The organism is Halomonas sp. BDJS001 (assembly GCF_026104355.1).
Classification (GTDB): Bacteria; Pseudomonadota; Gammaproteobacteria; order Pseudomonadales; family Halomonadaceae; genus Vreelandella.
Genome location: NZ_CP110535.1, coordinates 1787814 through 1845285, shown reverse-complemented (window position 1 = coordinate 1845285; position 57472 = coordinate 1787814). Strand labels below are relative to the sequence as shown.

Sequence of the window (57472 nt, the reverse complement as noted above, 5' to 3'; positions counted from 1 at the left end):
TTTTTGATATTCCAATAAAAAACGCCCAGGTCGATGACCTGGGCGTTTTGCCGCATAGCGTAGAAATTAACGCTTGGAGAACTGCGGACGACGACGTGCTTTGCGCAGACCGACTTTCTTACGCTCAACTTGACGCGCATCACGCGTTACGTAGCCAGCGGCACGCAGCGAAGGACGCAGATCTTCGTTGTAGTTCATCAGAGCACGGGTAATACCGTGACGAATAGCGCCAGCCTGAGAAGAGCCACCGCCGCCAGCGACAGTCACGAAGATGTCAAACTGGTTCAACGTTTCAGTCAACTCAAGCGGCTGACGAACAACCATGCGACCGGTAACACGACCAAAATAGAGGTCGAGGTCTTTGTCGTTGACTGTAATTTTGCCAGAGCCCGGCTTCATAAACACGCGAGCGGTGGAAGTCTTGCGGCGCCCGGTACCGTAATACTGCTGTGTCATGGCGAAGATTTCCTCAGAGGTTCAGTTCAAGCGGCTGTTGGGCAGCATGCGGATGCTCGTCGCCAGCGTACACTTTCAATTTCGTGTACATGGCACGGCCCAAGGGACCTTTCGGCAACATGCCTTTAACGGCAGACTCAATGATACGCTCGGGCGCATGATCAAGCATTTTGTCGAATGTCATAGAGCGCAGACCGCCCGGGTAACCAGTGTGGCGGTAGTAGGTTTTAGCCTTCGCCTTATTACCGGTTACGTGGACTTTCTCTGCGTTGATCACGACGATGTAGTCGCCAGTATCAACGTGAGGGGTAAATTCGGGCTTATGCTTGCCACGTAGGCGGCGAGCAATCTCGGTTGCCAGACGACCGAGCGTTTTGTCCGTAGCGTCGACTACATACCAGTCGCGCTGGACGGACTGCGGCTTAGCACTGAACGTCTTCATGGATGAAATCACCAGATTAAATGTATTGGGTGACTTACACCGTTGCACGGCGAAGCACCATCCCTATTCTTTTTGGTTGCTGGCTTACACCAGCAACATGCAGCGAGGCGGCATTCTACAGTAAGGCTGATGACAAGTTAAGCCGTTTCGTGACTTTTTTACTGAGCCGACACCCCTTAAGGCTTGTGCGCCAGCGCCAGGTACTCCTTGGACTGCATCTCCTGGAGGCGAGAGAGCGTTCGCTGGAACTCAAACGTTAGCTTCCCATCGCTATAAAGCTCTTCGATCGGCGCATCTGCAGACATTAGCAGCTTCACACCGCGGTCATAAAACTCGTCCACCATATTAATAAAGCGGCGCGCCTGATCATCCTGCCTGGCCCCCATACGCTTTACATTGGAAACCAACACCGTATGGAACTCACGGGCCAGCTCAATGTAGTCGTTTTGACTACGCGGCCCATCACAGAGCTCAAGAAATTCAAACCAGGCGACGTCATCGTGCAGCCGGCGCGTTTTAAGTACACGATGATTTACCTCTAGCGACGCGCCTGACTCGCCCTCGTGTCCGGCGATTTCCCGAAAGCTACGCGCCAGCTCACCTTCAGCCGCCTCATCCAGCGGTGAATAAAAGATCGCCGCCCGCTCTAACGCCCGGAGCCGATAATCAACCCCTGAGTCGACGTTAACCACCTCACAGTGGCGATTTACCAGCTCAATGGCTGGCAAAAAGCGCGCCCGCTGGAGGCCATCTTTGTACAAATCATTAGGCACAATATTGGAGGTCGCCACTAACACTACCCCACGCTCGAACAGCGCCTCCAGCAAATTGGCAAGAATCATCGCATCGGTAATATCTTTGACAAAAAACTCATCAAAGCAGATAACCCGCGCCTCGGTGGCAAATTTACCTGCGATGAGGTTGAGTGGATTCTTTTCACCTTTGTAGTGGGTCAGTTCATTATGAACGCGCTGCATAAAACGATGAAAATGGGTGCGCATTTTGTCTGGAAAGGGCAAGGCTTCATAGAAGGTATCCACTAAGTAGGTCTTACCACGCCCTACCCCGCCCCAAAAGTAGAGCCCCTTGACACTAGGCAAGACAGGCTCGTCAGACGTCGAGACCTTCTTGCCCATCAACCCCGCCATTTTAGCTCTTAGACCTTTATGAGCGACCAGGGCTTTGGGCGCGGTCGTAGGTGCCGCAACAAGTTCATCGTAAAGCCGCTGAAGATGCTTGACCGCCAACTCCTGGGCTGCATCGTACTGAAAATCATCGCGCTCCAAGTCAGCCCGATAGCGCTCTATAGGCGATGTAGGGCGCGTTTTTGCCGTTGCCCTACCCGCAGATAATGATGACATGCACTCGCCTCCTACAGCATGTAAGGCAGCAGCCAGCTTAACCACTGGCAACCTCAAGTAAGGGTGTGATTATACCTGTAGAGACATCTAAGCGCATGAGCGGATTGACCCAACCGGCTGAGTGACGCCTATAATGGCAGCCTGTTCGATTCTTAAGCTGCTAGCTAAAGCAGCCTAACTGTTATATTCAAGGCGCCAGGGAGAACACTGTGGACGCGAGCTCACCATTAACATTTGCCATCATCGGTTTTATCGTCGGCCTGATCGTTGGGGCGGTCGCTTTTCGCCTCTTAAGCAAAGGCCAGCGAGAGGCTGCTTCCATGCGCCAAAAGCTGCTCGAACGCGAACACCAGATTGCCGAGATGAAGAACAGCGTTGGCAGTCATTTAACGGGTATTTATCAACGCCTAAGCAATATCCGCGATGAAGCCAACCAACTAGAGCTTCAGCTCAAAGAGGACGCCGCGGAGTGGGATATTCGTGACGCATCCATTCAGCCTAGCCTTGATCTGTCGGGCATCGATTCAACGCGAGAGCAGCAGACAGCGACGGACACCAGCACCCCTTCCATGCCCCGCGACTATGCGGATGGCAAGGGCGGCACGCTGTCGGAAGACTTTGGCTTGAAGGGCAAAGAGGCGACAACGCCCCAGCCTCCACGTTACTAAACGACTCACCACTGCCCCCGGTATACGCTAGCGGCCTTTCAGGGTGCTGACAGCGTTATGCCGGGTTATTAATATCCACAAACCGGTGCTCAACGCCGTACTCATCACTTAGCCATTCGCCCAGCGCCTGAATCCCATAGCGCTCGGTGGCATGATGCCCTGCGGCGATATAGTGAATGCCCATTTCTCGTGCCAGGTGAGTCGTCCTTTCAGATATTTCACCGGAAACAAACACCTGGGCACCAGCATCAAAAGCGTCAGTGATCATGTCCTGCGCCCCACCGGTGCACCAGGCGATACGCTCAATTGCTCCCACCTGCGGAGCTTCGATCACCAAAGGTTCACGCTGCAAGGTTTGCGCTATTTGCGCCCCCAGCTCATTGATCGAATGCGGCTGGGGCAAACGCCCTGACCACAGCAGCCCCTCCCCCAACTCGCCATCAATACACCCCTCTACTTTCCACCCAAGACGCCTGGCCAGTTCAGCGTTATTGCCCATCTCTGCATGGGCATCCAGGGGCAGATGATAGGCTAGCAGGCTGATTCCATTATCAAGCAGGGTTTTAATCCGCCTCTGCTTCATGCCGGTAATCGCCACGGGTTCGTTTTTCCAAAAGTAGCCGTGATGCACCAGCACCATATCAGCCTGCCAGGCAACGGCTTCGTCCAGTAGCGCCTGACAGGCAGTAACGCCTGTCAAAACGCGCTTAACCTGCTCGCTACCCGCGACCTGTAAACCATTAATGGTAAAATCTTTAAACGCTGTCGCACGCAACTGATGGTCACAGGCTGCCACTAATTGGTCACGATGGATCATATTGCACCCTTGATTGATTGAACTGCATCCGTGAGGTACTTGCTAAGAAAGTGTTACCATAAAACCATTGTAAAACTCGCTGCTTTTTATCGCGAACAGTGAGACCGACCCGTTAAGGAATTGATTGCATGCGACGCTACGTGCTGCCTTACTTATGGCCTATTATCACTGGCGTGCTGCTCGCTGTAGTGATCCTGTTTGCACTCCCCGAGCAGTTGCCTAACCCGTTTCGTGACTCATCGCCACAACCCCCTCAGCAGGCTCCTGCCCCGGTCGTTTCAAACGTGCCCGCAGCAGTAGAGCCGCGCTCGGATCGCCCTGCCCCTGAAATCCATGAGGCAGCACCGCTATCCCGAAACGAGGGGCCGGTAAGTTACGCCAGGGCGGTGGAGCAAGCAGCCCCTGCGGTGGTTAACATTTACTCTTCACGCATTGTTGAGCGCGATCAGCACCCGCTGATGTCTGACCCCTTTTTTCAGCAATTTTTCGATAATCAGGGCGATGACGCCACGACCCATCAACGCATGCTCTCCAGTCTAGGCTCTGGCGTTATCGTCAGCGAAGACGGCTACGTGCTGACCAATCACCACGTCATCAATGGCGCTGATGAAATTCAGGTCGCCCTGCGTGACGGACGCGAAACCATTGCAGAGGTGATCGGCACAGACCCTGAAAGTGATTTGGCCGTGCTGAAAATCAACCTGGACGACTTACCGGTTATTGAACTAACAGACTCCGCCGATGTTGCCGTAGGCGATGTAGCGCTCGCTATTGGCAACCCTTTTGGGGTCGGCCAGACGGTCACCATGGGCATCATTAGCGCCACCGGGCGAAATCATTTAGGGCTAAACGCCTACGAAGACTTTATTCAAACAGACGCGGCGATCAATCCGGGTAATTCGGGTGGCGCGCTGGTCAATGCCGAGGGCGCCATGGTGGGGATCAATACGGCGATTTTCTCACGCTCAGGTGGCTCTCAGGGCATTGGCTTTGCCATTCCTGCCAATCTTGCTCATAGCATCCTGGATGAGCTGGTTACTCAAGGGCGTGTGATTCGGGGCTGGCTGGGCATAGAAGCGCAGGCGCTATCAAGGGAATTAGCCGCCTCTTTTGGCCTGCAAACACCTCAAGGGGTGATCGTCGCCGGTGTTGTCAGCGGAGGGCCCGCCGCAAAAGCAGGCCTGGAGCCCGGCGATGTACTTCTTGCCGTCGATGGTCAGCCGATTCTGGATGCCCGTTCGACGATGAGCGAAATTGCCTCGATTCCACCCGGCACGTCACTACCGCTAACCATTGTGCGCAGCGGTGAGCGCATGGAAATGACGCTGGAAGTGGGAGAGCGCCCGCTACCAACCATCCCCATTAATCAAGAGACCCCCGGCCAGCGCGACTCATAGTTTGCAATATGCGCGCGCTGGAGTGGCCCTCTGTATGTATCAGTCGCGGATACGGTACTCCGCTGAGCGGGCGTGGGCCGTTAGCGACTCCCCCCGGGCCAATACCGAGGCAATTTTACCCAGCTCAGAAGCGCCGTCTGCAGAGCAGTGAATAATCGAAGAGCGCTTCTGGAAATCGTAAACGCCCAACGGTGAAGAGAAGCGCGCCGTGCCAGAGGTAGGCAGCACGTGATTTGGCCCAGCACAGTAATCACCCAGCGCCTCGGCGGTGTAACGCCCCATAAAGATGGCCCCGGCATGGCGAATATCGTCTAACCATGTATCGGGGGCGGCGACGGAGAGCTCCAGGTGCTCAGGGGCAACCCGGTTAATCAGCGTAATGGCTTCCTGGGCGTCCTGACAGAGCACCAAGGCGCCACGTCGGCGCAGCGATTCACGCACAATCGCTTCACGCTCCAAGCTCGGCAGCAGCCTTTCAATCGCGGCCTCGACGGCATCTAAGTGCTCGGCATCCCAGCTCACCAGGATCGCCTGGGCATCTTCGTCATGCTCCGCCTGGGAGAACAGATCCATCGCCAGCCATTCAGGATCGGTCAGCCCATCGGAAACCACCATAATTTCCGAAGGCCCGGCAATCATATCAATGCCCACCTGACCAAATACCGCACGCTTAGCCGTGGCCACATAAATATTGCCAGGGCCGACAATTTTATCGACCCGGGGAACACTTTCAGTGCCGTAAGCAAGCGCTGCGACCGCCTGGGCACCGCCAATCGTAAACACATAGTCGACACCTGCCAAATGGGCCGCAGCCAACACCAGCTCATTGAGCACCCCGTCCGGGGTAGGCACGACCATAACGATTTCGCGCACACCGGCCACATGGGCAGGGATTGCATTCATTAACACCGAGGAGGGGTAAGCCGCCTTCCCCCCTGGGACATAAATACCGGCACGATCCAGCGGGGTGACTTTCTGCCCCAGCACCGTGCCGTCTGCCTCTTCGTATTGCCAGGAATTAGGCTTTTGGCGCTCGTGGTAGCGCTTAATCCGCTCGGCGGCACTGGAGAGCGCCTCGCGCTGCTCAGCAGGCAAGTTATGAAAGGCGCTCTCCAACTGTTCAGGCGTTAACGTCAATTCATCCATGGAAGTAACAGCAAGCCGGTCAAAGCGGTTAGTGGCTTCCACGACCGCGGCATCGCCGCGCTGTTTTACGCTGGCAAGAATTTCCGCTACCCGCGTCTGCACCGCTTTATCAGACACCCCTTCCCAACCCAACAGCGCATCCAGCCGGTGGTGAAAGGCAGCATCGCTTGTCGATAGGCGTGAAATCGTAGCAGTCGTCTGTTGGCATTCACTCATGGGTCACCTCACATCATTCGGCAAGCTGGGTCTGACGCTTTTTGACCGCACTGCCCAAGCGGTCGAGTAGCGGCTTAATGCGCTCATGCTTCATGGTCATGGCGGCTTTATTCACCACCAGCCGGGTGCTGATATGGGCGATAAGCTCACGCGGCTCCATGCCATTTGCCCTCAGGGTGTTGCCGGTATCGACGATATCGACAATCTCATCGGCCAGGTTCATTAACGGCGCCAGCTCCATGGCACCGTAGAGTTTGATCACCTCGGCCTGGATGCCCTGCTCGGCGTAATAACGGCGCGCCACGTTAACAAATTTCGTGGCCACCCGACGCCGGGCACGGGCTGGCAACTGACCGGTCACCCCCGCGGTCATCAACTTACAGCGGGCAATTTCCAAATCCAGTGGCTCATAAAGTCCTTCAGCACCGTGCTCAAGCAGCACATCTTTGCCTGCGATGCCAACATCGGCCGCCCCAAGCTGAACGTAAGTGGGGACGTCAGTGGCACGGATAATCACCAGCTTTACGTCGGGTAAGTTGGTGTCAAATAGCAGCTTGCGACTTTTGCTAAGATCTTCGGCAGGCGAAATCCCCGCATCGGCTAGCAGCGGCAGCGTCTCTTCCAGAATACGGCCCTTGGAGAGGGCTAAAATCAGTTGCTTACTCATCGTATTGGCCCGTCGTTATTCGAATGCAGGGATTCATAGCATGACTTAGCCGGGTATACGGCGAATACGCGCACCCAGCAGCTGCAGTTTCTCTTCGATACACTCGTAGCCACGGTCAATGTGATAGATGCGATCCACCAGCGTTTCGCCATCGGCCATCATGGCTGCAATCACCAGCGAAGCAGACGCACGCAGGTCGGTGGCCATTACCGGCGCACCGGAGAGCTTCTCGACCCCCTCGATCAAGGCGGTGTTGCCCTCCAGCACGATGTTGGCGCCCATGCGGTTTAGCTCTTGAACGTGCATAAAGCGGTTTTCGAAAATCGTCTCGACTACCCGAGAGTGCCCGACCGCCACGGCATTCATGGCCACGAACTGCGCCTGCATATCAGTAGGAAACGCCGGATAGGGCGCGGTGCGAATATTGACCGCCTTGGGGCGTTTACCGTGCATGTCCAGGGCAATCCAGTCGTCGCCACTGGTGACTTCGGCACCCGCCTCTTCCAACTTGGCGATAACGGCATCCAGGATGTCGGCGCGGGTACGCTTGACCTTAACCCGCCCACCGGTCATGGCGGCGGCAACTAGAAACGTGCCCGTCTCAATACGGTCGGGCATGACATCGTGTTCGCAGCCGTGCAGCTTCTCGACACCTTCGATGGTGATGGTGTCGGTTCCTTGGCCGCTGATGTTAGCGCCCATTTTGATCAAGCACTCGGCCAAGTCGACGATTTCAGGCTCGCGGGCCGCGTTTTCCAGAACGGTTTTGCCATCGGCCAAGGTGGCCGCCATCAGCAGATTTTCGGTACCGGTCACTGTCACGGTATCGAAGTAGATAGTCGCCCCTTTTAGTCGACCATCAACCCGCGCTCGAATATAGCCAGCCTCCACGCGAATCTCCGCCCCCATGGCTTCCAAACCGCGAATGTGTAAATCCACCGGGCGCGAGCCAATGGCGCACCCACCGGGTAGCGACACATCGGCTTTACCGAAGTGGGCAAGCAGAGGGCCCAGCACCAGGATGGAGGCACGCATTTTTTTAACCAGCTCATAGGGCGCATGGCACTGGGTAACCTGGGATCCATCCAACTGAATACTCAGTTTCTCACCCATCACCGGCTCAACGCCCATGCGGCCAAGCAGTTCTAGCGTGGTGGTAATATCCTGCAGGTGCGGCAAATTACCGATGATCACGGGACCATCGGCCAACAGGCTGGCACACAGAATAGGCAGCGCCGCATTTTTGGCACCGCTCACCCACACTTCACCGTCTACCGATCCGTTGCCGGTAATGATTAACTTATCCATGGGGCGACCGTTATTGAACGTTTTCCGGTGCAGTTTGCCACTGCGCCGGAGTAAACGTTTTGATGCTAATAGCGTGGAGCGCACCCGAGGCGATCTCATCGCTCAGTGCAGCGTAAACAAGCTGCTGACGCTTGACCGGAGAGAGACCTTCAAAGGCATCGCCAACCGCAATCACCTGAAAGTTACAGCCTTCACCCTGGATATGGAACTGGCATCCGTCGATACGGGATTCAAGCAGTGCTTTTACCTCATTGGGTTGCATGGCGCAGAGAACTCCTTTGGGGTCATCGTTATTAATGAACGTAATTGGGTCGACATAATAAAGAAAAGCAGTGCGCTTGGCGATGCCGCAGCGTTAAACGGCCAGAGTAGTGGCTGGCTGCTCAATCAAAGCATCCAACTCAGCCAGGGAGGCAAGGCGGCGTAGCGGCGCTGACAAAAGAATGGCCTGAACCTGAATACCGCGCTGCCGACAAATGCGCAGCCATTCAAATAGCACGCTGATAGCAACACTGCTGGCTTTCTCAACGCGACTAAAATCTAAACTGATGGTGGTTAGTTCGGTTTGCTTGAGCCATTTAACGCCACTGGCGGCCAAGTCGGCCGCCAAGGTGACGTCCACATCGCCGGCCACAAGCAGGGTGGCGTTTTCTTCACTCACCGTGACGCCGGGGCGTGAAAACAGCGCTGTCACGCATCGCCTCCCTGCTCAAGCTCCTCAACGCCCACTTCAGGCGACCAGCCGTCAATAACCGCATCATAATCGCGGTTGTTTTCGCGCATGGCTTGGTCAAACTGATTGCGGAACGTCAGGCCCAAATTAATGCCGTTAACGATCACGTTTACCACCCGCCACTCACCGTCGGAGAGCCTCAGGCTATAACTGACGGGGTACACTTGGCCATCGCTGGCCACTACTTCCATCGCCACACTGGCCTGATCGTCGTGGCGCTGAGCCTGCTGGGAATCCAGTACCCGTAGCTCATCATAATCAAACGTCACCAAGCCGCGGGTGTAGGTATCGATCAGCGTTTGCCGAAACACATCCACAAAACGACGGCGCTGCTCCGGAGTAGCATTGCGGAAATAATTGCCCATTACGCTGGCACCGATATAGCGAAAATCCGCTACTTGGTCGAGATTACTATCCACTAACGCCTCAAGCTCGCTAAGGTTATTGGCATAATAATCCTTGCGACCCTCAATATCCGCCATTAGTGACTCGACGTTCTCGCGAATCTTTGCTTCTGGTGTCTGCGACTGCGCCTGGGACTGCAGTGGCACCATTAACGCTGCCACCATACTGATCACCAAGAGCCAACGACCCAACATCAAGCTCACTCCATTCATCACCATTATCTCCCTACCCGTTATCGCACTGGGCCCATTATCACACTGGATTCGTGCCTGCCACTTGAAACACTAGTTGCTCGCCATATTGGACACAAATTGCTGAATAAGTTCTTCCAGCACCAACGCCGACTGGGTGTCGCGAATGGTGTCGCCATCTTCCAACATCTCAGGGTCACCGCCCACACTAAGCCCAATGTACTGCTCACCCAACAGGCCTGCCGTCAGGATAGAGGCGATCGAGTCTTTGGAAAGCTGACCTTCAAGCTCACTGTCCAGACTTAGCACGACCCGCGCATCAAACCACTCGGTATCCAGCTCGATCGCCTCCACCCGCCCCACCGTCACGCCAGCCATAGTGACCCTGGCGCGGGGCTTTAAGCTGCCAATATTGGCAAAGTTGGCCTCTAGCTGAAATGACTGCGAGGGCGCAGAGAACGTCAGTCCACTAACACGTAAGCCTAGGAACACCAGCCCCAGGATGCCTGCCACCATAAACAGGCCAACACCGAACTCCATGGTTTTACTGCGTTTCATGAAACTGCTCCAGCATTAAAGGCCGCCAAACATGATGGCGGTCAATACAAAATCAAGCCCCAACACTGCCAGGGACGAATACACTACTGTGCGCGTCGTAGCACGCGAGATACCTTCAGAAGTCGGCACCAAATCATACCCCTGGAATACCGCAATCCAGGTCACCACCAGGGCAAATACAGCGCTTTTGATCATGCCGTTACCAATATCATCGACAAAGGCTACGCTGGCCTGCATGTTACTCCAGTAGGAACCCTCAAAAACGCCTAGCCACTCAACCCCCACCAGGTACCCCCCCCAGATACCCACCACGCTAAACCCCACCGTCAGAATAGGCAGCGACACAAAGCCTGCCCATAAACGCGGGGCCACCACACGACGCAGGGGATCAACGCCGATCATCTCCATGCTGGTGAGCTGCTCGGTCGCTTTCATCAAACCGATCTCGGCGGTAAGCGCAGAGCCCGCCCGCCCGGCAAACAGCAGTGCCGCCACCACTGGCGCCAGCTCTCGCAATAGCGAAAGCGCCACCATTTGACCCAGCGCCTGCTCTGCGCCGAAATCGACCAGAATGGTGTAGCCCTGCAGCGCCAGCACCATGCCGATAAACAGTCCCGACACCAGCACAATAGCTAACGAAAGCACGCCAACAAAGTGCATCTGGTGCAACCATAACCGCCAACCTTCTCGGGAAGGCACACCCACCGCTGACTGAAATAGAAACACACCCGCTCGACCCAATGCTTCCATTAAGTCGCACCCCCGGCGCCCCAGCCGGGTGATACGCGCGGCGCTGTTAGAGAATTTTGACTGCATTAACCCTGCCCTTTATTTACCCTGCATGTGTGCATTGACGCTAACGTGGTCACCTAACCTATCTGTGTCATCGGGGCGTCACCCAGAATATCGCGATAAAACGCCTCGGCGGGGTAGTGGAATGGCACCGGGCCATCGGGCTCACCATGGATAAACTGACTAACCCGCGGGTCTTCATTGGTGTCCAAGGTCTGCGGGGTGCCATGAGCCACCACTTGACCATCGGCAATCAGGTAGAGGTAATCGGCAATGCTCAAGGTCTCTTTGATATCATGAGAGACCACCACAGAGGTGAGCTGAAGCGCTTGGTTAAGACGCTTAATCAACTGTACCAATACCCCCATGGAGATGGGATCCTGGCCTACGAAAGGTTCATCGTACAGAATCAGTTCTGGATCCAGCGCGACCGCACGGGCCAAAGCCACCCGACGCGCCATCCCCCCGGAAAGCTCAGCAGGTGTTAAGTTTCGCGCACCGCGCAAGCCAACTGACTGTAGCTTGAGCAATACCAGGTCGCGAACCATGGTATTGGGCAAATCCGTATGCACCCGCAGCGGAAAGGCAACGTTCTCAAACACATCCAGATCGGAAAACAGCGCACCACTCTGAAACAGCATGCCCATCCGCTTGCGTAGCGTGAATAGCGCCTTCCGCGAAAGCTTATGCACATCCTGCCCGTCAATCAGTATTCGCCCGCTCTCCGGCGTCAACTGACCGCCGATCAGCTTTAGCAGCGTGGTTTTACCGGTACCGCTCGGCCCCATGATCGCGGTCACTTTACCCCGCGGTATGGTCATATTCACCCCACGGAAAATTTCGTGATCGCCACGTGAAAAATAGAGCTCTTCAATTTCTATAAAGGGTGCATCTGTCATGGATCAGTTGACTCTTAACTTGGCACGGCCAGAACCAAGTAGCATAACCTACTTGCTGCGACCGCAGTTAGAAAACAGTGTTTCTAAAACATTATCGAACATCGTACTATAACGCTACAAGACATTACGGTGCGAATGGGCTCTCCTTAGGTAGCTCGTCAACACCAGTCGCCTTGAGCAACGGCCTCAATTACTGCCTATTAGGGGTATCGAGATGTTATTCTTGGCGGTTACCACTTTGTTCATTTTCAATTGTTAAGAGAAAACGCTATGCGCCAGCCTCCTGCTTCATCCAGCCTACTACGCGAAAGCGCACTGCGTACGCTGCAAATTGAGCAGGCAGCGATTGGGGGCCTCCAAGCTAAACTGGACGAAAGCTTTGACCGCGCCTGCGAGCTGATCCTCGCCTGCCAAGGCCGCGTGGTGGTGACAGGCATGGGCAAGTCGGGGCATATTGCAGGCAAGCTGGCAGCGACACTGGCCAGCACGGGCACACCGGCCTTTTTCGTTCACCCCGGTGAAGCCAGCCACGGCGATCTAGGCATGATTACCCGCGCCGATGTGGTGCTGGCGTTATCCAACTCGGGGGAAACAGCCGAAGTCACTGCCCTTCTGCCGCTGCTTAAACGCCTTGGCACCCCGTTGGTGAGCATGACCGGCCGCCCCCACTCCACGCTTGCCAAACACGCTGACGCGCATCTCGATAGTGGCGTTGAGCGTGAGGCGTGCCCGCTCGACCTTGCTCCCACCAGCTCCACCACCGCTGCTCTCGCCCTGGGTGATGCCCTGGCGGTTGCATTGCTGGAAGCACGCGGCTTTACCGCTGAAGACTTCGCCCTTTCCCACCCTGGCGGAAGCTTAGGCAAGCGCCTACTGCTGCGTGTGAGAGACCTGATGCATGATGGCGAGCGACTACCCCAGGTCGCACTGGGCAGCCCACTTCGCGATGCGTTATTGGAGATCACCCGACAAGGGCTTGGCTTTACCTGTGTGGTGGATAGCGATGGGCGCCTCGCCGGGGTCTACACCGATGGCGACCTGCGACGCACGCTGGATCAGTTCCATAATCTACGCGATGTGCGCGTTGACGACGTTATGACCCGGCCAGGCAAACGCATCGGCCCAGACATCCTGGCAGCCGAAGCGGTACGCATCATGGAAGAGAGCCGCATTACCGCGCTCGCGGTGGTCGATGAACAACAGCGCCCTATTGGGGCTCTACATATGCATGACCTGCTCGCCAGCGGCGTTATTTAACCTACCGGCGTTTTACTCCGCCTGGCTTTACCAATTTAGTGATATGGAGGCTCTATGTCCCTACCTGCTGCGCTACTTGATCGTCTCCGCCGTGTACGCCTTTTGGCGCTGGATGTGGACGGCGTTCTCACTGATGGCCGTCTCTACTTTCAGGCCGATGGAATCGAAATCAAGGCATTCCACACCCAGGATGGCCATGGGCTAAAACTTCTCAAACGCGTAGGCGTACATGTAGCGTTGATTACCGGCCGCGACTCCCCCATGGTGAGCCAGCGCGCCGCCGCACTGGGCATCGATCATGTCCATCAGGGCTGTGAAGATAAGCTGGCCACCTTGCGTGGGCTCTGTCAGCGCCTAGATATCGAGCTGGAACAGGTGGCTTATTGCGGCGACGACCTACCCGACCTAGCGGCGATCAAGCGTTGCGGCGTTGGCATTACCGTCCCTAACGCACCGGACTATATGCATACTCACGCCGACTGGATCACCGAGCGTCTGGGTGGCCACGGAGCAGTGCGCGAAATCTGCGATACGCTGCTTGAATCCCAAGGGCACTGGGGCGCGGTGCTCGACACCTACCTCCACGGCCGCACGTAAATGATTAAACGCTTTAAAGTGCGTCTCTGGTTAGCCGGGCTGGTCATAGCACTGGGAGCTCTACTGGTATGGCTTGACCCCCGCGGCCCGCAAGACACCAGCATCGATCCAGAAGCGCAGGCTCAAGAGCCAGGCCACGTATTGGAAAATGCTGAAATCACGCTATTCGGTGATAATGGCAACGTCCTGCAGTCGCTGAAAACCCCGCGCCTGATCCATACGCCTCAGCAAAGTGAAACCTGGACAGAAGAGCCCGAAGCGCTGCTTTACGACAATGAGGAGCGTCAATGGCTGGCTAGCGCAGATGTAGGCACGCTCAATACCGCCACCCAGTCGCTGCTACTGTCAGGCTCGGCACGTTTGATAGCACCGGATGAAGGTTGGCAGCTAGATACCGAGCTATTGCATTATGATGGGGTAACCCAGCATGCCTGGAGTGATACACCGGTCATGCTGCAGCAACCGCCCCAGCAAATGAGTGCTTCACGTATGGACGTGTGGCTTAACGATAGCCGGGTTCGCCTAACGGATAATGTACGCGGCACACACCCCCCGGCCAAGCAATCTAGAGAGGAGTCGCCATGAAAGCACTTGTTTACACCGCCTTTTTTGCGCTCGCGATACCGCTAACAGCGCAGGCCCAGACCTCACAGCAGGCGCCTATTGAAGTAGAGGCCGACCGTTTGGATCTCGACCAACGGGCGGGTACCGCCGTTTATAGTGGAGACGTGGACATTCGCCAGGGCGAAATGCAGTTGCGGGGCGAGCGGGTAGAGGTCAAACGCAACGAGGCAGGTGAACTCTCGACAGCGACAGCCACCGGTGAGCGCGCCTATCTGCGCCATCAGGGTGAAGGGCAGGAGGGCCCCACCGAAGGTTGGGCACGGCGGATCATTTATCACGTTGCGGAACGCCGCGTCGAGTTGATTGATCAAGCCGAACTGACCCAACAAGAGGACACGTTCAACGGTGGGCGCCTTGAGTATTTTATTGACCGCGAAGTGATTCAAGCACGCTCTGACGTTGACGGCAGCGAGCCCCAGCGCATTCGAATGACCCTTCAGCCTGAACAATAGGGAGCCAAGCTGTGGCCACTGCTGATACTGCGCCGATCAAAACCCTTTATGCCCACCACCTGGCCAAAAGCTACAAACGGCGTCGGGTGGTTAAAGATATCAACCTAGAGATCTGCCAAGGCAGCATTGTGGGCCTCCTTGGCCCAAATGGTGCAGGCAAAACCACCTCGTTCTATATGATTGTCGGGCTGGTAAAATCCGACGCTGGCAAAGTAGGCATCGACGACAGGGACTTAACCCGCGCCCCCATGCACGAGCGTGCCGCGGCGGGCATCGGCTACCTCCCTCAAGAGGCGTCTATTTTCCGCAAACTTTCAGTTGCCGATAATATTATGGCAATCCTCGAAACCCGCAAAGAGCTTAATCGCAGCGAGCGGGAACAGCGCCTGGAAGCGCTGCTCGAAGACTTTCATATCACTCACATTCGCGACAATCTCGGCATGAGCCTTTCAGGCGGTGAGCGCAGGCGAGTCGAAATTGCCCGCTCGCTGGCCACTGACCCTGCCTTTATTTTACTGGATGAGCCCTTTGCCGGCGTCGACCCTATTTCGGTAGGCGAGATTAAAACTATCATCCGTGCCCTGAAGCAACGCCATATCGGTGTACTGATCACCGACCACAACGTGCGTGAAACCCTGGATATTTGCGATATTGCGTATATCGTCGGTGATGGGCAAATCATTGCCAGCGGCTCGCCAGCCTCCATTCTTACCAACCAGAAAGTAAGGGATGTTTATTTGGGCGCTGATTTTCGCCTCTAAACTTATTTTTCTCTTCTAAGGCTATTTTTTCACCCCTAAATAGCGCCTTGCAACGACTTTACTACCAATGGCATGCTTATTGCACTTGCACCTGGCACTCACTCGCACTAGTGTGGAGCATTCTGATTAACGAGTGGTTCTCAGATGGTCATGAAAGCTTCTCTCCAACTGCGTATCGGCACACAGCTGACCATGACGCCCCAGTTGCAGCAGGCCATTGCGCTGTTGCAACTCTCGACGCTGGATCTTCGTCAAGAAATTCAGCAGGCTCTTGATGCCAATCCCATGCTGGAGCAGGAGGATGAATTTAGTGAGCAGGCTGTCAGCGAGCCTAAGGAAGAAGAGTGGTCAGAGAGCATCCCTACGGAGCTCTCGGTAGATAGCGACTGGTCCGATACCTATCAAGATATGGGTAGCCAGGGGGGCAGCAGCAGCGAAGGCCCCGATTTTGAACGCCAAGCGGCCGGGCAAAGCCTACATGGACACCTGCTGTGGCAACTCGCCATGACCGATTTCAGCGCCCGCGAGCAGCTTGTCGCGGAGAGCTTAATCGACGCACTAGATGCTAACGGCTACCTGACTCAGCCGCTTAACGATATCCGTGAAGGCCTACGAGCCCAGGGTATTGATGGGCTTAGTCAGCGGGAAGTGGAAACCACACTGCTTAAGCTGCAGCAGTTTGAGCCAACCGGCATATTTGCCCGCGACTTGCGTGAATGCCTAATGCTGCAGCTTGCCGCTCTTCCCGACGATACGCCGCTGCTGATACCCGCCCGCCGCCTGGTGCGTCAGTTTCTTGAAGCGCTCGGCAAGGATGACATGCGCCTGCTGAAACGCCGCCTAGGGCTCGACGACGAACAGTTGGCCGATGTCATTCTACTGATTCGCAGCCTGGATCCTCGCCCAGGTAGCGCCTACGGCGACACCGACGACAGCTATGTGACCCCCGATCTAGTCGTCCGCCACGATAACGAAGGCTGGCATTTGGAGCTCAACCCTGAGGCTCTACCGCGGCTGCGTATTCAGCCGGACTACGCCAGCCTGATTAAGCGTGCGGACAAAAGCGATGACAACCAGTTTCTCAAAGAGCACCTCCAGGAAGCGCGCTGGTTAATCAAGAGTCTCTCCAGCCGTAACGATACGCTGCTGCGGGTGGGTCGTGAAATCATCACCCGTCAGATTGGCTTTTTAGAGCACGGCGAAGAGGCCATGAAGCCGCTAATACTGGCGGATATCGCTGAAGCCGTTGAGATGCATGAATCGACTATCTCACGGGTAACGACGCAGAAATATATTCATACTCCACGCGGCGTGTTTGAGCTCAAGTACTTTTTCTCCAGCCAGGTGAGCAGTCAGGACGGCGACAGCCACTCCAGTACCGCCATCCGCGCGCGCTCAAAAAACTCATTCAAGATGAGCCCCCTGGCAAACCGCTTTCTGACAGCCGTTTAGTCACGCTATTAGGTGAAGGGGGAGTGCAGGTGGCGCGTCGCACGGTAGCTAAATACCGCGAAGCCATGGGCATCCCCTCCTCCAGCGAACGGCGCCGTTTACGCTAGCCCCTGATGCCGTTTAAGGGAAACTCTCGACAAGGGCTTTGCAACGCGGCAAAAAGGGTTACAATCGAAGTACAGTCCGATGGATAAGGAGTACGTCAATGCAAGTTAATATCACTGGTCATCACGTAGAACTGACTGACGCCTTGCGTGACTATGTCAACGAAAAACTTGAGCGTGTAGAGCGCCACTACGACAATATAACCACGGTGCAAGTCACCTTATCAGTGGAGAAAGAGCGCCAGCAGGCCGCCTGTACGCTGCACGCAGCAGGCGCGGATTTACATGCGGAGGCCATGGACAGTGATATGTACGCCGCTATTGATGCCCTAGCGGACAAAATCGACCGTCAACTCGTTAAACACAAGGAAAAAGCACAAGCTCGCGCCCAAGGCGCAGGCGTGCGTTAATTCAATGACGTTGGAAACCATACTCCCCCCGGAGCGCGTTCTGTTCGACGTACCCGGGGGCAGCAAAAAAAGGGTGCTGGAGTTTTACAGCACCTTTATTGCCCAAAATATTCCCAGCCTGGACAGCCAAGAAGTGTTTAGCCGTTTAATCGGCCGTGAGCGCTTAGGCAGTACGGGTATTGGTAACGGTGTGGCTATCCCCCATGCGCGTAGCCCCCACTGCACAGCCCCTATCGCTGGCTTTTTAAAACTGTCAGAAGCGATTGATTTCGACGCTATCGACGGTGACCCGGTAGACCTGGTGTTTGTACTGCTGGTACCCGAAGAAGCGGATGACACGCACCTTTCATTGCTCGGCCAAGTCGCGACCATCATGAATGATGCGAATACACGCCAGCAACTGCGTAAAGCAGCCAGCCAGCGCGAATTACTTGAGCTCATCACTGCCAAAATCCGTGAGCAATCAGCGGCCTAACCGGTCTTAAAACCTGTTTAAGCTATTATTCAGGGCAGGTTTATGTTTCGCTCCCCCCTCAACGCAGCTTGACCAAGGCAAAGAGAGACTCTATGCAACTGGTGATCATTAGCGGCCGCTCCGGGTCAGGTAAATCTATCGCTCTACAGGCGCTGGAAGATCTTGGCTACTACGCGATTGATAACCTTCCCGCTATGCTGCTGGGATCGCTGGTGGACGAGATACGCGACCAGGGTGACCGCACCCATTTGGCGGTCAGCATTGATGCCCGTAATTTACCGGGCGCGCTTGAGCGCCTCCCCTCTTTGTTAGGTGAACTACGTCAGCGTAAGATCGACTTCCAGGTCATTTACCTGACCACCGATGCGCGCATACTGCTTGAGCGCTACTCCGCTACTCGGCGACGCCATCCGCTGACCCGGGATAGTGAGATGACGCTGGAAGAGGCGATCAACAAAGAAGAGGAGACGCTGGAGGATATTCGCGACCTCGCCGACCTATTGATCGATACATCCCGTTTATCGGTGCACGATTTACGCCGTCGCATTACCGACCAGGTCGCGCACCAGCGCAGCGATAAGCTTACGCTGACGCTTGAGTCGTTTGGTTACAAACGCGGCGTGCCGCTAGACGCTGACTTGGTTTTCGATGTGCGCTGCCTGCCGAACCCCTATTGGGATCCGACGCTGCGCCAGTTCACAGGTCGCGACGCTGACATTGTGGCTTTTCTAAGCAGCTACCCGATCGTTGACGCCATGAGCAGTGACATTCTGGGCTGGCTGGAGCGCTGGCTGCCCGCTTACCAAAATAGCCAGCGTAGCTACATGACCATCGCGATTGGCTGCACCGGTGGCCAACACCGTTCGGTTTATATGGTCGAGAAGTTAGCGGAAAAGTTGGCTCCCTGCATGGGCGAAGTTCAACTGCGCCACCGCGAGCTGGGGTTACACTACACCTTAAGCAAACAGTCAGCCGCCACTCTGGTCAGCTCTACGCCAACTAACCAGCGACCAGAGACCTCTTAAACGCGTCTATCCATTAATGACACCACTCGGCGAAAAGGAACCAGGGTGCCAGAACGAACACTCACACTCACCAATCAACGCGGCCTACACGCTCGCGCGGCGACAAAACTGGTCAAATGCGGTCAACAGTTTTCGGCTAAAATACATGTTTACAAGCAGAATCAGGTCGCTGACGCCGCCAACATCATGTCGTTGCTGATGCTGGCAGCCCCTTGCGGTACTGAGCTGAAGATCAATGCCGAAGGCGATGACGCCGAACAGGCGCTTGAAGCGATTCAAGCGCTGTTCGACGCCCGCTTTGAGGAGGATCAGTAGCCGTAGCTTGTGCTTACTAGTCGCCCGCCACGGTCATGGCATCAATCAACCAGCTACCGGTGTGAACACTGCCGCGGGTATCGGTGTCATCACCAATGCCGATGAGGCCAGTGAACATCCGCTCCAGATTACCGGCAATGGTGAACTCTTCAACGGGGTACTGCACCTTCCCGTTTTCGACCCAAAAGCCTGCGGCACCCCGGGAGTAATCGCCGGTGACGCCGTTGACTCCCTGCCCCATCAGTTCCGTTACCCAAATCCCCCGCCCCATCTCCTGCAGCAGACTTTCGCGTGATTGCAGTGGCGCCGCCAAACGCACATTACGCGCACCTCCGGCATTGCCGGTGGTATGCATGCCAAGGCGACGAGCACTGTAGGAAGAGAGCATATAGCTGGCAATGCGTCCCTGGTCGATAAAGCGATTATTACGCGTTTGCACGCCCTCACCATCAAACGGCGAGCTGGCCATGGCGCCAATTTCCATCGGTCGCTCTTCTAGGCTAAACCAGTCGGGAAACAGCGGTGTACCAAGCCGGTCACACAAAAACGAGGCCTGACGGTAGAGCGCACCACCGGCCAATCCACTGAGAAGGTGACCGATTAACCCGCTGGCCAGCGAGGGATCAAACAGCACCGGGAAGGTGCCCGTGGGTGGACGTTTAGCGCCAAGCCTGCGCAGCGTGCGAACTGCGGCTTCGCGCCCTACCTCCGCGGGGTCACGCAGCGCCTTGGGATCGCGGGCAGAAGTATAATCGTAGTCGCGCTGCATACCGCTGGCGTCTTGCGCTATCAGCATGCACGAAAGTGAGTGGCTACTGCCCTTTTGGGTACCTAAAAAACCATGGCTATTGGCGTAAACGCGCACTCCTTCGCCACTGGAGAGAGACGCGCCATCTGACTGTGAGATACCTTCTACGTCACGCCCCGCCTGCTCGCAGGCAAGCGCCAGCTCGATCGCCTCGTCCGTCGTGAGCGCCCAGGGGTAGTGCACTTTAAGGTCGGGCAGCTCGGTGGCCATCAGCGCTGCATCGGCCAGCCCTGCGGCCTTATCTTCACCGGTATAGCGGGCAATCGAGAGCGCTTTCTCTACGGCTGCCTGAATCGAAGCACTACTGGCATCGGTGGAAGAAGCGCTGCCTTTACGCTGGCCCACGTAAAGCGTGACGGCTATGCCCTGGTCGCGGGATAACTCAACCGTTTCAACTTCGCCAAGGCGCACGCTAATGCCTATGCCCTGGTCAACGCTTGCACCCACTTCGGCAGCATCAGCGCCCAAGCGCTTCGCCAGTGCTAGCGCCTCTTCGGCGCGCGCGGTCAAAAGCGACTGCTGCGCGGATGCATCAAATGCCTGTGCCATATGGCCTCCTTTTTCGACCGAATGTCTCTCAACTGAATGTCTTTCAAGAGAGTCTCTTCGGTGAATCAATGTTGTACTCGCAACTGGTATAATGCCGCCACGAATCTTGTCTGTGAGTCACACTATGCGTAAGCAACGTCCCGATCCCGTAGAAACAGAAGAGCAGGAAGAACGCCCTAGCAAGTCGCAACTCAAACGCGAAATGCATGCCTTACAGGCACTTGGGGAAACCTTAATCGCCATGCGACCGGCGGAACGCGCCCGTTTCCCCCTCTCTGACGATATGCTGCGCGCTATCGAGGAAACCTCGCGCATTCGCTCCCACGAAGGTCGCCGCCGCCATATGCAGTATGTCGGCAAGTTAATCCGTAAAGAGGATCTCACCGCCATTCAAGCCGTGTTCGACTCCATCGACCAGGAGCAGGAGCAGCGCGACCACGCGTTTCACCGCCTGGAAAAATGGCGGGAACGCTTAATTGATGAGGGCGATCCTGCTGTCGACCTGTTTATGGCGGAGCACCCCGATGCCGACCGCCAGACCCTGCGTCAATTGATTCGCAACGCCCAGCGGGAACGCGAGCAGGGCAAACCACCCACCAGCTCGCGCAAGCTATTCAAACACCTGCGCGAAACCCTCTCACTTTAAAGGCGGCCCTTTAAAAACAGCTATTTAAGACTGAGTACCGCCGACGGTCAGCTCATCCAATTTCAGGGTGGGCTGGCCGACACCCACTGGCACGCCCTGCCCCTCTTTGCCACACACACCGATACCGGTATCCAGCGCCATATCGTGGCCAATCATGGAGACACGCTGCATCGCTTCCGGCCCGTTACCAATCAAGGTGGCCCCTTTCACCGGCGCCGTCACCTTACCATCTTCAATCAGGTAGGCTTCGCTGGCGGAGAAGACAAATTTGCCCGAGGTGATATCCACCTGCCCACCACCAAAGCTCACCGCGTAAATACCGCGCTTAACGCTTTTAATAATATCGCTAGGCTCATCCTGGCCCGCTAGCATGACCGTATTGGTCATACGCGGCATGGGTAAGTGCGCGAAAGATTCACGCCGCGCGTTGCCTGTGGGCGCCATACCCATTAGCCGAGCATTGAGCTTGTCCTGCATATAGCCGGTCAAAATGCCGTCTTCGATCAGCGGCGTGCACTGCCCTGGGGTGCCCTCGTCATCCACGCTCATGGAGCCACGACAATCCGCCAGCGTTGCATCATCGACAATGGTCACGCCTTTAGCGGCAACACGTTGGCCCATCTTGCCAGCAAACGCGGAACTGCCCTTACGGTTGAAATCCCCTTCCAGACCGTGACCGACGGCCTCATGGAGCAGAATCCCCGGCCACCCCGACGCCAGCACCACGGGCATTTGCCCCGCAGGTGCATCTACAGCTTCCAGGTTGACCAGCGCCTGGCGCACCGCCTCTTTAGCGTACTGCTCGGCAACTTGGTCATCGCGGAGTTTAGCCATGGAGTAACGGCCGCCACCGCCCGCACTGCCCCGCTCACGTCGGCCATTCTTTACCGCGATAACGCTGACATTAAAGCGCACCAGCGGGCGAATATCCGCCGCCAAGGTGCCATCGCTGGCCCGCACCAGCACCACCTCGTAGGTACCTGAGAGGGAAGCACTCACTTGACTGATGCTCGGGTCTGCAGCACGAGCGACTTTGTCAGCCTGTTTTAACATGGCGACTTTGTCTTCAGCGCTTAGCCCGGCCAGAGGGTCGATTCCCTCATAGCGCGACATGGCGGAAACCGGGCGAACCAATTGCCCAGGCAGACGTTGGCCGCTGCGGACGATGCCCGCCGCCGTGCGGCCGGTGTCCATTAGCGCATCGGCGGTAATCTGGTTGGAGTAGGCAAAGCCGGTTTTTTCACCTGCCAGTGAGCGCACGCCGACGCCACCGTCAATACTGTAACTGGCCTCTTTCACCTCGCCATCTTCCAGTACCCAGCCCTCTTGCCAGGTACGCTGGAAATAGAGGTCTGCATAGTCAATGCCCGCGCCCATGGCGTAGCTCAGCCCCGTTTCCAAGGCCTCTAAATCGAGACCTCCAGGGGTCAAAAGAATGGCGGCAGCCGTATCTACATCACTTTTATATGCGGTCATTGGGGGCCTTCTAAAGTAACCTGCGGCGAAGTCCAAGGACCTCGCACGCGATAATGGAGTGTCGTGGCACGATCCAGTGCGTCGCCAAACAGCTGGTCGGCAAGGAACAGTGCGCCACCCACGATGGGCGCGCCAACGGCAATCGCCGCAATCGGCAAACTTTGTGTTACTGGTAGTGTGACGCCAAGCCGCTGGTCGAGTTCACGGGTCACCAGATCGGCACTGCCGGTAAGCGTTAGGGTGGTGGCCGGCGCATCAATTTGCAATGGCCCGCGTAGCGTCAGCAGCCCGCCGGTAACATCGGCGGTACCCTTCACACGATCAAATGCGGTGCCACGGCCGGTAACGTCGGAAAAATCCAAGCGCAGGCGACGTAAAATATTATCGAAATTGAGCAAACCAATTAATCGCGCAGGCGCCGATTCCAGAGTAACAAAGCTGCCATCACGAATGTCGGTACTGATAGTGCCATCCGAGCGGCTTAACTCCAACTGCCAAGGCGCCCCTGGCCAGTCTAGCGAAGCAGACACGTCGGTACTGCGGCTACGCATAGCCACCGGCTGGTCTAGGCGTTCAAGGGCAGTGCCGATATCGCCACCCTGAATCGTAATGTCCGCGCGGGTATGACTGGAGACGGCATCCCCCTCCCAGTGCAGCTCGCCACGCGCTGAGAGCTGTCCCAGAGTTAAGCCAACAGGCGTCAGCGAGAATCGCTCGCCATCGGTTTTCCAGTAGGCGGTCAAAGGGCCGAAGCGGCGCGGCCCCATGGCAATTTCAGCTAGGCGTAATCGTCCATTGGGCACGTCGGCGAGCCAATCAGGAATGGCCACAGGCTCCTGGCGCTGGGTGTCGACCGACTCCATCCAGGAGTCTGGCATCGGTGCATCACTGTCATGCTCGACATTGGCTAACGCCAGCAAGCGATCAAGCGCCAGCGCTTCAATGGCCACATCTAACGGTTGCGGCGATTGAGCATCGTAGTTTAAGCGCCCGGTAACCAGGTTACCGCTTAGGCCCAAATCCACCCGGCCATCATTCATATTGCCCGAGGCATTAAAACTGCCTAAACACTCCCTTTGGTAAATCACACAGGGGGTGGCTAGCGAGACCGTCAACGGCATTTGAGTGCCTTCGCCAGACGTGCTGGGTGTCCCGCCTGCCATTAGCGGTGCAATCGCCTGCTGCCACGCTAGCGGGTCAATTCGAGTTACGGCAGCGTCGAGACTAACCCCAGGCTGGGAGGGCCAGCCGGGTAGACGCTCCGCCCGGCTGCCTAAATTTAACGTCCCGGCAAGCGAGCCGTTAATCGGTTGCAGTCGTGCAGAAGCAATATCAGCGAGGCGACTTTCGAGACGTTTTGTGTCCATATCGGCGGTTAATGTCCAGGGCCAGGCCTGCTGTGGCGTTTTTGCAAAGGGTTCGGGTAGATGGCTGGTGACGCCGACTAAACGACTCTCCAAGCGCAGAGTGGGCGTTGGCGTTAGGACGACGCTGCCCTGCCACTCTAGCGGCCCTTCTAGCGGCAGACGCCCTTGATTACCCAACCCCGCAAGTCCAAAAAGCGCCTCGGTGGCGACACTTCCCTGCAGCTGTATGCCGTTGCGCTGAGTATCAATATCCGCGTTGATAGAGCCACCAAGCAACTGCCCACTAGCCTCTCCGACGAGACCTGAACTTTCCCCCTCTTGGAGCCAGGCAAGATCCCCCTCAACCGATTGAAGACGTAGATCGAGCGGTTGATACACCACTTCCGGAAAGCGTGGCTGAGCATTAATTTCCAGTTGAAGCGCCTCCGGGTTTGCTAACGGCAACGACAGCGCAATATCGCCGTTAACGCCACCTGTTACGCGCAAATCGCTTAGTTGGGAAAGGTCTATCTCGGGCATCGCCTGTAAAAACGATACTAGCGCTGGCCCATCTGCCTGCAATTGACCCGAAAGGTTGAGCGTCTCATCCTCCATTACTAGCTCACCCTCTGAAGCGGTGACGCCATGGCTCTTAGCGTTATCGATTTCAGCCTCCAACACTCGGTTTTGCCACTTTAGACGCCCCTCCACATCGTCAAGGCGCGGCCAGCCTGGGGCAATCGGCAAATGCCCTTGGGCGACTGCCAGCGCGAGCGTCGCGGTAAAGTCTTCGGCAGTGGCTCCTTCGCCTAGCGGCTGGCTTAATTGCAGCGAGCCTTCGCTGACATAGCCGCCAATATCATTGAGCAGCCACTCGCGAAGCTCGTCATCCATGACACTTAGCGGCAGCCACTGGGCCAGCGGGCGCTCAACAGCATCCACGTCACTAAAGTTCAGCTCTAAACCAAAATGCCCACGCTGATGACCGGTCACCAAACCAAAGCCGCCCTCTACCTGCGCGCCGTCCCAGTCGACGCTTAATCGCTTACCACTGACCATGGTATTGGGGCCGTCATATACCCACTCAACTTCCCCTTCAGCACGTCGCAGTTGCATGGGGGCGGCAAAAAACTCGGGAAAATAGAGGGTGCTTGCACCATTACTGCTAAACAGGACGCGGCCGCGGAAGTCTCGCGCCTGCACCCAAGCATCCAGCGGGCCGCCACCGGGTGCCTGCTGCCACGGAGAGACTTCTACTTCCGTTAGCGCGGCATCCACCCCCCAATGGCCATCCTGTTGCCCAACATGCAACCCCTCCACTTGCCCCCGGGGGGCGAGGGTTTGCAATACCCGCGTAACGGACTCAGGTAGCAACACATAGTCGCGCCAAGCGGTCAGCGAGGCGAGCTCAAAGGCACTGGTGCGAACTTCCCACTCTCCTGGCTGGTGCGTAGCGTGCCAGTGGCGCGGTAAGGCGGGCCCTACACTTCCGCCGGGGGGCTGGGCCCACTCCACGCTCTCCGCATCGCCGCTTAACCACGCCTCGCCCCCATCGCCATCCCGCTGCCACAGGCCATTGGCTTCAATGTCCCTTAATACCGCGTACTGGACATTATGACGAAGCGTCAATTGTGGAACGTCGACCGCAACCCGGGCTTCTTCAAGTCGTCCGGCACTCCAGCGCCCCCACAGCCGTGCGCTGCCGCCAGCCTGCTCCAAATAGGCTGCGTGATCAGGCCGGAACATATCCGCCAGGACAACTAACTGATCAAGCTGAATATCCAGTTGCAGCGCAGCCGAAAAGTCGCTAAAGCCATGTTTCCCAGGCTGCATTTCAACTTTCATTTCAGCCGCCGGCAACGCTACTTCGCGCGCCTGCTGTATCGATTGGGCAATATTGATAGCACCTTCTAACCGTGTACGCCGCTCATCGCCAGACAATAACAGCGTTTGGGCATAAAGCAGCACGGTATCCTGCTTGCCATGCAGCACCACGCGCGTGTCTTCCACCCACAGGCGTTGGCGCAAAATCAACCCCGCCCAGTCATCGATGGTGGCCAGATCCACTTCAGGATCGGGCGCCATCAAGAGCGGTAGCTCAGCGGGCTCTGGCCACTGCCAAGCCGCTCCAGTGCCTTGATAGAGATGAAACTCGGTACCGCTAATGCGGGCATCGCTAAAAATGGGCGCCATATGAACAAGCGAGGCCCAGGTATCCAAACGCAGACCCGCATGCTCAAGGGAAAACAGCGCCTGGCCCTCTGGGGTTTCCGCGTTTACGCCGTCAAGACGCAACAACAGGTCATTCCGAGCCAGAGAAAGCGAGAGATGCTCAATAGTGACCGGTACGCCAATACGCGCTTCAATCAGCGCTTCAATACGGGGGGTAAGGGCATCGGATTGGCTAATCAGCAAACGCAGCAGCAGCAGCAGCACAGCAGCGCTGCCTAGTAACCAGGCGACGATTAGCAAACTCCAACGCACCAGCGAACGAGTAGGCATGGTTACATCAGCACAATATCGTACTGCTCTTGGGAGTAGTGCTGCTCAACCTGAAAACGGATGGTTTTATTGATAAACGTCTCCAGGTCGGCCACCGCCGCTGACTCTTCATCTAGCAAGCGGTCAACAACGGGCTGCGAAGCAAGCACCATATAGGTTTCAGCACTGTAGGCACGCTCTTCGCGCAGAATCTCACGAAAAATTTCGTAGCAGACGGTTTCAGGCGTTTTAAGCGTACCGCGGCCACTGCAGGTGGGGCACGCTTCGCAGAGCGTCTGCTCCAGGCTTTCCCGGGTGCGTTTACGGGTAAGCTGAACAAGGCCAAGCTCGGTGACACCGGTACACTTGGTTTTGGCATGATCACGCTCTAACGCTTTCTCGAGTACCCGTAACACCTGCCGCTGATGCTCAACATCAACCATATCGATAAAGTCGATAATGATAATGCCGCCCAGGTTGCGCAGACGAAGTTGGCGGGCAATCGCCGTGGCGGCCTCAAGGTTGGTTTTGAAAATGGTCTCTTCAAGGTTGCGATGGCCGACATAACCACCGGTATTAACATCAATGGTGGTCATTGCCTCGGTGGGATCAATCACCAGATAGCCACCGGATTTCAACTGCACCTTGCGCCCTAACGCTTTCTGGATCTCGTCCTCGACGCTGTAAAGATCAAAGATGGGTCGCTCGCCGGGGTAGTACTCAATCCGTTCAACCGCATCGGGCATAAACTCTTCGGCGAACTCAACCAGCTTGACGAAATTTTCCCGTGAATCGATACGTACTTTTTCGATATCGTCACGCATTACATCGCGTAACGTGCGCATAAACAGCGGTAAATCATCATAAATGACGCTTTGTGGTGTCGCAGTTACCTTACGTTCGCTGACCTTGCGCCACAGCCGCAGCAGAAAGTGCATATCGCCTTTTAGCTCTTCGTCACCGACGCCTTCCGCGGCAGTTCGCACAATAAAGCCGCCCGTCACTTCCAGCGTCTGTTCCGCCACGCTGCTATCCAGCAGCGCTTTTAAGCGCTCGCGTTCGCGTTCATCTTCGATACGCTGGGAAACGCCATGATGCGGCGAATCCGGCATATACACCAAATAGCGCGAAGGGATCGACAGATGCGTGGTTAATCGCGCGCCTTTACTACCAATGGGGTCTTTGGTGGCCTGCACCACGAGCGCCTGCCCCTCATGAAGCAACTGGCCGATGGTCTGCTGCTCATCGAGCGGTGTGCCGGGCGGCATCACCTCGTGGGCATGAATGAACGCCGCCCGTTCCAAGCCAATATCAACAAAGGCAGCCTGCATACCAGGCAGCACGCGAACCACTTTGCCTTTGTAGATATTGCCCACAATGCCACGCCGACGGGAACGCTCGATCAGTGCCTCTTGCAAAACGCCATTTTCCACCAGCGCGACGCGGGTCTCCATTGGCGTTAAATTGATGAGAACTTCACCGCTCATGCAAAATTCCTTGTTGGTTGACGTATTCCTTGCCAGCGATACAGGCGGCGACGCCCTCTATTCAAGGGAATTAAACGCACCGCCAGATAGGCACTCCCTGTCGGCATAGCAAGTGCGTCGTTTCAAACAGTGGTAGCCCTACCACTGCCGAGTGACTGCCTTGAATCTGTTTTACAAATATGGCCGCTAAACCCTGTATTGCGTATCCGCCAGCTTTATCAGCCGGCTCGCCGGTGCGCCAGTAGGCAACGATTTCGTCTGCGCTTATTTCACGCATGGTTACCTGGGTGGCCACACAGCAGGTGAGCATCCTCGCTGGCCCACTCACTGCTACGGCGGTAAGCACCTCATGAGTCCGCCCTGAAAGCAGCCGCAGCATCTCGGCGCCCTCATCAAAATCCGCCGGTTTACCTAGAATACGCCCATCGACCACTACAGCGGTATCTGAACCTAGCGTAGGCAGATCGGTTAAGGGGGCAGCCGCCTCAGCTTTGGCAACCGCCAAGCGCTGCACATAGGCGTGGGGCGTCTCACCGACCAGCGGCGTTTCGTCGATATCACAAGGGTAAACCGTCACCGGCACACCAATGGATGCGAGCAAGTCCCGACGACGGGGAGACGCAGACGCCAAGCACAAAACAGGCGCGCTCATGAGGCGGCCAACCGACGTTCTAAGGCTTGAAACATCGTCGCCAGCCACGGCCATAGCAACGCACTGATCAGCGCAGGTATCAAAAAGGCTAAATGAATCGAAAAGTCACCCACGATAGTGCGCAGCCACTGGGCGACCAGTTGCATTAACCCCAGCAGCACCAGCACCAGTGCCGACTGCTGTACCAGCGAATAGGCCCGAAAGCGGGGATACACCAGGGCACAGAGAAATGCCAACAGTGCATAGATAAGCGCATGCTGACCCAGTGCAGTGCCTTCAATCAAATCCATTAAAATGCCCAGCACAAAGCCATGAAAAACGCCGACTCTGTCGGGGGTGCGCATACACCAGTAGATCAACATTAGCCCCAGCCACTCAGGGCGGTATACCTGCCAGCCATCGGCTAGCGGCATCACTTGTAAACATAACGCCAGAAGCAGGCTAAGCCAAATAACCACTAGCGGAACAATCGGTGCACGCGGCATCAGGGCACCTCTGGGGATGATGTATGTTGTTCAGGCAATGCACGGCTTGAGTTAGTGGAGAGCTGAAGCGAAGAGCTTAAAGCCTCTGATGAGATATCCAGCGTTTCATCCCAGGCGTGTTCATCCACTTCTGCTCGCGGAGGCGGAAAAAGGAGTAAGAAGTGACGCGAGCGCTGCAGTTGAGCCATGGGTTCAGCCGTCACGCGCGCAAAAGGCTGGCCAGGATCGTGATAGACCTCGGTAACACGTGCCACTGGATAACCCGGTGGAAAGCGTCCCGCCAAGCCTGATGTGGTCAATAAATCGCCTTCACGGATATCCGCCGTATCCGGCACGTACATCACGTTAACACTGCTGTAACGCCCCGTCCCTTGGACGATAAAGCGCAGCCCATTGCGATTCAACTGAACCGGTAAAGCATGACTGGCATCGGCTAACAGCAATACCCGGCTGGAGTAGGCAGAAACCGCGGTAATTTGCCCCACCAAACCCGAGGCATCAATCACCGGCTGCCCCACGTAGGCGCCGTTACGATGGCCACGATTAACCACCATTTGGTGACTAAAGGGGTCATTATCCAGCGATATCAGTTCAGCCGTAATATAGGGAATATCACGACGCTTTGCTGCTCTCAGCAACTCACGCAGCTCGCTGTTTTCCGCGGTCAGATTTGCCAACCGCTGACCACGATGAGAAAGGGTAAGAATCTGCTCGCGCAGGCGACGGTTTTCATCCACCAAGGCCTGCTGATCGGAGAGCACAAGTGACCCCCAATTCAACAGGTCGCTAGGCACACTAACAACCCATTGAATTGGGGCAACGACCATCGACATTTGCGCACGCACTTGCTCCATGCGGGTAAAATGCAGGTCGACAAACATCAATGCACTGGCGGCCAAGACGCAAAAAAACAGCCGGTAGCCCGGCAGTGGCCCGTGCGAAAACAGCGGTTTAATAGGCAATCCCCCCGCAATTAACCGCTGCGATTAGTCGCTCGACAGCAACTCAAAGGTGTGCTGATCAATCATCTCCAGCGCTTTACCACCGCCGCGAGCAACGCAGGTCAACGGGTCTTCGGCAACGATCACCGGCAGCCCGGTCTCTTCAGCGATCAGCTTGTCCAGGTCGCGTAACAGCGCCCCACCACCCGTCAATACCAAGCCACGCTCGGCAATATCTGAGGCCAATTCCGGCGGCGACTGCTCAAGGGCGCTTTTGATCGCGGCCACGATAGATCCCAGCGTTTCTTGCAACGCTTCCAGGGTTTCGTGGGAGTTGAGCGTAAAACTGCGTGGGATGCCTTCGGCCAGATTACGGCCGCGCACATCAATTTCACGCAGCTCACCACCAGGATAGGCACAGCCAATCTCTTCTTTGATGCGCTCGGCGGTGGCTTCACCAATCAGGCTGCCGTAATGACGACGCACGTAAGCGGTGATCGCCTCATCAAAACGGTCGCCCCCCACCCGAATAGACTCGGAGTAGACCACGCCATTGAGTGAGATAATCGCGATTTCAGTGGTACCACCACCAATATCCACCACCATCGACCCCTGTGCTTCATCGACCGGAAGGCCTGCGCCAATCGCCGCCGCCATGGGTTCTTCAATCAAGAACACCTCGCGGGCACCGGCACCTTCTGCTGACTCACGAATTGCCCGGCGCTCTACTTGCGTTGACATGCAAGGAACGCACACCAGCACGCGCGGGCTGGGGGTTAGGAAGGTGCTTTGGTGGACTTTACGAATAAAGTGCTGAAGCATCTGTTCGGTGACGGTGAAGTCGGCAATAACGCCATCTTTCATCGGTCGAATCGCGGTAATATTACCCGGCGTACGCCCCAACATTCGCTTGGCATCAGTACCAACTGCGGCGACGCTGCGCATATTGCCAGACTGGCGGATAGCAACCACGGAAGGCTCATCGAGCACGATACCGCGACCGCGAACATAAATCAGTGTGTTGGCCGTACCCAAGTCGATCGATAGATCGCTGGAAAACAGCCCCCTCAAACGTTTAAACATGGATGTTGTTACCTAGTGCAGACCGGGAACCCTGTGCGGATGCAAACGGTATCACTGCAACCCCTTGGCAGCAAGCACGAGTCGCGCCTAACACTGCCCGTTGGGGCCAAAATGTGGTACCTTTTGCGGCTATTTTCCACGTCTGCGACACAAGACGTTTTTTTGATATCGGTATGTATACCGCTGAAAGCGGATTATGTTCCATCACGTTAACGAGGAATTCTCGATCATGGCGCTTGAAGAATCTCATGTGCGCCGGGCTGCTCACTTGGCCCGACTCGCCGTCAGCGATGACCAAGCCAGCGGCTTTGTAGACGACCTAAGCCGGATTCTGGACATGGTCGACCAGCTACAAAGCCTCGATACGGAAGGCGTGACGCCGCTCGCCCATCCGCTGGATGCGACCCAGCGACTGCGCGCCGATGAAGTAACGGAAACCAACCAGCGCGACACGTTTCAGCGCTGTGCTCCGGCAGTGGAAAATGGCCTGTATCTCGTGCCCCGCGTCGTTGAATAAACGCATTGAGTAGCACGCTGCGTAACGGCGCAGGCACCTTTAATCAAGCCACCACTATTGCCATTTTTTTTCTCCCCTGAACGGAGCTTCTGGGTCATGTATGAGAAAACCTTAACGCAACTCGCCGCCGCGCTAAAAAGCGGTGAGTTTTCCAGCCGCGAGCTGACCGCTCACTATTTGCAGCGTATCGAAAAGGCTGACGGCAAGCTGAACAGTTTTATCAGCGTAACCGCCGAGCAAGCGCTGAAACAGGCTGAAGTAGCCGACCGCGCCCGAGCGGAGGGCAATGCTGGGACGCTGGCGGGCATCCCCCTGGCGTTGAAAGATATTTTTTGTACCCAGGGTGTAAAAACCAGCTGCGGCTCGAAAATGCTGGATAATTTTATTGCCCCCTACAGCGCCACCGTAGTGGAAAAACTTAACGCGGCGGGCACCATCAGCCTGGGCAAAACCAATATGGATGAGTTCGCCATGGGCTCCTCCAACGAAAACAGCTACTACGGCCCGGTCAAAAACCCCTGGGATCTTACGGCGGTTCCCGGCGGCAGTTCTGGCGGCAGTGCAGCAGCGGTCGCGGCGGGCCTGGTGCCCGCCGCCATGGGTACCGATACCGGTGGCTCGATTCGCCAACCCGCGGCGTTTTGCGGGATTACCGGCTTGAAGCCCACCTATGGCCGCGTGTCGCGCTTTGGCATCATTGCCTACGCCTCAAGCCTTGATCAGGCCGGCCCCATGGCACGCAGTGCCGAAGATTGCGCCCACCTGCTGGGTGTCATCGCTGGCCATGACGGCCGCGACTCTACCAGCGTTGCCCGCGGCGTCCCCGATTACGTGGAGGGCCTGAATGCGCCCCTCTCGGGCCTCAAGATCGGCCTGCCCAAAGAGTATTTTGGCGATGGATTGGATCCAGAGGTCGAGAAAGCCGTCCGCGAAGCGGTAAAAGTTTACGAATCTTTGGGTGCCACGGTACGCGAAGTTAGCCTGCCGCATACCCACTATGCGATCCCGGCCTACTACGTCATCGCCCCTGCTGAGGCCTCATCGAACCTGTCCCGCTACGACGGCGTGCGTTTCGGTCACCGCTGTGACAATCCCAGCGATCTGATTGACCTGTATACCCGCTCCCGTGCAGAGGGCTTTGGCGAAGAGGTGAAGCGACGCATCCTCATCGGTACCCACACGCTCTCTGAAGGCTTCTTTGACGCCTACTACACCAAGGCTCAACAAGTGCGCCGCCTGATCCGGCAAGACTTCCTGGACGCCTTTGAAGACGTCGATGTGCTGATGGGGCCCGCCTCGCCCACCCCGGCCTTTGACCTGGGTGCCAAAAAAGACCCGGTGTCGATGTACCTGCAGGATATCTACACCATCGCAGTGAACCTGGCAGGCATCCCCGGCATTAGCGTACCGGCAGGGTTTGCCGGCGGCCGTCCCGTCGGTCTGCAGATTCTGGGTACCCACTTTGCCGAAGCGCAGTTGCTTAACGTCGCCCATCAGTTTCAGCAAGCGACCGACTGGCACTTACAACGTCCTGCCTTTGCCGAGGAGTACGCCTAATGCAATGGGAAACCGTGATTGGGCTTGAAGTCCACGTTCAGCTCGCAACGCGTTCAAAAATATTCTCCGGCGCCTCCACGGCGTTCGGCGCAGAGCCCAACACCCAGGCCTGCGCGGTGGATTTAGGCCTGCCCGGCGTGCTGCCAGTGCTCAATGAGCAGGCCGTGGCCATGGCCGTGCAGTTTGGCCTGGCGGTGCATGCAAATATCGCCGAAGTCTCGGTCTTTGACCGTAAAAATTACTTCTACCCTGACTTGCCCAAGGGTTACCAAACCAGCCAGATGTACCACCCCATCGTCGGCCCTGGTGAGGTTGAAATTACCCTGGAAGATGGCAGCACCAAGCGTATCCGCATTCATCATGCCCACCTGGAAGAGGATGCCGGTAAATCCCTGCATGAAGATTTTCATGGCATGACCGGTATTGACCTAAACCGGGCGGGCACACCGTTACTGGAGATCGTCTCTGAGCCGGATATGCGCAGTGCCAAAGAGGCCGCGGCGTATCTCAAGGCAATTCACTCCATCGTGACTTACCTGGGCATTTCCGACGGCAATATGGCGGAAGGCTCGATGCGTTGCGACGTGAACGTCTCGGTACGTCCCAAAGGCCAGGAAGCCTTTGGCACCCGCGCTGAGATTAAAAACGTTAACTCCTTCCGCTTTGTCGAGCGCGCGATTGCCTTTGAGGTGGAGCGACAGATTGAGCTGATTGAGGATGGCGGCAGCGTGGTTCAAGAAACCCGCCTATTTGACCCTGAACGTGATGAAACCCGCAGCATGCGCACCAAGGAGGAGGCCAACGACTACCGTTACTTCCCCTGCCCCGACCTGCTGCCGGTGGTACTGGATCAGGCCTACCTGGATCATCTACGCGGGCAACTGCCCGAGCTACCTGCGGATAAGCGCGAGCGCTTCCAAAGCGAGCTGGGCCTGTCTGCTTACGACGCCAACGTCATCTCTGCCAGTCGCGATATGGCTGAATTCTTTGAAGCGGTGCATAGCGAGTGCGGCGATGCCAAGCAGGCGGCTAACTGGGTACAGGGTGAACTTTCCGGGGCACTTAACCGCGAAAGCCTGAGCATTGCCAATAGCCCGATCTCAGCGCGCCAGCTAGGCGAGCTGATCAGCCGCGTACTGGATGACACCATTAACGGTAAAGCCGCTAAAGAGGTTTTTCAGGCGTTATGGAATGGTCAGGGTGAAAGCGCTGACGAGGTGATCGACGCGAAAGGCCTCAAGCAGGTAACCGACACCGGCGCTATCGAAGCGATGATCGATCAAGTGATCGCCGACAGCCCTGCCCAGGTCGCCCAGTATCGCGACTCGGAGCCGGAAAAACGCGGCAAGATGATTGGCTACTTTGTCGGCCAGGTGATGAAGGCCTCACGCGGCACCGCCAACCCACAGCAGGTGAACGGCTTGTTAAAAGAGAAGCTCGACGCGCTGTTGTAACAGGGAGACGATCCGAACAACTCTTCGCGGGGGCGCTGTGAACCCCTCCCTGGGCGCTACTTTCGCCATCCCTGGCGAAAGACCCCCGCTACGAGCTGATTCGGATCTGAAAGCTTGCAAATACTAGCGGCTGCATTGGCAGCCGCTTTTTTTGGCATTTAAGGTTCTTAAAGTTGGCTGGGCTGGGTAAAGCGCTTCAGTTGCGCGCAGCCTGCTGCCCACACCTCGGCCTCTAGCTCGGCGATGGCAGCGGTTGGGAAGCCCACACCTTGGGCTGGACTGCCCTCGACCAATAAACCCACCAACTCGCCTACCAGCGGCATATGGCTGACCAGTATTATTGGCGCGCCCTCAGGCTGCTCAAGCAGCCAGTCGCTTACCGCGCCCGGCGCGTCATCCGGAGTAATAAAATTCAGCGTTTCAAGCAACGCTCCCAGCGCCTCGCAGAGCCTTTGCCCGGTTTGCTGCGCCCGCGCATAGGGGCTGGCATAAATCCTCGGCATACCCAACTCGCCTGCAGCCACGCGCTCGGCCAGCCAACGCGCCATTTTTTCGGCCTCCAGCTTACCTTGAGGCGTTAGTCGGCGCGACTGGTCGGGATAGCCTGGCGCGGCCTCACCGTGGCGCATAATCAGCACATCAGGCATTCCTGCCACCCTTATCCTTAGAAACCTGGCTCTTAGAAGCGTGGCTGTGAGGGGCTTGATCCCGATGGGCCTGCTGTACGGCTTCACGGGGCAAGATAAACTCTACGTCGCTACTCTGTTCGCCCATCATCAGGGTACGCGCCATCTCCTGGGCCGGCACACCGTCAAACAACACATGGTTGAGGCCTTCCGCCAGCGGCATATAAACGCCCATTTCACTCGCTTTAGCGCATACCAGCTTAACGGTGTTTACCCCTTCCGCGACCTGGCCAAGGGCATCGACAGCCTCTTCCAGCGTTCGCCCCTCGCCCATAGCGTAGCCAACCCGGTAATTGCGCGACAGGTTAGACGAGCAGGTAACGATCAAATCCCCCACCCCCGCCAGCCCTAAAAAGGTCATCGGGTTAGCCCCCTGGGCAACGGCGAAGCGGCTCATTTCCGCCAAGGCGCGGGTCATCAGCATGCTGCGGGTGTTTTCACCCATGCCCAGCGCCGCCGCCATACCGGCGGCAATCGCATAAATGTTTTTCAGCGCACCGCCCAGCTCAACGCCATGCCGGTCATCGCTGGCGTAGACCCGAAAGTAACGGCAACCCAATACTTGCTGTACGCGGGTGCGGGTTAGCGGGTCTGCGCTTGCAATCACCGTCGCGGTTAACTGCTTATCGGCAATTTCAGAGGCTAAATTGGGGCCGGCAATCACGCCAATGTGGCTAAAGCCCGTCTCCTGTTCAAGCACTTGGCTCATGAGCAGAAAGCCCTCCTGCTCGATCCCCTTGGTGGTACTCACCAATATCTGCGCGGGTCTCAGCCATGCTTTTGCCGCCTGCACCACGCTGCGAAAGGCTTTTGAGGGAATGGCAATCAGCACCAGCTCAGCATCCGCCAGCACGGCTTTAAGATCTGTCGAGGCTTCTACTGCCGGATTCATTGCGTAATGCGGCAGATAGCGCCCATTGCGATGCTCTTGATTAATTTGCGTGACCAACGCCTCATCACGCATCCACTGGCGAACCTGGGCGCCGTTATCGGCGGCAATGCTCGCCAGTGCTGTACCAAAACTACCGCCCCCCAGCACCGCTACACAGGCGGGCACTGCACCAGTGGTTTGCTGCTCAGCCATCATAATAGTGTCCCAATAAGTCTTGCAGAACGTATTACCCTACTCTATCAAAACAGACGCCCGCTGGGGTTAACCAAGCGGGCCGTCGTCGTTAGCGCAGCGTAGATTATTAGGCCGTCAGAACGCTATTCAGACGCTTCACGTAGGCGGCAGGGTCATCCAAGTGACCACCCTCGGCGATAATTGCCTGATCCAGCAGTATATGCGCTAACTGGCCAAACAGGTCGCCTTCAGCGCTCTCCAGGCGAGCCACCAGCGCATGGTCTGGATTAAGCTCCAGAATCGGTTTTACTTCGGGCAGCGGCTGACCGGCCGCTTCCATGATACGACGCATCTGGTAGCCCATCTCATGCTCAGGCAGCACGACGCAGGCGGGCGAATCAGTCAGACGGTGGGTGATTTTCACCTCCTGTACACCATCGCTTAGCGCTTCTTTAACACGCTTCACCAGATCCTCTTTGGCTTTAGCGGTCTCTTCCTGCGCTTTCTTCTCTGCTTCGTCTTCCACATCGCCAAGGTCAAGCTCGCCCTTGGCCACATCGGCAAAGGTTTTGCCATCGAACTCAGTGAGATGGCTCATCAGCCACTCATCGATACGGTCAGACAGCAGCAGGACTTCGATGCCTTTTTTGCGGAAGATCTCCAGGTGCGGGCTGTTTTTGGCCGCATTGAAGCTATCCGCCACCACGTAGTAAATCTTCTGCTGCCCCTCTTTCATGCGCTCAACATAGTCTGCCAGCGCATGCTCCTGGGCAGCCGTATCGGTATGGGTAGAGGCAAAGCGCAACAGGCCAGCGATTTTCTCGCGGTTGGAGGGATCTTCACCCGGCCCTTCTTTCAATACGCTACCGAAGGTATTCCAGAAAGTTTGATACTGCTCTTTATCTTTGGTCAGCTTCTTGAGCATATCCAATCCGCGCTTGGTCAGCGCCGATTTGATTTTATCGACCTTGGGATCCTGCTGGAGCAGTTCGCGAGAGACGTTAAGCGACAGTTCGCGGGTATCCAGCACGCCCTTGATAAAGCGTAGGTAGAGCGGCAGGAACTGTTCAGCGTCATCCATAATAAACACGCGCTGAACGTAAAGCTTAACGCCACGGGCACCGTCACGCTCAAACAGATCAAAGGGTGCGCGACCCGGCACATAAAGCAGGCTGGTATACTCAAGCTTGCCCTCGACCTTGTTATGGCTCCAGGTCAACGGATCCGAGAAATCGTGAGCAACGTGTTTGTAGAACGCTTTGTACTCGTCGTCGGAAACCTCACTTTTGGGGCGCGACCAGAGCGCCGTCGCCTCGTTAACGGTTTCCCAGGTAGTCACTTCACTACCCTCGACGGGGTTGCCCTCGTCGTCCTTCGCCGTTTCGGTTTTCGGCATGCGTACGGGCACTTCGATATGATCCGAGTACTTGCGCACCAAGCCCTGCAGCCGGTAGTCGTCGGCAAACTCTTTGGCGTCCTCTTTCAGGTGCAGCGTGATTTCCGTACCGTGCTGGGCACGCTCGATATCGGCAACGGTAAACTCGCCTTCCCCCTTTGAACGCCACTCAACGCCTTCGGAAGCCTGCGTGCCCGCCTTGCGGGTACGCACCGAAATCTCATCGGCGACAATAAAGCCCGAGTAGAAGCCTACGCCGAACTGACCGATCAGCTTGGCGTCTTTCTGCTGCTCACCGGAGAGCTGCTTGAGAAACTCAGCGGTACCGGAGCGCGCAATGGTGCCCAGGTTGGCGATTACGTCTTCGCGATTCATACCCACACCGTTATCACGCAAGGTGATGGTGTTGGCCTCTTTATCATGCTCGATTTCGATGCGCAGCTCACTATCACCTTCGTAGAGCGCGTCGTTATCCAGCGCCGCGTAGCGCAGCTTGTCACAGGCATCGGCAGCGTTTGAGATCAGCTCGCGTAGGAATATCTCCCGGTTGGAGTACAGGGAGTGAATCATCAAATTCAGCAGTTGCTTGACTTCCGTTTGAAAGCCTAGCGTCTCTTCATGGTTAGCTGATTTATCAGCCGCTTGTTCGTGGGTAGCTGTAGTCATGCGCTTATCCCTTGTGGCTCACGTTGGTCAATTGCCCCTCCGCCAGTGGGCAGGGGCATAAAAAGTCGTATCGTGAGCCTGATATGGGGTTAAGCCGCGCTTTTTCAAGCAGTCCAGAGTGAAGAAACAGCGTTAAGAGAAGGCATAAGCTAAGAGGGCGTCATGTCGGGATCGCTATATTTCCAGGCCCGATAGCCTTCCAGGCGCTGATCGATGCGATTGAGCAGCCAGCCGACAATCAGCACATCGTCAACGACACCGATAAGCAGCAGAAAATCGGGAATCAGATCAAATGGCATTACCAGGTAGCCCAGCGCTAATGCCATCATGCCAAATGCCGACCAGGGAATCGGTCGAAACTCACCACGGATCACATCACGGGTCATGGGAATAAACAGCTTTAATGCGCGCACAATACGTTTTGTCGCCCAAACGCGGGATTTGAGTCGACGCAGCAACCACCAAGTGGATAATGGAGCCATCGAAATTAGATCCTTTGAGTATCTAGGCTGTCAGATCATGACGGCTGGTATTCGTTCAGTGTAGCGGTTGCACCGCAATTTGCGTGGGCTACTTCAGAGCCCTGATTAAGTGACACCGATTTATAGAGAGAGAGCACCATGTTGGTTTCGCCATTTCGCCATACCGCCCGAGTGCTATGTACAGCACTACTGGCGAGCTTACCTGCGCTTTCGTGGGCTGCATCTGATAGTGAGTTACGCGACGCCCTTGCCGCTGCCCGCGAGCAGCAGTGGGCGCGTGTCGATGAGCGCTCAATTGCAGATCACCCGCTACGCGGCTACGTAGAATACCACCGCCTAAGGGAGCAATTGCCGAACGTCTCCCCTGGCAGAGTGCAGCAGTTTATTGATCAATACGCTGACTCTCCCTTAGCAGGCTGGATGCGTGGACAAGCGATTGCCAAGTATGGTCACGCGGGGCGCTATAGCGACCTACTCGCCGTCGCTGACGGTGAACCAGCGGGCACCGCGCGCCAGTGTTACTACTACACGGCGCTGCTCACGACTCAACCCCAGTTGGCGAGCGAGGCAGGGTTAGATTTATGGCGCGTAGGCAGCTCTCAACCTGACGCCTGCGATCCGCTGTTTGAGCGCCTGCGGGCCAACGGCACTATTGACGCCCCGGCAATTTGGGAGCGCAAAATGCTCGCCTGGCAGGCAGGAGAAACGCGCCTCTCAAACTACCTTGGCGGGCTATTAAGCGGCCAGTGGCAAACAGCCCTTGACACGGTGGAAAGCGTCAGCAATCGCAGCAGCGCCATTACTCAGGCACCCTCCTGCCTGGGCCCAGAGTGTGCCGCCACGGCAAGCTTCTACCGGGCCGCCATGCAGCGCTACACCCGCGAAGATACGCCAGCCGCCTTTGCTGCCTGGCAGTCACTCTCGGCGCGATTAAACCTACTCCTCAGCGACCGCCAAAGCATTGAGGAGGAGCTGGCCTTTTATGCCCTGGTGCGCAATGTGCCGGGCACGCTCAACTGGGTAGATAGCGTACTACCAACGCTTGAAAGCGAGCGCGTTTTAGAGCTGCGTGTTCGCCAGGCGCTGGCGAGCCGCGATTGGAACGGGGTCATCCACTGGATTGCTGAGATGCCCCTCAATCAGCAGGAGAATAGCCGTTGGCAGTACTGGCTAGGCCGTGCCAATGGAGAGCTTGGCAATCAGCAAGCCGCCGAAGCTCGCTACCAGCAGGCTGCCCAGGATCGCAGTTTTTACGGCTTTGCGGCAGCAGAAAAGCTCGGCCAACCCTATCAGTTGAACCTTGAACGCAATCATTTTGACGAAGCGTCGCGTCAACGTATTGCCCAACTACCCGCCGTTCAGCGCACCGAGGCCTTGTTACGCATTGGCGAGGACGGTCTCGCCAACAGCGAGTGGCTGCACGCGGTACAGAGCAGCTCGCCGCAACAGGCACGCGCGCTTGCCGACTATGCTGCACAGCAGCAGTGGCATGCGCGCTTGGTGCAGACCACCATTGCCGCTGAAATGTGGGACGCTTTGGATTGGCGCTTCCCTCAGGCTTACCACGATAGCTTTCAGCACTGGGGCCGTATGACGGGCGTTGATCCCTACTTGTTGATGGCGATTACCCGGCGCGAGAGCGCTTACAACCCCAACGCCCTTTCACCCGCCGGAGCACGGGGACTTATGCAGCTAATGCCCGGTACCGCCAGCCAAGTCAGCCGCGAATTGGGCATTAGCGATCCTGGCCCCTACGGCGTACTCGACCCGGAGCTCAATATCCGCCTGGGTAGCACTTACCTGCGCGACAAGCTGCAGCGCTACCAGGGCAATCGACTGGCCGCCGCAGCGGCTTATAATGCGGGCCCTGGCCGCGTCGATCAGTGGCTGGGGGACGGAGTAGAAGCCTTTGACCTTTTTGTTGAGAGTATTCCCTTCCGCGAAACCCGCGACTACGTGCAGGCAGTGCTTAGCTATCGGGTGATTTTTGAAAGCCTCGCTAACGGTGGCAGCAGCGAAGGCGTTTCACTGCTTAGCGATAACGAGCAGCAGGTACGCTACGACCGGGCGCTCCTTGCCCGCCGCTAAACCGCATCCTCTGCTTTAGATTGACACCAACGCCCGGTTTATACCGGGCGTTGCGTTAATGCCAAGCGAATACCAAACACCACCAATACACTGCCTGTCGCGGCATTAAGCACTTGCGCAAAACGTGCGTTAGCCAACCATTTGCCGGCGCTCCCCACCATCATCACTACACTGATTTGCCAGATATTAGCGATGATAAAGTGCACCCCCGCCAGCCATAGCGATTTCAGTAAAGCAGGGTCGCCGGGAGCGATGAACTGAGGCAAAAAGGCCATATAGAAGACTACCGTTTTAGGGTTCAACACATTGGATAAAAAACCCTCTTTGACCGGCTGCCAGCGCGAAACGGTCGGCATACCTTGTAGCATTCCATTAACGGGCAGCGGCTGTCCCCGCCGCGCCGCTAACAAGCTGGTAATGCCCAGCCAGATGAGATAACCCGCCCCCACCAACTTCAGCATATGGAACGCCCAGGCCGATTGCAGCAGGATCAGCGAGATACCCAATGCAGAAATCGTGGCATGTACAAACAGGCCGCAGCAGATAGCTAAACTCGTGGTGACGCCATCACGGATACCTCCGCGCGCCGTGTTACGAATCACCAGCAGTGTATCGACACCGGGGCTGATCGTTAACAGCGTGATCGCCACCAAAAAGGAAATAAACTGCGCATCAATAAAACCCAACTCGATCATTTATGCCTGCTCGCAACGAAATAAAAAATCTTAGGAATGTCGCTGGACGACAGCCGTGTTTACATCTAGAGTAATTGTAGCGGGTGAACAATTGAGTTGCCCGTGATTACTAAGCACGTTAAGGAAATAGAAAATGGCAACTGGCACTGTTAAGTGGTTCAACGACACTAAAGGCTTCGGCTTCATCTCTCCTGATGACGGCGGAGACGATCTGTTCGCCCACTTCTCCGAAATTCAAGCTGAAGGCTTCAAGACCCTGCAAGATGGTCAAAAAGTCAGCTTTGAAGTGACTCAGGGTAAAAAAGGCCTTCAGGCTTCCAACATCCGCCCAGCTTAATTGCTAACGGATGGACAAAGGCCCGCAAATGCGGGCCTTTTTTATTGCCTAACGGCAATCACTCAAAGCGTTACCTCTCACTCTGAGGCTCACCGGCATCGTCGGTTTCCTGGCTACTTGCTGAGCTATCAAGCTCGCCTGACGGTTCAACTACCGCGCCACTCTCGGCCTCTCGATTTTCCAGCTCTTGAAACTGCTCTTCGAGCCGCTGTTGTGCCTCTTCAAAGCGGCGTTCGGTATCCTCAATCAAGGCGTCAACATCGGTTGCCTCGCGATCATCTTGCAACGGTGTCCGCTCTGGCAAACTGCTTTCGGTGTCCCAACTCGGCGAGACGTCCTCACTTTCCATCGGCTCCAAACTCGGCGCCTGCTGCTCTACCTCCTGAAACTGCTCTTCTAACCGCTGCTCGGCCTCTTCAAAACGGCGTTCGGTTTCAGCAATAATGTCATCTACATCGGAGCGTGTCGCTTCACCTGGCATGGCACTCTCTTCATCGAGTGCATCTTCAGGACTCGCTGCCAGCGTATCTTCTCCGGCTTCAACCTCTTCCCCGCCAGCCGTTGCAACGTCACTGGATGAGGTGTCGTCAGGCTGAGTGTCACTCTCTAGCGCTTCCGCCCGTTCAAGTTCTTCAGCGGCTTGACGTGCTTCAATATCATCCTCTACCTCGTCGGGAGTGGATATATCTGCTGAATTTTCAGCCGCCTCCGGCGCCTCTTCTTCGCCAGCCCCCTCATCCCGTGTCGTTGCTTCGTCCGTCACCGCAGAATTATCATCGGTTGTCACGGTGGGATCTTCCTGGGAATCACCGCAGGCACTCAACAGTAGTGCCACGGCGGCGAGCGCGGGTATCCACACGCGATTTGCCATTTAATTCTTCTCCTATATAACGTTAAAAATCTGAGTCATGATCAAAGCAATCATCAACAGAGCTACGGTTGACTGGTCGAGGAGAGCAGCGGGCACTCCTCAGGTAGTAACACACGCAGCGCGAGGGGCACGACTTCCGCGCAGAACCGATCATAGTAGCGCGCCTCGCCATCCAGCGTGAGTGGCCATGGCGAATCGTTTCCCTGGGTGGTTAACGTCAGTTGGGTCGTGGTGAAATAGCGCACAAACCGCCCATCATAAGGAAAACTTTGCAGCTCGCTAATCAGCTTGGTCAGCTCCGTTACCGACCGAAAGTCTTTCACCAACAGTACGTCCAACCGGCCATCGTCCAGCTTGGCACGTGGTGACAATACCTGCCCACCACCTGATTGGCGGCCATTGCCCAGCGCCAGGAGCAGTAACGACGCGCTCTCCTCTTTTTCATCCCAATGCAGCGTGCCGCGGTAGCTGCGGTGGCGCCAGGCTTTTAGCGCCCCCATTACTGAATAGGCCCCGCCACCCAGCAGCCGCTTTAAGGTTTTGGGTGTTGATGACGTCACTTCAGCGCCAAACCCGCCGGTGGTCATATTGATATAGTAGCTGGTGGCAGTTTCGCCTCCAGAGCCTGCAGTGACGCGCACGACATCAATGGGATAGGCGCTTAACTCCCGAGCAGCGGCCAGAGCGGCCGCTGGCTCCAGCGGCAAGCCAACGGAAGTAGCAAAATCATTGGCACTGCCCAGGGGCACAACGCCCAACACAGGCCGTCGGTCATGGGGCAAACGCATCAGTCCGTTCATCACTTCACTGACGGTGCCGTCGCCCCCGCAGGCAATCACATGGGTAATGCCCATCGCATCAGAGTGCTCAGCAATGTCAGCAGCGTCGCCCCCTTCCCAGGTAGCGCGAACAGTAATCAGCATCCCTGCCCGGCGCTGTTCATCGACTGCTTCACGCAATGCCGGATTACCGGCGGATTTACCATTGATAATCAGTAAATAGTGTTGCTGAGAGTCTGTCACTGTTGTTATTCCTTTCCTTAGAATACATATTTAATAGCAATACCTTATGCCAATGCCTTCTCGACCACCTCGTAAACATTTGAAGAGAGTGGCTGCGCTTTAATCCGCTCAAGCTCCGACCGCATCAATGCTTGGCGGGTTTCATCAAAGCGCTGCCAGCGGGTTAATGGTGTAATCAGCCGTGCGGCAATTTCCGGGTTAAGCCGATTGAGTTCAATGACCACGTCAGCCAGCAGTTGGTAGCCTTGGCCATCCAAACGGTGGAAATTGACCCGGTTCTGAGCAAAAGCGCCGATCAGCGCACGGACTCGATTGGGGTTTTTAAGTGAGAAAGCAGGATGCTGCATCAGGTACTTCACCCGCTCAAGCACATCGGGCTGAGGGCGCGATACCTGGACGGTGAACCACTGATCCATCACCAACGGGTCATGGGCCCACTTCTCACCGAAGGTTTTAAGTGCTGGCGAGGCCAAATCATCGCGATCACTGTGCACCAGCAGGGTGAGCGCTTGACGCACATCGGTCATATTGTGGTCGGCGGCGAACTGCGCTTCACACAGCGCCAGGCCCTGCTCATCTTCAATCGACATCAGATAAGCCAGCGCCACGTTTTTCAGACTGCGCTGAGCTATTTGCTCCGGCGTCGGCGCGTACGCTTCATCTGACATATTGGCTTCGTAGATGGCGAGAAACTCATCGCTCAGCGCCATGGCTAACGACTGACGCACAAACTCCCGGGCCGCGTGAATGGCATCCACATCAACGATAGGCTGTTGCTCGGCGATATACGCCTCGGAGGGCAGCGTCAGCATCTCTGCCAACACTGCTTTATCGTTCATTGGCCCATTGAGCAGCGCTTTAAAGGCATCCACTACGCGACTATCCATGACCTTTTCCACGCCATTTCGGTGAGCGGCAATCAGGTCATCCAGGGCCAACAGCGCCAATCGCTGACCGGCATCCCAGCGGTTGAAACCGTCGCTGTCGTGGGTCAACAAGAAGGCGAGATCTTCTCTGGAGTAGGGATAATGCAGCTTCACCGGGGCGGAAAATTCGCGCAACAAAGAGGGCACTGGCGCTTCAGCCACATCAGTGAACACAAAGGTCTGCTCATCTTCGCGCAGATGAATCACCGCATCTTTGCCGATCTTTTCACCATTGAGCGTCAGGGTAAGATCCTGGCCGGATTTGGTACCCACCAATCCCATGCGTACCGGAATATGCAGCGGCAGCTTATCGTGTTGGCCAGGTGTTGCAGGCGTACGCTGACGCAGCGTTAAGTGGTACTCACCCTGCACGTAATCGTACTCACCATGGGCATCGATATCCGGGGTTCCTGCCTGGGAGTACCAGCGCATAAACTGGCCGAAATCTTCACCGGAGGCTTCCGCCATACAGCCGACAAAGTCTTCAATGGTCACCGCTTGACCGTCGAAGCGTTCAAAGTAGAGATCGGAACCGCGACGAAAACTCTCCTCTCCCACCAAATTACGCAGCATCCGGACGACTTCAGCCCCTTTCTCGTAAATTGTCAGGGTATAGAAGTTGGTAATTTCAATATAGTGGTCGGGACGAATCGGGTGCGCCGTGGGCCCAGCATCTTCGGCAAACTGGGCGGTGCGGAAAAAGGAAACATCCTGAATGCGCTTAACCGGCGCAGAATTGGTATCCGCCGAAAAGCACTGGTCGCGAAAGACGGTAAAGCCCTCTTTAAGCGAGAGCTGGAACCAGTCGCGGCAGGTGACACGATTGCCCGACCAGTTGTGAAAGTATTCGTGGGCAACAATGCCTTCGACATTTTGAAAAGTCGCATCAGTGGCCGTTTTGGGGTGGGTCAATACCGCGGCGGAGTTAAAAATATTAAGCCCTTTATTCTCCATCGCCCCCATATTGAAGTCATTGACGGCCACGATCATAAACAGATCCAGGTCGTACTCACGGCCGTATGCCTGCTCGTCCCAAACCATGGCGCGCTTTAACGAGGCCATGGCATGCTCGGTTTTATCCAGATTCTCTTTTTCCACCCAAATCTGCAGCGTGACATCCCGCCCGCTCATGGTGGTGAAGTGATCCTCTACGCTATGCAGGTTGCCTGCCACCAGGGCGAACAGGTAGCAGGGCTTGGGGTGCGGATCCTCCCAGGTAACAAAGTGACGGCCGCCCTCCAGCTCGCCACGCTCAATCGGGTTACCGTTAGCGAGCAAAATCGGCTCGTGCTGCTGATCCCCGATCACGGTGACCTTAAAGATCGCCATGACGTCCGGGCGATCAGGGTAAAAGGTAATTCGCCGAAAGCCTTCGGCTTCGCACTGGGTGCAGTACATGCCGTTGGATTGATAGAGCCCCTCTAACGCCGTGTTCTCCTGCGGGGCAATCTCAACCTCGCTCTCCAACACAAAGCGCTCCGGCACTTGCGCAACACGCAGGCCTTCATCGTCTAGTTCATACGCAGCGGCATCCAGCGGCGTTGCATCGATCGCCAGGGAGATCAGTTTTAGGTGCTCGCCATTCAAGACGAGCGGTGCATCAGGAGCTGCCTCTGGATGCCGCTCCATCAACAGTCGCGCTTTCACTCGGGTCGCGGCGGGGTCAAGATCAAACGTCAGCTCGGTATGAGTTACCCGGTAGGCGGGCGGCTGGTAGTTACTTAAATAAACCGGCTGCGGATCAGACATAGTGCGTGACTCCTGTATAAAACGAATATTACATAATTAAAACGTTCGAAGACTAACTACCACGGGCTAGTCGCGGAAGTTATCAAACTGGAGCGGAAGATCCGGCCCCTCTTCGCCGCGCAGCAGCGCCATGACAGCTTGTAAATCGTCGCGCTTTTTCCCCGTGACACGCACCTTCTCACCCTGAATTTGCGCCTGCACTTTAAGCTTGCTGGCTTTGATGCGCTTGACGATGTCTTTGGCTTCTGCCGCGTCGAGCCCCTCCTTGAGAGCGACTTCCTGACGCGCTTTCACGCCGGAGAGCACCGGGTCTTGAATATCCATACAGCGGGCATCAATGCCCCGGGCGATAAGACGGGCGCGCAGTACATCGAGCATCTGCTTAAGCTGGAAATCGACTTCCGCTTCTAGCTGCACTTTGTCGCCTTCTAGGGTAAAGCTGGCGTCGACCCCTTTAAAATCAAACCGCGACTGCACTTCCCGGTTGGCTTGATCAACGGCGTTAGCGCCTTCGTGTTTATCGAACTCTGAGACAATATCAAATGAGGGCATGGTGTAATTCCTGGCAAGACATGACCCCCTATTCTAGAGCAGCCAGCCCCCCAGGGGCCAATTCTGTTGTTGTTTGTTGATTTTGAGAATGAATTATTAAGACAAAGGTTCACAAAACAGGGAAAATATCTATACAAAAATTATCTTCAAAGGCAGCCGTAAAGATGTTCAACCCTTTGCTGATAGCATAGGCTAGCGGTTTATAAAAGTGACTACTGTCTTTTATCAGGAGATACCATGAGTGACCGCGACACCCGCCACAAAGCCTCTATGGAGAAGCTTAAAGCGCGCGTAGAGGAGAAAGTCGCCAGTGCCAACGAGCAACGGGGCCTCATCATTGTTAACACCGGGAACGGAAAAGGTAAAACAACCGCTGCCTGGGGCACGGTCACCCGCGCTTTGGGCTATGGCTATAAAGTAGGCGTGGTGCAGTTTATCAAGGGATTGTGGGAGTGCGGTGAGCGCAATCGATTGGAGGAGGATGCCAATCTAGAGGTGGCCATCATGGCGACCGGCTTCACCTGGGATACGCAAAATCGCCAAGCAGACACCGACGCCTGCCAAGCCGTATGGAAAGAGGCTGAGCGTATGCTGGTGGATCCGGCAACCTATCTGGTGGTACTCGACGAAATCACCTATATGCTCAAATTTGGCTATCTGGAGATCGAAACCGTTAAACGGGCGCTGGAGAATCGCCCTGTTGAGCAGACAGTGATTATTACCGGCCGCAACGCTCACCGCGAACTCGTCGCCATGGCCGATACGGTGACCGAAATGCAGGAAGTGCGCCATGCCTTCAACAGCGGCCTTAAGGCACGCCGCGGGATCGACTTTTAAATACCCACCATCTACGCAAAAGGGGCAACTAAGTTGCCCCTTTTGTTTCATCTACTCATCTGCTCACTAACAGTGACCAGCGCGCTAACCGCTCTTAACTATCGAAGGGATTACGCAGCACGATAGTTTCCATGCGGTCTGGGCCGGTGGAGATAATATCGATGCTGGTACCTACCTGCTGTTCGAGATAGCTGATATAAGCTCGGGCATTAGCGGGTAGATCCTCTACCTTTTTAGCGCCTAGGGTCGACTCTTTCCAGCCTGGCAGGTCTTCGTAAAGCGGCTCGACAGCTTCGTAGCCTTCCGAATCCACCGGTGTTTCCAGCACGTCGCCATCTTTACTGCGATAACCAACGCAAACGCGGATATTTTCCAGGCCATCCAGCACGTCCAGCTTGGTCAGGCAGATCCCGGAGACCGAGTTGATCTGCACCGCGTGACGCAGTGCCACGGCGTCAAACCAGCCACAGCGGCGGGCACGACCGGTGGTAGCACCAAACTCATGGCCACGCTCGGCAAGGTGACGGCCATCGACATCAAATAGCTCAGTGGGGAACGGGCCTGACCCCACACGGGTGGTATACGCCTTGGTGATACCCAGCACGTAATCCAGATAAAGCGGGCCGACGCCAGAGCCGGTGGCCGTGCCGCCTGCGGTGGTGTTGGAGCTGGTCACGTAGGGGTAGGTACCGTGGTCGATATCCAGCAGCGAGCCCTGAGCACCTTCAAACAGGATATTCTCACCGGCTTTGCGCAGGTCGTGCACCATGCTGACGGTATCGCACACCATGGGGCGCAGCTCTTCGGCCATCTGCATCGCGGTATCCAGCACTTCCTGGAAGTCGACTGCCGGTTCGCCGTGGTAATTCACCAGCACGAAGTTGTGGTAGTCGAGCACTTCGCCTAACTTGGAAGCGAAACGCTCGCGATGCAGCATATCGCCCAAGCGCAGGCCGCGACGGGCGACTTTGTCTTCGTAGGCAGGACCAATGCCCCGGCCAGTGGTGCCAATTTTGGCAATACCACGGGCTTTTTCACGGGCCTGATCCAGGCGCACATGGTAAGGCAGGATCAGCGGACAAGCTGGCGACAGACGCAGGCGCTCGCGCACCGGCACACCTTTGGCTTCCAGTTCACGAATCTCTTTGATCAGCGCTTCAGGTGAAAGCACTACTCCATTACCAATCACGCAGGTTTTGCCTGGGCGCAAAACGCCGGAAGGTATAAGGTGAAGTACGGTTTTTTCGCCGTCGATCACCAGCGTATGACCGGCGTTATGACCACCTTGAAAACGCACCACGGCGGAGGCGGATTCAGTCAGCAGATCAACAATTTTACCCTTGCCCTCGTCACCCCATTGGGTGCCCAGCACTACGACATTCTTACCCATTATGATGCACTCGTCTCTTGTGTCAGGGCCGTTGGCTGCCAACGGCCGTCGATAAGCTCAAGACGGCGGTCACACTCATGCTCCGCCGGCCCAGTACGCTGCCCTGGCAGCGCTTGAATCACGCGTTCACCCTGCTCACGCAGCGCGACAATGGCAGCGTTGAGCGACGCATCCTGCGTAGCGGGCGACCAAATAGCCCCACGACTCGGGGATGCCGGCGCCAGCGATGCCAACTGCTTCAGATCCATTGAGAAGCCAGTGGCCGGGCGGGCACGGCCAAAAGCCCGCCCGGTATCATCATAACGCCCGCCTTTAGCCAGCGCATGGCCATAGCCCGGCACATAGGCGGCAAACATCATACCCGTGTGGTATTGATAGCCGCGCAGCTCCGCCAAGTCAAAGTAGAGTGATACATCAAAGCGTGCCAGCACGCCTTGATAAAGCGCATCCAATTGATCCAGTGCCGCTGTCACCGAGGCGGGCGCCCCGGCAAAACGCTCCCGCGCCTGAGGCAAAATATCCGCGCCGCCATGCAGTTCGCCCAAGGCCAATAACATATCCGCCAAGGCCGGGTCGCTGACACTGGCGTCTACAAGCTGCGCCAGTTGAGTGGGCGACTTTAGCGCTAACGCCTCAAATAGCGCCCCCTCTTGCTCATCGCTGAGCGCTGCGGCTTCAACAAGGCTGCGGTAGATGCCGATATGCCCAAGCGCCAGGTGAATCTCTTCCGCACCTGCGGCTTTCATACTGGCCAGCGCCAGGTGAATAATTTCACTGTCTGCCTCAAGCCCTGCATGACCAAACAACTCAGCACCCACCTGCACTGGACTACGGCCACCCTGATGCTGGTCTGCCTTAGCACGCAGCACGTTAGTGCAGTAGCAAAGACGCACCGGCCCCTGACGTTTTAGCGAGTGGGCGTCCATCCGCGCCACTTGCGGCGTAACGTCCGCCGAGGCGCCCATCATGCGACCGGTTAACTGGTCGGTTAGCTTGAAAGTCTGAAGATCCAGATCCGTACCGGTGCCGGTTAATAGGGAATCTAGAAACTCCACCGGTGGCGGCATGACCTGGTCATAGCCCCAGCAGTGGTAAAGATCGAGCAGCGCACGGCGCAGCTCTTCCATACGGCTTGCCTGAGGCGGAAGCACCTCATCCATGCCGTCGGGCAGCAGCCAGCGGTCAGCGATGGTCATGTGAACAGTCCTGCAAGACGATGAAGGCCCAGCACATTCAATCAGTAACGTCGCATGATTATTGGCGACATTAACGTTAAACAAGGGCCACAAAAAAACCGGGCGACGCCCGGTTAATGAATTCTATCACGTTTATTGGCCGGGTGAACCCCGCCTGGCCACAGGAATGGCGAGACGAGGAACACCCGCAAAAAACGACTTACTCGCTGTCGCTTTCATTACCTTCTGGCGTAGGATTACGCAAATAGCGGAAGAAATCGCTACTGGGCTCCAGCACCATTAGATTGCCATCATCAGAGAAACTCTCACTGTAGGCATTCAGACTACGCCAGAAAGAGAAGAACTCCTGATCCTGACCATAGGCTTCTGAGAAGATCGCAGCGGCCTGGGCATCACCCTCACCACGCAGCGTCTCGGAGCGCTCATTGGCCTGAGCAAGCAGAACCTGACGGCGACGATCCGCATTGGCGCGAATACGCTCAGCCTCTTCCTGCCCCTGAGCTCGCCACTCACGGGCTTCGCGCTCACGCTCTGAACGCATGCGCTCAAACACAGCGGCCGATACATCTTCCGGCAAGTCGATGCGCTTGATGCGAATATCGCGAATGGCGACCCCAAGCTCTTCACGCATAAGCGCATCGAGTTCTTCGGTGGGGCCCGTCATCAGATCATCGCGGCGCTCAGCAATAATCTCTTGAAGATTCAAGCGACCAAACTCATTACGCAGGCTCTCATCCACCCGCGGCTGAATCAGGCGAATAGCCATCAACTCGTCACCCGCCGTTGCCTCGTAGTAGCGGGTAGGATTGACCACCTGCCACTTAACGTAGGAGTCGACTATGACCGCTTTTTGCTCAAGAGTCAGGTAACGGCTGGTATCGGTGTCCAGCGTTAGGAGACGAACATCAAACTTACGGATCGTTTGCGCAATCGGCACCTTGGCGTGCAGGCCAGCCTGAATATCCTCTTCGATAACTTCACCAAAGCGCAGCTTAACAGCACGCTCGGTTTCATCTACCACGTACAGAGTGTTACTCGCCAGCCATGCAACGGCAGCCAGACCACCAACAATCAGCAGGGATCGATTATTAATCATTTACCGGCCCTCCCTGCGGATGGAGCTACTATTGGTATTTGATGAAGAGCTAGCGCTACCCTGAGTATTGCGCAAACGCTCAAGCACACTCGGGTCTAACTGTTCATCGCTATTGGCACTTCCGCTGGAAGCGTTGCTGCGGTTACTGCTGCCACCTCTAAGCTGATCTAGCGGCAGATACATCAACGGCGCGTTTTCGCTCACGTCCAGCAACACCTTAGGTGTTTTGCCGAACACTTCTTCCATTGTGTCCAGATACATGCGCTCACGCATGATCTCCGGTGCGTTGGTGTACTCAGAAAGCAGCGAGTTAAAGCGGTTGGCTTGACCCTGCGCTTCAGCGACCACCGATTCACGATACCCCTGGCCTTGCTCAACAATACGCTGCGCCTGACCTTGCGCCTCAGGAATAATCGCGTTGGCGTAAGCAATACCCTGGTTGATAGTACGCTGGCGATCTTCACGGGCACGGATAACGTCATCGAAGGCATCGATCACTGGCGCAGGGGCCGAAGTGGACTCGATGTTGATGGTTTGCAAACGAATACCGGCACCGTAGTTATCCAGGTAAGTCTGCAGACGACTGGCGACCGAGCTACCCAGAATCTCACGACCCGAGGTAAGAATATCGATCATATCGGTACCACCTACGACGTGACGCAGCGCCGAATCCAGCGCGTTCTCAATCGAGACAGCAGGATCACGTACGTTGAGTACAAAATCACGCGGGTTAGCCACTTGGTACTGAGCAGAAATTTCCACTTCGACAATGTTTTCGTCACGCGTCAACATCGACTGTGTCTGCGACAGCGAGCGTACACGGGTCACATTGACCATACGCACATCGTCAATCAGCGGCGGATTCCACTGAAGGCCTGGATTGACAACATCTTGGTATTCACCAAAACGAAGCACAACACCACGCTCGGATTGATCCACCAAGTAGAAGCCCATCGCGGCCCAGATTGCCAGCGCAACGATAATCAGAAGGCCTGGAAGTGCAAAGGGGTTGCGGTTTTTATCACTACCGCCACCGCCGGTTTTCCTGCCACCGCCTTTTTTGCCCCCACCCAGCATACTGTTGAGCTTGTCCTGAAACTTCTTCAGCGCTTCATCCAAGTCAGGCGGGCCTTGGTTGTTGCCCCCTTTATTGCCATTGTCGCCGCCACTGTTATTACCACGGTTTCCATTACCATCGTTTCCGCCGCGTCGGCCGCCACTACTCCAAGGGTCGTGCTGGTTGCCACCACCAGGCTCATTCCAGGCCATACTTCTTCTCCACTAAGGGTATTCGCTCACGCATCTGGCTTCGTCGATCAACGAAGCGCTGGTGTTTTGATATTATTGCTCTTTAAATCTTGTACCATTTTTATACAAAACCAGATACCGACAGCGTACTAGACATTATACGGTGAGGCTACCAATCTTCAGTTTCCTGCAACGCTTCAGGTAAATAGGTATTGGCACGCTCGCCCAGTTGAGCCATTAGCTGGTTAAAATCGCGACGCGGCAAACGCACATCCAGCACCGAGTGCCCCTGCTCATCAAAGGCTTCCTCGCGAACGGCATTCAGCTCATGCAGACCTGCGCGAAGCTTACCTTGCTCTGGCGTAAGCGTCAGCGAAAAACCTATGACATCGTTGGCCAGGCGCTCACTCAGCGCGTCATGCAACAGTTCTAAGCCCTGCCCCTGCTGGGCTGATAACCAAACAACTTCGGGCATGCCGTGGCCATCGCGCTCTATGCGTGGGGCGCTATCGAGCTTATCAATTTTATTCATGACTTTGAGCACCGGCACATCATCGGCGCCAATCTCTTTGAGCACTAGCTCCACCTGTTCCACGTTTAATTCGCGGTCAGGGTCTGCGGCATCGATCACATGTACCAGCAGCGACGCCTCCGAGGCCTCCTGTAGCGTCGCTTGAAACGCCTCAACCAGCTTGTGCGGTAAGTGGCGAATAAAGCCGACGGTGTCAGCCATCACCACGGGGCCCACGTCTTCAATCTCAAGTCGTCGTAGGGTAGGGTCAAGTGTCGCAAACAACTGGTCGGCTGCATACACCTCGGAATTGGTCAAAGCGTTAAACAGGGTCGACTTACCGGCGTTGGTATACCCCACCAGCGATACGCTATGAATTTCCGCACGCGCTCGCGCGCGGCGATTCTGGTCACGCTGACTGCGTACTTTATCGAGCCGCTTATGGATCGACTTGATCCGCCCGCGGAGCAGGCGGCGGTCGGTCTCTAACTGTGTTTCACCTGGGCCGCGCAGGCCTATCCCGCCTTTTTGGCGCTCTAGGTGTGTCCAACCCCGCACTAGGCGAGTCGACATATATTCAAGCTGAGCAAGCTCTACCTGCAGCTTACCTTCGTGGGTTCTTGCCCGCTGCGCAAAGATATCGAGGATAAGACCGGTACGGTCAAGTACTCGGCACTTGAGCTCTTGCTCAACATTGCGCTCTTGAGAGGGACTTAAACTATGGTTGAAGATCACCAGTTCTGCCTCGTGAGCCGCAAGCAGTGCCCGCAGCTCTTCCAACTTACCTGACCCAATAAAGGTGCGCGAGTCAGGTCGGTGGCGGCTAGCAGTGAGTAGAGTCGCAGGCTCTGCACCAGCAGAGCGTACGAGCTCTAAAAACTCACCCGGGTCTTCACGTTTTTGTTCATCATGAAAATCGACGTGAACAAGAACTGCCGTTTCACCGGCGTCTGGGCGTTCGAAAAACAATCAATACCTCGTGGACTCTCTTGCTTCTCCAGCGGTGTTAAATCTCCGCATCCTGCTCTGCCGGGTCTTGCGCAGGCAAGCGTACGTTACGAGACGGAACAACCGTAGAAATAGCGTGTTTGTAAACCATCTGACTGACGGTATTGCGCAGCAGGATAACAAACTGGTCAAACGATTCGATCTGGCCCTGCAGCTTAATGCCATTGACCAAAAAGATTGAGACCGGAATGCGCTCCTTGCGCAGAATGTTCAAGTACGGGTCTTGAAGGGACTGCCCTTTGGACATGTTGCTCTCCCTAAAACTGTCGTTGGGGGTTAATTATCAAATGGCGTGCCCTACTGGTGCTACGCCGCACTATTTATTACTGCCCGGAAGGCCGAATGATGCCCGAAGAGCCTAGTGATAATCGAAAGGCCAATCACTCAGCCAATCGAAAACACATCTACTAAGTTACTATCTTAGCGGACTATCTTACGCTAAGCACCGCTGTCACGCACGAGTTTCAGCACCTGATCCAGTGCATCCGAGCGCTGTGAATCTACCCAGTTAAGTTCTGGCCAGCTTCTCAACCAAGTTAGTTGTCGTTTGGCCAGCTGACGAGTGGCAATGACGCCTCGCTCAACGAGCGTGGCATAGTCATACTCACCTTCCAGGTATTCCCACACTTGGCGATAACCAACACTCTTCATCGCCGGCAGGCCTAAATGTAAGTCGTTACGCTTTTTGAGGGCGGCGACTTCATTTATCAAGCCCTCACCCAACATTACTTCGAAACGCTGAGCAATACGTTGATGCAGCAAGCTGCGATCACTGGGTGCCAACGCTATGGACAACACGCGCCAGGGAAAGGTTTCCGGCTGTTGCTCCGCCCAGAGTTCACTCATTGGCCGCCCACTGGCGAAGTACACCTCCAGGGCACGCATAAGACGTTGCGGGTCATTAGGATGAATGCGCTGGGCAGACACCGCATCCACTTCCGCGAGCTGTTTATGCAGTGAGATTAGCCCCTCAGCCTGCCACTGGGCTTCAAGCCGTTGGCGAATCGCCGGATCTGCAGACGGAAGATTTGCAACCCCTTCGACCAGCCGTTTGTAGTAGAGCATAGTACCGCCAACCAAGAGTGGCACCCTGCCCGCCGCGCTGATTTGTCGCATAAGCGAAAACGCATCTACCCGAAAATCAGCGGCTGAATAAGGTTCTGCTGGGTCACGGATATCGATCAGATGATGGGGCGCACGGGCAAGCTCCGCCGCGCTGGGTTTGGCACTGCCAATATCCATACCGCGATACACCATGGCCGAATCAACGCTAATCAGCTCATGCCCCAGGCGCTCGTGCAGTGCCATTGCGGTATCGGTTTTCCCGGCGGCCGTCGGGCCCATTAAAAAGATCGCCCAGGGGCGCGTATCAGCCATGCGTTTCCATCAGGTAAGAAAAAGGGTGATTGCTATTGTCTGCGCAGCTACTGTCCACGCAAGAACAGCCGATCGAGCGCTTTTAGCCCCATCTGCGTCCAGGTAGGACGGCCATGATTACACTGGTCGCTGCGCTCGGTGCGCTCCATATCGCGTAGCAGCGCGTTCATTTCATCAATCGTTAGCCGCCGGTTGGCGCGCACACTGCCATGGCAAGCCATGGTGGAGAGCAGTTCATGCAAGCGAGCCTCGACTTGGTGGGTACGCCCATACCGCGCCAGCTCTTCCAGCATCTGGCGTACCAGCGCTTCAGGGTCAGCCTGGGCAAGCAAGGCGGGCAATTGACGTACCAGTAGCGTTTCTGGCCCGGCGATATCCAGCTCAATACCCAGCTTGGCAATCGCTTCTTGCTCGCTCTCTGCGGTGGCCACTTCAGCCCGGCTGGCGGCGATGGAAACGGGCACGAGCAGCGGTTGCGCATCCAGCCCTTTCGCCGCGGCCAGCTGAGCTTTCATGCGCTCATAGACAATGCGCTCGTGAGCGGCGTGCATATCCACCAACACCAAGCCCTCTGCGTTCTGGGCAAGAATATAAATACCGTGTAACTGCCCCAAGGCAAACCCCAGCGGCGGCGGCGCAGTGGGGTCGTTATCGGGCATCGCCAGGGGCGCTTCACGCACCTCACCACCTCGCTGGGGAGCGCTCGGCTGTGGCGTTAACAGGGTCTCTTCATGATTGGGGTGGAGCGCCTGATAGCCCTGCATAAAGCGACGCACTCGCTCGGCACCTGGGTGGCGATCCGGCGAGTGGGTCAGCGCAATCCCCTGCTGCTGCCAGCGGGGCTGTTCGGCGCCCGCTTCTGAAGCTTCGCCCTGTGGCGATGCGCCCGGTGTATCAGCTACCTCAGCCTCACCCTCCTCTGCGCTCTCGGCGGGTTTAGCGGACGCCAGGGAGTGGTGGAGGCTGGAGTAGAGAAAATCGTGCACCATGCGACCATCACGAAAGCGCACTTCGTGCTTGGTGGGGTGAACGTTGACGTCCACAACGTCTGGATCGAGCTCCAGATAGAGCACAAACACCGGATGACGACCGTTAAACAGAACATCGCGGTAGGCTTGCCGCACCGCATGGGCAACTAGGCGGTCACGCACCACGCGTCCGTTAACGAAGAAGTACTGCTGGTCGGCCTGGGAGCGCGAGTGGGTGGGCAGGCCCACCCAGCCACTTAGCCGCAAACCGCCCGCTTCGCGCTCAATGTAGCGG

At 56.3% G+C, this 57472-nt stretch carries 56 protein-coding genes and 1 pseudogene (1 of these 57 running past the window's edge); 19 read left to right on the top strand and 38 right to left on the bottom strand.

The features are described 5' to 3' along the window. Positions 1-66: 66 nt before the first annotated feature. From rpsI to zapE, 3 genes are all read right to left on the bottom strand, one after another. Positions 67-456, bottom strand: coding sequence for a 30S ribosomal protein S9 (gene rpsI, locus OM794_RS08345; RefSeq protein WP_226249779.1), 390 nt, complete (start codon positions 454-456; stop codon positions 67-69). Positions 457-469: 13 nt separating this feature from the next. Further along, positions 470-898, bottom strand: a complete 429-nt coding sequence (gene rplM, locus OM794_RS08340) for a 50S ribosomal protein L13 (protein ID WP_022523919.1) — start codon at positions 896-898, stop codon at positions 470-472. Between the two features lie 176 nt (positions 899-1074). After that, positions 1075-2259, bottom strand: coding sequence for a cell division protein ZapE (gene zapE, locus OM794_RS08335; RefSeq protein ID WP_226249778.1), 1185 nt, complete (start codon positions 2257-2259; stop codon positions 1075-1077). A 209-nt stretch (positions 2260-2468) separates the two neighbouring features. Between zapE and OM794_RS08330 the strand changes: the two genes are divergently transcribed. Beyond that, positions 2469-2927 carry a YhcB family protein gene (locus OM794_RS08330; RefSeq protein WP_226249777.1) on the top strand — a complete coding sequence of 153 codons (459 nt, stop codon included), beginning with the start codon at positions 2469-2471 and terminating at the stop codon, positions 2925-2927. Between the two features lie 55 nt (positions 2928-2982). Here OM794_RS08330 and OM794_RS08325 read toward each other — a convergent pair whose 3' ends face one another. Further along, positions 2983-3744, bottom strand: coding sequence for a Nif3-like dinuclear metal center hexameric protein (locus OM794_RS08325; protein ID WP_226249776.1), 762 nt, complete (start codon positions 3742-3744; stop codon positions 2983-2985). A gap of 128 nt (positions 3745-3872) precedes the next feature. On the opposite strand from OM794_RS08325, the gene OM794_RS08320 reads away from it, so the two are divergent. Then, positions 3873-5141 carry a Do family serine endopeptidase gene (locus OM794_RS08320; RefSeq protein ID WP_226249775.1) on the top strand — a complete coding sequence of 423 codons (1269 nt, stop codon included), beginning with the start codon at positions 3873-3875 and terminating at the stop codon, positions 5139-5141. Between the two features lie 39 nt (positions 5142-5180). On the opposite strand, the gene hisD is transcribed toward OM794_RS08320, so the two are convergent. The 9 genes from hisD to OM794_RS08275 form a co-directional block, all read right to left on the bottom strand. Next, positions 5181-6503, bottom strand: a complete 1323-nt coding sequence (gene hisD / locus OM794_RS08315) for a histidinol dehydrogenase (protein WP_226249774.1) — start codon at positions 6501-6503, stop codon at positions 5181-5183. Between the two features lie 13 nt (positions 6504-6516). After that, positions 6517-7170 carry an ATP phosphoribosyltransferase gene (hisG, locus tag OM794_RS08310; protein WP_088698578.1) on the bottom strand — a complete coding sequence of 218 codons (654 nt, stop codon included), beginning with the start codon at positions 7168-7170 and terminating at the stop codon, positions 6517-6519. 45 nt (positions 7171-7215) lie between these two features. Further along, on the bottom strand, positions 7216-8478 hold the full coding sequence (gene murA, locus OM794_RS08305) for a UDP-N-acetylglucosamine 1-carboxyvinyltransferase (protein WP_226249773.1): 1263 nt from the start codon (positions 8476-8478) through the stop codon (positions 7216-7218). 10 nt (positions 8479-8488) lie between these two features. Continuing rightward, positions 8489-8740, bottom strand: coding sequence for a BolA family protein (locus OM794_RS08300; RefSeq protein WP_007114696.1), 252 nt, complete (start codon positions 8738-8740; stop codon positions 8489-8491). 93 nt (positions 8741-8833) lie between these two features. Beyond that, entirely contained in the window at positions 8834-9172 is a 339-nt protein-coding gene (locus OM794_RS08295) for a lipid asymmetry maintenance protein MlaB (protein ID WP_088698576.1), read from the bottom strand. Then, positions 9169-9810, bottom strand: a complete 642-nt coding sequence (locus OM794_RS08290; RefSeq protein ID WP_413229668.1) for a phospholipid-binding protein MlaC — start codon at positions 9808-9810, stop codon at positions 9169-9171. The genes OM794_RS08295 and OM794_RS08290 overlap by 4 nt, the downstream gene beginning before the upstream one ends. A gap of 90 nt (positions 9811-9900) precedes the next feature. Then, positions 9901-10365 carry an outer membrane lipid asymmetry maintenance protein MlaD gene (gene mlaD / locus OM794_RS08285; protein ID WP_088698574.1) on the bottom strand — a complete coding sequence of 155 codons (465 nt, stop codon included), beginning with the start codon at positions 10363-10365 and terminating at the stop codon, positions 9901-9903. A 15-nt stretch (positions 10366-10380) separates the two neighbouring features. Next, on the bottom strand, positions 10381-11181 hold the full coding sequence (gene mlaE, locus OM794_RS08280) for a lipid asymmetry maintenance ABC transporter permease subunit MlaE (protein ID WP_088698573.1): 801 nt from the start codon (positions 11179-11181) through the stop codon (positions 10381-10383). 53 nt (positions 11182-11234) lie between these two features. Then, the gene (locus tag OM794_RS08275; protein ID WP_226249771.1) at positions 11235-12056 is read right to left on the bottom strand and encodes an ATP-binding cassette domain-containing protein; all 822 of its coding nucleotides are present in this window, start codon (positions 12054-12056) and stop codon (positions 11235-11237) included. A gap of 270 nt (positions 12057-12326) precedes the next feature. Here OM794_RS08275 and OM794_RS08270 point away from each other — a divergent pair, with 270 nt between their 5' ends. The 10 genes and pseudogenes from OM794_RS08270 to OM794_RS08225 all read left to right on the top strand — a co-directional run bounded on the left by OM794_RS08270 (position 12327) and on the right by OM794_RS08225 (position 19528). Further along, positions 12327-13313 (top strand): KpsF/GutQ family sugar-phosphate isomerase, encoded by a 987-nt coding sequence (locus OM794_RS08270; RefSeq protein WP_226249770.1) that lies wholly within the window; start codon positions 12327-12329, stop codon positions 13311-13313. Positions 13314-13367: 54 nt separating this feature from the next. After that, entirely contained in the window at positions 13368-13910 is a 543-nt protein-coding gene (locus tag OM794_RS08265) for a KdsC family phosphatase (RefSeq protein WP_088698570.1), read from the top strand. Next, on the top strand, positions 13911-14495 hold the full coding sequence (gene lptC / locus OM794_RS08260; RefSeq protein WP_226249769.1) for an LPS export ABC transporter periplasmic protein LptC: 585 nt from the start codon (positions 13911-13913) through the stop codon (positions 14493-14495). Beyond that, positions 14492-14986, top strand: a complete 495-nt coding sequence (gene lptA / locus OM794_RS08255; protein WP_226249768.1) for a lipopolysaccharide transport periplasmic protein LptA — start codon at positions 14492-14494, stop codon at positions 14984-14986. Before lptC ends, lptA begins: the two co-directional genes overlap by 4 nt. Positions 14987-14997: 11 nt before the next feature. Continuing rightward, a complete protein-coding gene (gene lptB, locus OM794_RS08250; RefSeq protein ID WP_226249767.1) occupies positions 14998-15747 on the top strand; it encodes an LPS export ABC transporter ATP-binding protein in 750 nt (249 codons plus the stop codon). A 144-nt stretch (positions 15748-15891) separates the two neighbouring features. Further along, a pseudogene (locus tag OM794_RS08245) lies at positions 15892-17306 on the top strand (RNA polymerase factor sigma-54). Positions 17307-17404: 98 nt separating this feature from the next. Then, a complete protein-coding gene (gene hpf, locus OM794_RS08240; protein WP_088698565.1) occupies positions 17405-17713 on the top strand; it encodes a ribosome hibernation-promoting factor, HPF/YfiA family in 309 nt (102 codons plus the stop codon). Between the two features lie 4 nt (positions 17714-17717). Beyond that, positions 17718-18188, top strand: a complete 471-nt coding sequence (locus tag OM794_RS08235; protein WP_226249765.1) for a PTS sugar transporter subunit IIA — start codon at positions 17718-17720, stop codon at positions 18186-18188. Positions 18189-18280: 92 nt separating this feature from the next. Continuing rightward, positions 18281-19213: an RNase adapter RapZ gene (gene rapZ / locus OM794_RS08230; RefSeq protein WP_226249764.1), complete on the top strand. Its 933-nt coding sequence runs from the start codon at positions 18281-18283 to the stop codon at positions 19211-19213. A 45-nt stretch (positions 19214-19258) separates the two neighbouring features. Next, the gene (locus OM794_RS08225; RefSeq protein WP_088698562.1) at positions 19259-19528 is read left to right on the top strand and encodes an HPr family phosphocarrier protein; all 270 of its coding nucleotides are present in this window, start codon (positions 19259-19261) and stop codon (positions 19526-19528) included. Between the two features lie 16 nt (positions 19529-19544). Here OM794_RS08225 and pmbA read toward each other — a convergent pair whose 3' ends face one another. Further along, the gene (gene pmbA, locus OM794_RS08220) at positions 19545-20885 is read right to left on the bottom strand and encodes a metalloprotease PmbA (protein WP_226249763.1); all 1341 of its coding nucleotides are present in this window, start codon (positions 20883-20885) and stop codon (positions 19545-19547) included. 124 nt (positions 20886-21009) lie between these two features. On the opposite strand from pmbA, the gene yjgA reads away from it, so the two are divergent. Further along, positions 21010-21531 carry a ribosome biogenesis factor YjgA gene (gene yjgA / locus OM794_RS08215; RefSeq protein ID WP_226249762.1) on the top strand — a complete coding sequence of 174 codons (522 nt, stop codon included), beginning with the start codon at positions 21010-21012 and terminating at the stop codon, positions 21529-21531. Between the two features lie 24 nt (positions 21532-21555). Here the strand turns inward: yjgA and tldD are convergent, their stop codons facing one another. The 7 genes from tldD to OM794_RS08180 all read right to left on the bottom strand — a co-directional run bounded on the left by tldD (position 21556) and on the right by OM794_RS08180 (position 31482). Beyond that, complete coding sequence (gene tldD, locus OM794_RS08210; protein ID WP_226249761.1) at positions 21556-23007, bottom strand: metalloprotease TldD; 1452 nt, start codon at positions 23005-23007, stop codon at positions 21556-21558. Continuing rightward, positions 23004-26855, bottom strand: a complete 3852-nt coding sequence (locus tag OM794_RS08205; protein ID WP_226249760.1) for a YhdP family protein — start codon at positions 26853-26855, stop codon at positions 23004-23006. The genes tldD and OM794_RS08205 overlap by 4 nt, the downstream gene beginning before the upstream one ends. A 2-nt stretch (positions 26856-26857) precedes the next feature. Beyond that, positions 26858-28321 (bottom strand): ribonuclease G, encoded by a 1464-nt coding sequence (gene rng, locus OM794_RS08200; RefSeq protein ID WP_088698557.1) that lies wholly within the window; start codon positions 28319-28321, stop codon positions 26858-26860. Positions 28322-28391: 70 nt separating this feature from the next. Further along, on the bottom strand, positions 28392-28973 hold the full coding sequence (locus OM794_RS08195; RefSeq protein WP_226249759.1) for a Maf family protein: 582 nt from the start codon (positions 28971-28973) through the stop codon (positions 28392-28394). After that, the gene (gene mreD, locus OM794_RS08190; protein WP_226249758.1) at positions 28970-29458 is read right to left on the bottom strand and encodes a rod shape-determining protein MreD; all 489 of its coding nucleotides are present in this window, start codon (positions 29456-29458) and stop codon (positions 28970-28972) included. The genes OM794_RS08195 and mreD overlap by 4 nt, the downstream gene beginning before the upstream one ends. Then, positions 29458-30420, bottom strand: coding sequence for a rod shape-determining protein MreC (gene mreC / locus OM794_RS08185; RefSeq protein ID WP_226249757.1), 963 nt, complete (start codon positions 30418-30420; stop codon positions 29458-29460). The genes mreD and mreC overlap by 1 nt, the downstream gene beginning before the upstream one ends. Positions 30421-30444: 24 nt before the next feature. Beyond that, a complete protein-coding gene (locus tag OM794_RS08180) occupies positions 30445-31482 on the bottom strand; it encodes a rod shape-determining protein (protein ID WP_007114671.1) in 1038 nt (345 codons plus the stop codon). A gap of 229 nt (positions 31483-31711) precedes the next feature. Between OM794_RS08180 and gatC the strand changes: the two genes are divergently transcribed. The 3 genes from gatC to gatB all read left to right on the top strand — a co-directional run bounded on the left by gatC (position 31712) and on the right by gatB (position 35010). Further along, positions 31712-31999, top strand: a complete 288-nt coding sequence (gatC, locus tag OM794_RS08175; RefSeq protein ID WP_022523948.1) for an Asp-tRNA(Asn)/Glu-tRNA(Gln) amidotransferase subunit GatC — start codon at positions 31712-31714, stop codon at positions 31997-31999. Positions 32000-32095: 96 nt separating this feature from the next. After that, the gene (gatA, locus tag OM794_RS08170) at positions 32096-33556 is read left to right on the top strand and encodes an Asp-tRNA(Asn)/Glu-tRNA(Gln) amidotransferase subunit GatA (protein ID WP_265154482.1); all 1461 of its coding nucleotides are present in this window, start codon (positions 32096-32098) and stop codon (positions 33554-33556) included. Further along, positions 33556-35010 (top strand): Asp-tRNA(Asn)/Glu-tRNA(Gln) amidotransferase subunit GatB, encoded by a 1455-nt coding sequence (gatB, locus tag OM794_RS08165; protein WP_226249755.1) that lies wholly within the window; start codon positions 33556-33558, stop codon positions 35008-35010. The genes gatA and gatB overlap by 1 nt, the downstream gene beginning before the upstream one ends. Positions 35011-35177: 167 nt before the next feature. On the opposite strand, the gene sixA is transcribed toward gatB, so the two are convergent. The 4 genes from sixA to OM794_RS08145 all read right to left on the bottom strand — a co-directional run bounded on the left by sixA (position 35178) and on the right by OM794_RS08145 (position 39306). Beyond that, positions 35178-35657, bottom strand: coding sequence for a phosphohistidine phosphatase SixA (gene sixA, locus OM794_RS08160; RefSeq protein ID WP_226249754.1), 480 nt, complete (start codon positions 35655-35657; stop codon positions 35178-35180). Further along, a complete protein-coding gene (locus tag OM794_RS08155) occupies positions 35650-36780 on the bottom strand; it encodes an NAD(P)H-dependent glycerol-3-phosphate dehydrogenase (protein ID WP_226249835.1) in 1131 nt (376 codons plus the stop codon). Before OM794_RS08155 ends, sixA begins: the two co-directional genes overlap by 8 nt. Before the next feature lie 109 nt (positions 36781-36889). Continuing rightward, the gene (gene htpG / locus OM794_RS08150) at positions 36890-38824 is read right to left on the bottom strand and encodes a molecular chaperone HtpG (protein WP_088698550.1); all 1935 of its coding nucleotides are present in this window, start codon (positions 38822-38824) and stop codon (positions 36890-36892) included. 149 nt (positions 38825-38973) lie between these two features. Next, entirely contained in the window at positions 38974-39306 is a 333-nt protein-coding gene (locus tag OM794_RS08145) for a YkvA family protein (RefSeq protein ID WP_088698549.1), read from the bottom strand. A 138-nt stretch (positions 39307-39444) separates the two neighbouring features. Here OM794_RS08145 and OM794_RS08140 point away from each other — a divergent pair, with 138 nt between their 5' ends. Next, positions 39445-41394 carry a transglycosylase SLT domain-containing protein gene (locus tag OM794_RS08140; RefSeq protein WP_226249753.1) on the top strand — a complete coding sequence of 650 codons (1950 nt, stop codon included), beginning with the start codon at positions 39445-39447 and terminating at the stop codon, positions 41392-41394. A 38-nt stretch (positions 41395-41432) separates the two neighbouring features. Here OM794_RS08140 and OM794_RS08135 read toward each other — a convergent pair whose 3' ends face one another. Then, positions 41433-42089, bottom strand: a complete 657-nt coding sequence (locus OM794_RS08135; RefSeq protein WP_226249752.1) for a LysE family translocator — start codon at positions 42087-42089, stop codon at positions 41433-41435. A 133-nt stretch (positions 42090-42222) separates the two neighbouring features. On the opposite strand from OM794_RS08135, the gene OM794_RS08130 reads away from it, so the two are divergent. Further along, positions 42223-42426: a cold-shock protein gene (locus OM794_RS08130; protein WP_007114660.1), complete on the top strand. Its 204-nt coding sequence runs from the start codon at positions 42223-42225 to the stop codon at positions 42424-42426. A gap of 70 nt (positions 42427-42496) precedes the next feature. Here the strand turns inward: OM794_RS08130 and OM794_RS08125 are convergent, their stop codons facing one another. The 4 genes from OM794_RS08125 to OM794_RS08110 form a co-directional block, all read right to left on the bottom strand. Next, complete coding sequence (locus OM794_RS08125; protein ID WP_226249751.1) at positions 42497-43297, bottom strand: hypothetical protein; 801 nt, start codon at positions 43295-43297, stop codon at positions 42497-42499. Between the two features lie 62 nt (positions 43298-43359). Further along, the gene (yegS, locus tag OM794_RS08120) at positions 43360-44319 is read right to left on the bottom strand and encodes a lipid kinase YegS (RefSeq protein ID WP_226249750.1); all 960 of its coding nucleotides are present in this window, start codon (positions 44317-44319) and stop codon (positions 43360-43362) included. 44 nt (positions 44320-44363) lie between these two features. Beyond that, the gene (gene pepN / locus OM794_RS08115) at positions 44364-46994 is read right to left on the bottom strand and encodes an aminopeptidase N (protein WP_226249749.1); all 2631 of its coding nucleotides are present in this window, start codon (positions 46992-46994) and stop codon (positions 44364-44366) included. 66 nt (positions 46995-47060) lie between these two features. After that, positions 47061-47546 carry a YajQ family cyclic di-GMP-binding protein gene (locus tag OM794_RS08110; RefSeq protein WP_226249748.1) on the bottom strand — a complete coding sequence of 162 codons (486 nt, stop codon included), beginning with the start codon at positions 47544-47546 and terminating at the stop codon, positions 47061-47063. 237 nt (positions 47547-47783) lie between these two features. On the opposite strand from OM794_RS08110, the gene cobO reads away from it, so the two are divergent. Continuing rightward, positions 47784-48383: a cob(I)yrinic acid a,c-diamide adenosyltransferase gene (gene cobO / locus OM794_RS08105; protein ID WP_226249747.1), complete on the top strand. Its 600-nt coding sequence runs from the start codon at positions 47784-47786 to the stop codon at positions 48381-48383. A gap of 94 nt (positions 48384-48477) precedes the next feature. Here the strand turns inward: cobO and OM794_RS08100 are convergent, their stop codons facing one another. The 8 genes from OM794_RS08100 to mutL all read right to left on the bottom strand — a co-directional run. Then, complete coding sequence (locus OM794_RS08100; RefSeq protein ID WP_088698541.1) at positions 48478-49773, bottom strand: adenylosuccinate synthase; 1296 nt, start codon at positions 49771-49773, stop codon at positions 48478-48480. Further along, entirely contained in the window at positions 49773-50969 is a 1197-nt protein-coding gene (locus OM794_RS08095; RefSeq protein WP_226249746.1) for an ATP phosphoribosyltransferase regulatory subunit, read from the bottom strand. Before OM794_RS08095 ends, OM794_RS08100 begins: the two co-directional genes overlap by 1 nt. 199 nt (positions 50970-51168) lie before the next feature. Beyond that, a complete protein-coding gene (gene hflC, locus OM794_RS08090; protein ID WP_226249745.1) occupies positions 51169-52065 on the bottom strand; it encodes a protease modulator HflC in 897 nt (298 codons plus the stop codon). Further along, positions 52066-53334, bottom strand: coding sequence for an FtsH protease activity modulator HflK (gene hflK / locus OM794_RS08085; protein ID WP_226249744.1), 1269 nt, complete (start codon positions 53332-53334; stop codon positions 52066-52068). Positions 53335-53482: 148 nt separating this feature from the next. Then, positions 53483-54793 (bottom strand): ribosome rescue GTPase HflX, encoded by a 1311-nt coding sequence (hflX, locus tag OM794_RS08080; RefSeq protein WP_226249743.1) that lies wholly within the window; start codon positions 54791-54793, stop codon positions 53483-53485. Between the two features lie 37 nt (positions 54794-54830). Then, positions 54831-55079, bottom strand: a complete 249-nt coding sequence (gene hfq, locus OM794_RS08075) for an RNA chaperone Hfq (protein ID WP_007114649.1) — start codon at positions 55077-55079, stop codon at positions 54831-54833. Between the two features lie 191 nt (positions 55080-55270). Then, on the bottom strand, positions 55271-56209 hold the full coding sequence (gene miaA, locus OM794_RS08070; RefSeq protein ID WP_226249742.1) for a tRNA (adenosine(37)-N6)-dimethylallyltransferase MiaA: 939 nt from the start codon (positions 56207-56209) through the stop codon (positions 55271-55273). Positions 56210-56256: 47 nt separating this feature from the next. Continuing rightward, positions 56257-57472, bottom strand: the 3' portion of a protein-coding gene (mutL, locus tag OM794_RS08065) for a DNA mismatch repair endonuclease MutL (RefSeq protein WP_226249834.1). Its footprint extends 689 nt past the window's final position; the window shows 1216 of its 1905 coding nt (coding positions 690-1905); the start codon falls outside the window, past its right edge; the stop codon is at positions 56257-56259.

Bases quoted from the DNA above. Each gene is read 5' to 3' on its own strand.
- rpsI (WP_226249779.1), bottom strand. From the start codon at position 456: ATGACACAGCAGTATTACGGTACCGGGCGCCGCAAGACTTCCACCGCT.
- rplM (WP_022523919.1), bottom strand. From the start codon at position 898: ATGAAGACGTTCAGTGCTAAGCCGCAGTCCGTCCAGCGCGACTGGTAT.
- zapE (WP_226249778.1), bottom strand. From the start codon at position 2,259: ATGTCATCATTATCTGCGGGTAGGGCAACGGCAAAAACGCGCCCTACA.
- OM794_RS08325 (WP_226249776.1), bottom strand. From the start codon at position 3,744: ATGATCCATCGTGACCAATTAGTGGCAGCCTGTGACCATCAGTTGCGT.
- OM794_RS08320 (WP_226249775.1), top strand. From the start codon at position 3,873: ATGCGACGCTACGTGCTGCCTTACTTATGGCCTATTATCACTGGCGTG.
- hisD (WP_226249774.1), bottom strand. From the start codon at position 6,503: ATGAGTGAATGCCAACAGACGACTGCTACGATTTCACGCCTATCGACA.
- hisG (WP_088698578.1), bottom strand. From the start codon at position 7,170: ATGAGTAAGCAACTGATTTTAGCCCTCTCCAAGGGCCGTATTCTGGAA.
- murA (WP_226249773.1), bottom strand. From the start codon at position 8,478: ATGGATAAGTTAATCATTACCGGCAACGGATCGGTAGACGGTGAAGTG.
- OM794_RS08300 (WP_007114696.1), bottom strand. From the start codon at position 8,740: ATGCAACCCAATGAGGTAAAAGCACTGCTTGAATCCCGTATCGACGGA.
- OM794_RS08290 (WP_413229668.1), bottom strand. From the start codon at position 9,810: ATGTTGGGTCGTTGGCTCTTGGTGATCAGTATGGTGGCAGCGTTAATG.
- mlaD (WP_088698574.1), bottom strand. From the start codon at position 10,365: ATGAAACGCAGTAAAACCATGGAGTTCGGTGTTGGCCTGTTTATGGTG.
- mlaE (WP_088698573.1), bottom strand. From the start codon at position 11,181: ATGCAGTCAAAATTCTCTAACAGCGCCGCGCGTATCACCCGGCTGGGG.
- OM794_RS08275 (WP_226249771.1), bottom strand. From the start codon at position 12,056: ATGACAGATGCACCCTTTATAGAAATTGAAGAGCTCTATTTTTCACGT.
- OM794_RS08270 (WP_226249770.1), top strand. From the start codon at position 12,327: ATGCGCCAGCCTCCTGCTTCATCCAGCCTACTACGCGAAAGCGCACTG.
- OM794_RS08265 (WP_088698570.1), top strand. From the start codon at position 13,368: ATGTCCCTACCTGCTGCGCTACTTGATCGTCTCCGCCGTGTACGCCTT.
- lptC (WP_226249769.1), top strand. From the start codon at position 13,911: ATGATTAAACGCTTTAAAGTGCGTCTCTGGTTAGCCGGGCTGGTCATA.
- lptA (WP_226249768.1), top strand. From the start codon at position 14,492: ATGAAAGCACTTGTTTACACCGCCTTTTTTGCGCTCGCGATACCGCTA.
- hpf (WP_088698565.1), top strand. From the start codon at position 17,405: ATGCAAGTTAATATCACTGGTCATCACGTAGAACTGACTGACGCCTTG.
- OM794_RS08235 (WP_226249765.1), top strand. From the start codon at position 17,718: ATGACGTTGGAAACCATACTCCCCCCGGAGCGCGTTCTGTTCGACGTA.
- rapZ (WP_226249764.1), top strand. From the start codon at position 18,281: ATGCAACTGGTGATCATTAGCGGCCGCTCCGGGTCAGGTAAATCTATC.
- pmbA (WP_226249763.1), bottom strand. From the start codon at position 20,885: ATGGCACAGGCATTTGATGCATCCGCGCAGCAGTCGCTTTTGACCGCG.
- yjgA (WP_226249762.1), top strand. From the start codon at position 21,010: ATGCGTAAGCAACGTCCCGATCCCGTAGAAACAGAAGAGCAGGAAGAA.
- tldD (WP_226249761.1), bottom strand. From the start codon at position 23,007: ATGACCGCATATAAAAGTGATGTAGATACGGCTGCCGCCATTCTTTTG.
- OM794_RS08205 (WP_226249760.1), bottom strand. From the start codon at position 26,855: ATGCCTACTCGTTCGCTGGTGCGTTGGAGTTTGCTAATCGTCGCCTGG.
- rng (WP_088698557.1), bottom strand. From the start codon at position 28,321: ATGAGCGGTGAAGTTCTCATCAATTTAACGCCAATGGAGACCCGCGTC.
- OM794_RS08195 (WP_226249759.1), bottom strand. From the start codon at position 28,973: ATGAGCGCGCCTGTTTTGTGCTTGGCGTCTGCGTCTCCCCGTCGTCGG.
- mreD (WP_226249758.1), bottom strand. From the start codon at position 29,458: ATGCCGCGTGCACCGATTGTTCCGCTAGTGGTTATTTGGCTTAGCCTG.
- OM794_RS08180 (WP_007114671.1), bottom strand. From the start codon at position 31,482: ATGTTTAAACGTTTGAGGGGGCTGTTTTCCAGCGATCTATCGATCGAC.
- gatC (WP_022523948.1), top strand. From the start codon at position 31,712: ATGGCGCTTGAAGAATCTCATGTGCGCCGGGCTGCTCACTTGGCCCGA.
- gatA (WP_265154482.1), top strand. From the start codon at position 32,096: ATGTATGAGAAAACCTTAACGCAACTCGCCGCCGCGCTAAAAAGCGGT.
- gatB (WP_226249755.1), top strand. From the start codon at position 33,556: ATGCAATGGGAAACCGTGATTGGGCTTGAAGTCCACGTTCAGCTCGCA.
- sixA (WP_226249754.1), bottom strand. From the start codon at position 35,657: ATGCCTGATGTGCTGATTATGCGCCACGGTGAGGCCGCGCCAGGCTAT.
- OM794_RS08155 (WP_226249835.1), bottom strand. From the start codon at position 36,780: ATGGCTGAGCAGCAAACCACTGGTGCAGTGCCCGCCTGTGTAGCGGTG.
- htpG (WP_088698550.1), bottom strand. From the start codon at position 38,824: ATGACTACAGCTACCCACGAACAAGCGGCTGATAAATCAGCTAACCAT.
- OM794_RS08145 (WP_088698549.1), bottom strand. From the start codon at position 39,306: ATGGCTCCATTATCCACTTGGTGGTTGCTGCGTCGACTCAAATCCCGC.
- OM794_RS08140 (WP_226249753.1), top strand. From the start codon at position 39,445: ATGTTGGTTTCGCCATTTCGCCATACCGCCCGAGTGCTATGTACAGCA.
- OM794_RS08135 (WP_226249752.1), bottom strand. From the start codon at position 42,089: ATGATCGAGTTGGGTTTTATTGATGCGCAGTTTATTTCCTTTTTGGTG.
- OM794_RS08130 (WP_007114660.1), top strand. From the start codon at position 42,223: ATGGCAACTGGCACTGTTAAGTGGTTCAACGACACTAAAGGCTTCGGC.
- OM794_RS08125 (WP_226249751.1), bottom strand. From the start codon at position 43,297: ATGGCAAATCGCGTGTGGATACCCGCGCTCGCCGCCGTGGCACTACTG.
- pepN (WP_226249749.1), bottom strand. From the start codon at position 46,994: ATGTCTGATCCGCAGCCGGTTTATTTAAGTAACTACCAGCCGCCCGCC.
- OM794_RS08110 (WP_226249748.1), bottom strand. From the start codon at position 47,546: ATGCCCTCATTTGATATTGTCTCAGAGTTCGATAAACACGAAGGCGCT.
- cobO (WP_226249747.1), top strand. From the start codon at position 47,784: ATGAGTGACCGCGACACCCGCCACAAAGCCTCTATGGAGAAGCTTAAA.
- OM794_RS08100 (WP_088698541.1), bottom strand. From the start codon at position 49,773: ATGGGTAAGAATGTCGTAGTGCTGGGCACCCAATGGGGTGACGAGGGC.
- OM794_RS08095 (WP_226249746.1), bottom strand. From the start codon at position 50,969: ATGACCATCGCTGACCGCTGGCTGCTGCCCGACGGCATGGATGAGGTG.
- hflC (WP_226249745.1), bottom strand. From the start codon at position 52,065: ATGATTAATAATCGATCCCTGCTGATTGTTGGTGGTCTGGCTGCCGTT.
- hflK (WP_226249744.1), bottom strand. From the start codon at position 53,334: ATGGCCTGGAATGAGCCTGGTGGTGGCAACCAGCACGACCCTTGGAGT.
- hfq (WP_007114649.1), bottom strand. From the start codon at position 55,079: ATGTCCAAAGGGCAGTCCCTTCAAGACCCGTACTTGAACATTCTGCGC.
- miaA (WP_226249742.1), bottom strand. From the start codon at position 56,209: ATGGCTGATACGCGCCCCTGGGCGATCTTTTTAATGGGCCCGACGGCC.